Here is a 57,671-nt window from a genome sequence, read left to right on the forward strand (position 1 = left end):
GAAAGACGACGGCACCGAGGCCGCAGGGGACCGCACGGGCGACGTCACCTCCACGAGCATCGCCGGCGTATCCGCCGAGGCCGGTGGTACCGGCGCGACCTGGAGAGTCGGCGAGCTGGCCGACCGGGTCGGTCTGGCCAGCCACGTCCTGCGTCACTGGGAGGACGTCGGCCTGCTCTCACCGCGGCGCGACGCCTCCGGCTACCGGCGCTACACCCGTGATGACCTGGTGCGGGTGCTGACGATCCGCAGCAGCCAGGCCGCCGGGATGAGTCTGGAGCAGGTCCGCACCCTGCTCGACGTCGACTCGGCCGGCCGCCACGAGGTGCTCGAGGCTCATCTCGTCCGGCTCGAGGAGCAGCGGCGGGAGCTGGAGCGCTCCCGGCTGATGACCGAGCATGCCCTGCGCTGCCAGGCCCATGACATCGCGCTGTGCCCTCGCTTCATCTCCTACGTGCAGGACCTGGTCGACGGCGTGGCGCGCGGGACAGGACCGGCATGACCGGCATGACCGGCTACGACGCGTTCGCACGCGCCTCCTCCGAGGCGAACGAGGACCACCTGCTCAAGCCTGAGGTGCCGTACAGCACTCACCCGGCTAGCACTCGGCTTTCGCACGGCTATCCCTCGGCAGGACCCGGGCCTCCACGGCCTACCCGGGCATCACCGTGGCGGCGAGGACGCCACCGAGCTCACGGCAGGCCTCCAGGTCTGCCTTGCCGGCGCCACCCCTCACCTCCAGGACGGGCGCAACCGGCTCCCATCCCAGCGCCGAGGTGATGCTGCGGATCGCTCTCACCGCGCCCTCCAGACCCTCGTTGCCGTGCACGTAGGCGGCAAACGGCCGGCCGCGGGTCGCGTCCAGGCACGGGTAGTAGACCTGATCGAAGAAGTGCTTGAGCGCCCCGGACATGTAGCCGATGTTGGCAGGGGTTCCGAGCAGGTAGGCGTCGGCCTCCAGCACGTCCACGGGACCGGCCAGGAGGGCAGGACGAACGGTGACCTCGACCCCCTCGATCTGCTCGTCCCGTGCGCCTGACAGGGCAGCCTCAAGCATCGCCTGCAGGCCCGGTGACGGGGTGTGGTGCACGACCAGCAGGCGGCGGGGCTCCAGGTCCTGGCTGCTCGACATACCTCCAGGCTAGGCGCGCCCGCGACGTCGGCGCGGTGGCCGCGGCCGCCGCCCGCGTCCGTCAGAAGTGCGGGCCTGAGACGCAGAACTCGTTGCCCTGCGGGTCGGTCAGGGTGACCCACCGGAAGTCCTCGCCCCCGCGTCGGGCCACCACACCGGCTCCGGCGGCGACCAGCCGCTCGACCTCGGCGTCGAGGTCGGGGGCGGTGAGGTCCAGGTGCAGCCGGTTCTTGCCCGGCGAGACCTCGTCCACCTTCTGGAAGGCCAGCCGCACCGGCAGCGTGCCGCCGATGAGCATGACGAACCCCCCGTCGTAGCTGTCGTGCACCTCCGCCCCGGTCTGCTCGGCCCACCAGCTTGCCAGGGCGCGCGCGTCGGTCGTGTCGGTCGTGACCATGCCCAGTGTCAGTGCCATGGAGTCAACCTAGACCTGCTCGCGCCCCGACCGCAGCACTCTTCCGAGGTGGGGCGAGCACCCGGTCACGCGCCGTCGGGAGGCGGAACCGGTCACCGGAACCCTCTCGACGGGTCACCCGTCAGGAGCCGCAGGGAGAAGTCCTCGTAGCCCTCCACGACCACGGTGAGCTCGGGGTCGGTTCGCGGCGGGCTGACCGAGTTGGCCACCGTGACCAGTGAGGTGACCGGCTGGTCCGTCCAGCTGGACCACCAGCCGTCCGTGCCCCACAGGCCGTCAGCGGGGTGGCCGTCGACCTCGAACCGGATCCGCCCTCGACCCGCCGTCGTGATCTGCGCCACCACCTCGCCGTCGGGCGCGAGGTCGACCGTCACCGTCCCCTCCTGGAGGTCTGGGGCTTCGATGGTGCCCACCGTCTCGTAGGTTCCCAGGTCCGCGCCGAGGTGCGTGTCGGGCGGGGGTGAGCCCGCCGGCCAGACGTCGGCCGGGATGGCGGCGGAGGAGAAGTCGAACTCCTCGTACGGGACAGGGGTGTAGCCCACGATCGTGGTGGCGGGGTGGCCCGGTGCTGGCGGGGCGGCGACCGTGACCGGGCCGGGGCCCGTCGGCAGCAGTGCGAAGTGGGGCTGCCGCAGCTCCTGGAGGGCGGTCTCCAGGTCCGTCTGGAGCCAGAGGGGTCCTACCTCAGCCCCCCTGGTGATCTGGCCCTCCCCCCAGAGGGCCCACGTGGCTGGGTCCGCCGCACGGGTAGCCAGGATCACCATCTCCTCAGGCAGCCCAGCCGCGCCATCGAGCACCAGCTCGCGGGCGTGGCCGTCGGCGGGCACCTCCCACTGACCGACCAGACGGTGGCCGGTCGTGAACAACGGCACGTCCGGTGCCGCGAGCGCAGTCACCGGTGCGGTGTCGACCCTGGCAGGCAGAGCGTCGGTGAGGGCAACCTGCAGGTGGTCCTCCACGTTCTCGGTGATCACCTCGACCGTGACCGTCCGGGCGTCGCCCGGCGCGGGGGCGACCTGGCTGGGCACGGTGAACGTCCGCACCGTGTCCGGGGCGGCGACGAGCCACCGCCCGTCGCGGAGGTCGACCTCCTGGGTGGACCAGTCCGCGTACTCCCGAAGGTCGGGCATCGCGATCGGGCCGTCGTCCACAGGCTCGTCCAGGTAGGACGTCAGCAGGGTCATCCACGCCGCGACGTCGCCGTCGTCCGTCGCCGGGACCCCGTCGACGACCACCGAGATGCTGCCGGTCCGTCCCGCCCAGACCCGGATCGTGCTCCCGTGCGTGATGGAGACCGGCTGACTCGCGCGCCAGCCGTAGAAGGTGCCCGTCCCCCCGGCCGAGAGGTCGAGCTCGACCGCGCCGTCCTCGACGGGCGGCCCCTGGGTCAGGGTGCCCCGCGCCGCGGGCACGAGATCGCTGTCCGTCTCCTGGTAGATGCCCAGGGTCGCGACGCCTCCGCCGGGCATGTCGCCGCTGAGCTCCAGCAGCCCCTGCCCGCTCGGTGGGAGCGGCACCACCTGGGTGACGGGCGGGGACCCCGTCCGACCCGCGCACGGCAGCGTGATCTGGACGTCGTCGACCGTCAGCGTCCCGGTCGGGACGACGAGGTGGTCGTCCTCCGCGGGCGGCATCTCGCACCAGAGGACGCCGAAGGCCGCGAAGACGGACTCGGGCGCGGGCGGTAGGTCGACCGAGGCGCTGCGCCGGCCCTTGTCGAGCGTCACGGTCTCCTGCAGGTGCACCCCGTTCACCGACCGCGGAGGGTCGCCATCGTCCCTCAGCACCCAGCCGGCGTCGGTGAGGTCGGTCTCCCCGATCTGCGCGAGCGTCGCGGGGTCGCCCTCCCCGTCCTCCGTTCCCTCGTCTCCCCGGCCCGCGTCCTGCAGGACAGCGACGACCAGTGCAGCCGAGAGCAGGGCCGCGATGAGCGCGCCACGTCCACGCCACCGGGGGCGTAACGGGCCACCCTCGGGCGTGGCGTCCAGGACGGATCCTTCAAGGTCGGGCCCGGACAGTGCGTGCTGGTCGGCTACGGCGACGAGCGCGACGTCGAGCCCCGGGACGGACGGGACCATCGTGTCGACCTTGCTCCTCGACACCCCCACGGCCTCGGCGGTGCGCTCGGCGTCCCATCCCTCGACCAGGCGCAACGCCGCGGCGGCCCGGGCGCGGGGCCGCAGGCTGCGGAGCGCGTCCCCGGCATCGCCATTGGTGGCGCCAACGGTGGCGCCGACGCCCTCCGGTTGACGAGGAGCTGAGCGGAGGTAGCGCCGGACCAGGTCGGTCCTCAGCCGGTCGGGCGACACCGCTGCTGCCGGGTCGCGGTCCGCGAGCGTGCGCGCGACGAGCACCGTCGCGGAGCCCTCGTCACCGGCGAGCATCGTGGCCAACCGGTGCAGGTCGGCCCCGTGCGCGCGGACGAGCTCGCGCAGCTCGGTGCTCCCCGGTGACGTCGTCGTCATCCGCACATCATGCCTGGTCCGACGGCACCTCGTGCGGCACCGGTGGTGACCCGACGGGGGGGCTACCCCCACCCGGTTCCTCCGGGTGGCCGTCTGTCTGCACAGCCCCCAACAGCGGAATCGTGAGCGCATGGACGCAAACCCCTACATCCACCCCGGGCCCGGAGCAGGGCCGCTGCGTTACCGTGAGCACCACGTCGGCGGGCACCAGCTGCTGGCCTGCGACCCCCCGGGCGGGGCACGCATCGTGGAGGCGCTCGGCGACGTGGTCGCCGCGGACCACATCGCCGTTCTCGTGCCGGGCAACGGCCACCACCAGGGCAACTACTTCACCGAGCGGGGGCCGGTCGCGCCCCGGGCACGCGGTCAGCTCCTGCTGCGGACGATGCAGGACCTCGCACCCGAGACCCGCGCCGCGGTCGTGGTGTGGGTCGGGTACCACGCACCGCCCGGGCTGGCCGCGGCCGCCGACAGCGGTCCCGCCCTCAACGGTGCGCCCGACCTGGCTCGGCTGACCCACTACCTGCCCCGGTCCGCCCACCTGACGCTCGTCGGGCACAGCTACGGCAGCACGGTCAGCGGCCTGGCGCTCGCCCGAGCCCGCGTCGGGGACTGCGTGGCCCTCGGGAGCCCCGGTATGGGCGTGTGGCGCCGCGCGCAGCTCGGCGATGCCCGCCTGTGGGCAGGCCAAGCGCCGACGGACTGGATCCGGCACTTCCCGCGGGTCCGGCTCGGCCGGTTCGGCCTCGGCCGCTCACCGCTACACCCCGAGCTAGGCGCCACCCGCTTCGGCACCGGCGAGGTCACCGGCCACTGCGGCTACTACACCGAGGGGAGCGAGTCGCTGCTGAACGTCGCCCGGATCGCGCTGGGCCGCTATGACGAGGTGACGCTGCCCGAGCACCAACCAGCCACCACGCGGCATACCGCACCGGCACCTGAGCTGGCACGAGCATGAGCGACGAGACCAGGGGCGGCACAGGTCACGCCGGCAGGACTACCTGCGTCGGCAGCACCACCAGCACCGCGCAGAGAACCGTGGCGATCCGTGCCGAGGCACTCCGCAAGCACTATCCCGGCCGGGGTGCCGCGCTGGACGGTTTCGACCTCACGGTCGGGTCCGGCACGGTGCACGGCCTGCTGGGCCCGAACGGGGCGGGCAAGACCACCGCCGTGCGGATCCTGACCACGCTGACCAGCCTAGGCTCCGGCCGGGCCCAGGTCGCCGGGCGCGACGTGGCCACGGACCCCTCGGGCGTGCGCGCCCGCATCGGCCTGGCTGGGCAGCACACGGCGGTGGACGAGCTCCTGAGCGGACGGCAGAACCTGGAGATGTTCGCGCGCCTGCACCGGATGCGGGCGCGTGCGGCACGGGTCCGAGCCGCTGCCCTCCTGGAACGTTTCGACCTCGAGGCCGCCGCGGACCGACCGGCGGGCCACTACTCCGGCGGCATGCGTCGGCGGCTCGACCTGGCCGTGAGCCTCATCCGCAGCCCCGAGGTGCTCTTCCTCGACGAGCCGACCACCGGCCTGGACCCCCGCAGCCGCAGCGAGGTATGGAGTGCGGTCCGCGAGCTCGCGGCGACGGGCACCACCGTGCTGCTCACCACGCAGTACCTCGAGGAGGCCGACCGGCTGTGCTCACGGATCTCGGTGATGGAGCAGGGCCGTGTGGTGGCGGAAGGCTCACCCGCCGAGCTCAAGTCCCTGGTCGGTGGCAGCCGGGTCGAGGTCCTGGTGCCCGAGGGCCGGGACCTGCTCGGTGTGGCAGGGGCGCTCTCGGCCGTCCTGGGCGAGGCCCCGGAGGTCGACGCGGTGGGACGCCGCGTCTCGCTTCCCGTGCACGGTGGCGGTGAGGCGCTCATCCGCCTGGGGCACGCGGTGGACGAGATCGGGCTCGACCCGGCCACTGTGTCGCTCCGCCGTCCGGACCTCGACGAGGTCTTCCTCCACCTGACCGCCATACCGGTCTCCCGGCTGAGACCTCGGCCCGGTCCCGGCTCAAGCCCCCAGTCAGACCGGCCGTCGGACCCTCGGTCGGACCCCCGACCGAAGCTGCAAGGAGCCAGACGATGAGCACCTCGACGCTCGAGCGCCTCCCCCGGAGCCGCGTCTCCGAGCTGGGCTGGGCAGCCAGCGACACCTGGGTCGTGGCCAGGCGGCACCTGCTGCGCCTGGTGCGTCGACCGGACGAGCTGCTGGGCACGCTGCTCATCCCGGTCATGGCCGTGGTGATGTTCGGGTTCGTCTTCGGCGACGCGTTCGGCGCCGCCATGGCGGTGCCGGGTGGTGAGTACCGCGACTTCCTCCTCCCGGGGCTCTTCGCTCTCACGATGGCCTTCGGCATCGGCAACACCACCATCGCGGTCGCGGCCGACGTCCGCGGCGGCGTGCTGGACCGGATGCGCTCGCTGCCGATGTCCAACGTGGCGCTGCTGACCGGACGGGTGCTGGCGGACCTCGTGACGGCCGTGGTCGAGCTGGTGATCCTGATGACGCTCGGGATGGTGCTGGGCTGGCAGTGGCACGGGAGCCTCGCCGCGGTGCTCGCCGCGGTCGGCCTGCTGCTGCTCCTGCGCCTGGCCCTGTCCTGGGTCGGGATCCTGCTGGGCCTGCTCGTCAGCGGGCCGGAGGCGGCGATGAAGTACTTTGCGCTGGTCTTCCCGCTGGCCATGGTCGCGGACACCATCGTGCCCACGTCCCTCATGCCGGGATGGCTTGCCGGGGCGGCCGAGTGGAACCCCCTCTCCGCCACGGTGATCGCGGTCCGGCACCTCTTCGGCGGTCCTGGTGGTGCGGGGACCTCGTGGGTCTCCGAGCACGCAGTGGCGATGGCGGTGGGCTGGCCGCTGGCGATCACCGCGGTCGGGGCCTTCCTGGCTCTGGCCCGCCTGCGCCGCCTGGGCCGGTGAGGTGGGAGCCGTTCGTCCGACACGAACTCGTAGACGCTCCGGGGATCTGCCTGGATGACGCGGCTGATGTGTCGACTCTCTATCTGCGGAAGACTCCCAGGGGGCTCGCCCCCTGCACAAGCCTTGACCTGGCCCGCCCTCCCTGGCTCGGCCCCGGTGCCCGGTGGCGTGCTCGTCGGAGGAACAATGGGATGGGTCGGCATAGAACGGGCGTGCCGACAGGTCAGGAGGGGCATGGACTCCACCCCAGGGGCAGACACTGAGATCCGCGGGACCGACAACGGTCCGGCTGGCCTGGCGCCGTGGGAGAGGCGGGTGTGGGCGACCTGGTTCGACCTGGTCGTGGTGGGTTCGCCCAGCCTGGTGCCGATCCTCTACGCGCTCGCCACGGCGGAGCAGACCGGCGTCAGCGCCACGGGCTCGGCTGAGCTCACGCCGGTGGGTCTGGGTCTGGTCGCCGTGTGGGTCGGGGTTCTGCTCTACCTGGCGCTGTGGGGCTGGAACCGGTATGCGGTGCAGGCGCGCGCCGGTGCGAGCCTGGGCAAGAGGCGGCAGCAGATCCAGGTGGTGCTCGCCGCCGACGGCAGCGCCCCGTCGGGAGCACGGCTGCTGGCCAGGGACGTCGCGCACGTCCTGGACGTCCTGCCCGCGTGCCTGGGGCTGCTGTGGCCGATCTGGGACAGGCGGCGGCAGACGTTCGCCGACAAGATCGTCGGCAGCGTCGTCGTCACCGTCGTCGCGGACCGGCGGGACGAGGTCGTCGTCCGGTAGGTCCATCGGTTGTCGATCGGTTCTCGATCGCTTGTCGGTCGGTTGCCGGTCGTCTTCAATCGGCTGTCGATGGGTCAGGTGGAGTCACGGGGGTCCGTCAGCACCACGTCCCTGGGTCGCTGGATGACGTGCGTCAGCGACTCGACGGACACCCATCCCTCCCACGTCCCGTGCTGCTGGTAGGCCAGCTCCGGCCGGCCGTCGATGTCGTGGCCGACGTACTCGATGTGCGCCAGGGCGTCGCGGACGGCGAGGACGCGGACCGGGTTGCCCTTCCACCGGGCCGTCGTCCGTACGGTGAAGGCTGCGACGACGTCGTCGAGAGGCACCGAGCGTCGCCAGCCGCCATGCCGGTCCTGCTCGAAACCCTCCGGCTGGGGGGTGCTCGTGGGCGCCCACAGCCAGACGATCGGTCTCTTGTGCCGGTCACCGTAGCTGTGCGTCGGTCCGGAGGCGGCATACGCAACTCCCCGGTAGACGGCGTAGAGCCCGGCACGCACGGGGCCATCTGCCCACGCCGAGCCGGCCGGCGGCAGCGGGAGCTGCACGGTCTGCTCGATGACCTCGGTCAGCTCGCTCGAGGGCACGTAGTGGCGGTTACTGCGCTCGGGCGGGTCCGCGACCCTGAGGCGTCCGTCGAGATCCCGCCGAACGTCCTCGAGGAAGGCACTGTCGCCGCTCACACCTGTCACGATCACCGGCCGGCCACGCCAACGGGCCGTGGTCGTGACTTCGATCAGCTCGGAGATCTCCTCGGGCAGGATCCGTCGGCGCCAGCCGCCCGCGGGGTCGGCGGTGAAGCCCGGGGGCCGGGGCTGGTCGTGCGAAGCCCTGAGCCAGATCGGGGAGCCCGCGACGTACTGGTCGCACCTGTAGGCAACGCCGTCGACGACGGCATACCGCCCGGCCCGGACCCCCGGCGCGTCCGTCACGACGCCGTCAGCCGTCAGGCGCGGACCTGGGTGAAGTCGGCCGTCGCCGGGTCGGCACCGATGCGCTCGTCGCTGTCCAGCGCGCTGATGGCCGCCATGTCCTGCTCGGTCAGCTCGAAGGAGAACAGGTCGATGTTGCTGGCGATCCGTTCCGGCGTCACAGACTTGGGGATGATGATCGTGCCCTGCTGCAGGTGCCACCGCAGGACGACCTGGCCCGGGGTGACGCCGAGCCGCTCGGCGACCTCGGTCACCGCCGGGGCGTGCAGGTCCTTGCCCTGCCCCAGCGGCGAGTAGGCCTGCACCGCGACCCCCGCGGCGCGGCTCGCGGTCTGGGTGTCCACCTGCTGGAAGCTGGGGTGGATCTCGATCTGGTTGACCGCCGGGACGACGTCGGTCTCGGCGAGCAGCCGCTCCAGGAACGGGGGGAGGAAGTTGGAGACGCCGATGGCCCGGACCGCACCCTCGGCATACAGCTTCTCGAAGGACCGCCAGGTCTCGATGTAGCGGTCCGCGCTGGGGTAGGGCCAGTGCACCAGGTAGAGGTCGACGACGTCCAGGCCGAGCGCCGTGCGGCTGGCCTCGAACGCGCGCAGCGTCGAGTCGGCGCCCTGGTCGCCGTTGCGTAGCTTGGTGGTGACGAAGACATCCTCCCGGGGCAGTCCGCTGGCCCGCAGCGCGGCACCGACGCCCGCCTCGTTGTAGTAGGCCGCGGCGGTGTCGATGTGCCGGTAACCGGCCTCCAACGCCTGCTCGACGGCGCGCTGGGTGCCGTCTTCGGGCACCTGGAAGACCCCGTAGCCGACCTGGGGGATCAGCACGCCGTTGTTGAGCTCGATGGAGGGCACAGGTGTCGTCGTCACACCGGTGCTTACACCGAGGCGGGTCCGGCTATTCCGGGGTCTGTGTCGTGCCCAGGACTGCTGTGGTCGTGCCCGACGCATCTCGCAGCAGTGCGCTGACTCCTGACTAGAAGTTGCTCGCCATGTTGGTGAACTTGCTGTAGTGCCCCTGGAAGGCGACCACCACGGTGTCCGTCGGGCCGTTACGGTGCTTGGCCACGATGACGTCGGCCTCGCCCTCTCGCGGGGACTCCCGCTCGTAGAGCGACTCGCGGTGCAGGAGGATGACGACGTCAGCGTCCTGCTCGATCGAGTTGTGCACCGCGATGCCGTCCGCGATGAAGTTGTGGCCGCCCATAACCGTGGCGTCGAACACTTCCTCGACGCCGACGAGCTCGATCGTGGCGATCTCGTCCCACAGCACGTCGTTGACGGCGAGGAGCTCGAGCTCCGCACTGTCGAGGACCTGCGCCACTCGCGCCAGCCTTTCGCGGGAGGGCGCACTCTTGTAGAGGGTGGACCCACAGTAAGAGTTTCCGAGGGCCTTCTGGAACTGACGAGTGGTCATGCCCTGCTCCGCCATGACACGTCGCACGTCACCCCACACCTGTTGCGGCACGGTGTCCACGTTGGTGTTGGCCTGACGGTCGCGGATGATGTGGAGCAACCGAGCGGCCGACGCCGAACGGGCACCGAAGACCCCGATCTCCTGCAGGAAGCGCCGCTGGCTGTCACTACCCGATATGTCCAGGGTGAACAGGTCGCGATAGCCGCTCTTGGTGACCGTCCTCAGCCGGGTGCTGATCCCGAACCGCAGCAGGAGACGTGAGACGTCGTCGATCAGGCGACGGCTGGTGGAGGCGTAGTAGATGCGTCCCCCGGACTGGGCCTTGTTCACCGTCACGGAACCATCCGTGGCCCAGAGGTGCTGGAGGAAGAGGGCAATCTGCCGTTTGGACGCGGTGAACACCGACTCCGGGACGAACTTCTCGTGGCTGCGGGCCCCGAAGACGCCGAGCTCGTCGAGCCACTGGGCTATCGGGTTCCGCCGGCCGCGCCCCAGCCGGTACGGAGCGCGTAGGCGAAGCGTGGTGCATCGAGCTGCGGGGTACTCGTCCCGGACCGCCAGCACGCCGAACGACAGCGCTGCAGCTGTCACGGCCCTCAGGTTCTCCTCATCCACTGAGGCGTACCGAAGGGGCTGCCGCGGCAGCATGGATCCGTCTCCGAGCATGTGGGCTAGAAGGACGAGGCGGTTGTCGTCCGCCCACGGCTCGTGCTGCTCCGGCGCCGGCACGTGCCGCGGGACGGCGATGCGGTCTCCCTGTCGCAGGTCGCCAAGCTGCCTCCACCCGTCATAGGTCAGGAACGGGTGGTTCTCGGTGGCCCGGACCGTCTTTCCAGAGGTCAGCGTGAGCCGGAACACCGGGCGCGTTCCGGTGGGAAAGACGTGGGTGAGGTGGCGGCGGACATAACGCAGCGACTCGTCCAGCGACCACACCGGGATGTCCTGGGCACCGGTCTCGAAGAGCTCGCCCATGGTGACCTCGGCACCGGTGTCGGCGCGCAGAATGCGGGTGTCCGCGGTGAGGCATCCCGACTCACGAAGGTCGCTCATCTGCGGTTTCTTGTCGGTCCGCTGCTCCGGTCCACGGTTGAGCTGCGAGAGCGCGATGAGCGGCACCTCCAGCTCCTTGGCCAGCAGCTTGAGCGCACGAGAGAACTCGGCGACCTCCTGCTGGCGGGACTCGACCCGCTTGCCGGAGCTCATCAGCTGCAGGTAGTCGACGATGACCAGCTTGAGACCGTGCTGCTGCTTGAGCCGACGGCACTTCGCACGGATCTCCATCAGCGACATGTTCGGCGAGTCGTCGATGAAGAGCGGCGCATCGGTGATCCGCCCCTGGGTCTCTGCCAGCCGGGTCCAGTCCCGGTCCCGCATGGTGCCCTTGCGCATGTTCTGCAACGGGATCTCCGACTCCGCCGACAGCAGGCGCATGGTGATCTCGGTCCGGCTCATCTCCAGGCTGAAAACGACCGTCGGCATGCCCGCCTTGATCGCTGCCGAGCGGGCGATGTCCAGAGCGAAGGTGGAGTTGTGCGTCGGGATCATCGACCGGCCGGCCAGGTACAGGTGGTCTTCGTTGGACACCTGGATGCAGCGCACCGGCACCGAAGGCACCGGCCGCACCTCCATGATGCTCCACGTCTGCGCCTCCAGACCGCCGGGGCTCCCCGTGCGCGAGACGGTCACCGTTGCGTCGCCGTTCCGCTGCTTCCGGATGACACGGGTGGTCACGACCTGCCGCTCGCCGTCGATCGCCACCGACCACAGGTGCTCCTCATCCGCCACGATGACCGAGCCGTCGGAGAACTCCACTTCGTAGCAGCGTCGGTCCATCATGACCTCGGTCGCCGCGACCACTGTGGTCGGCCGGCCGTCGGCACCGAGCACCTCATCACCCACCGCGACCTCACCCATCGTGGTCCAGCCCTGCGGCGTGGGGAGCGGGGTGTCCAGAGCCAGGGCCTTCCCGACGGCCGGCCTGGCCGCCACGATGACCATCTGGCCTGGGTGCAGCCCGTTGGTCAGCTCGTCCAGGTCGGTGAACCCGGTCGGGACCCCCGTCATCTCCCCCGTCGCACCGGCCGCGTGCTCGATCTCGTCCATCGTGGGCTCGATGAGCTCACCCAGCGGCCGGTAGTCGTTGCCGCCCCGGGTCTCGGCCACGCCATACACCTCGGCCTGGGCGGCGTTGACGATCTCCTCGACGTCGCCGCCGGCGTAGCCGCTCTGCACGATGCGGGTGCCGGCCTCGACCAGCCGCCGCAGCACCGCTCGCTCGGCGACGATCTCGGCGTAGAAGGAGGCGTTGGCCGCGGTCGGCACCGAGGCGATGAGCTGGTGCAGGTATGCCGTGCCGCCCACCCGCTGCAGGTCGCCGCGCTTGGTCAGCTCGTCACCGACCGTGATGGCGTCGACCGGCTCCCCCCGGGCGTAGAGGTCGACGCAGGCCTCGAAGATCGTCTCGTGGGCGGGCCGGTAGAAGTCCTGGGCGCGGACGATCTCGGAGCACTCGGCGATGGCGTCCTTGGACAGCATCATCGAGCCGAGCGCGCTCTGCTCGGCGGCGACGTCCTGCGGCGGCAGCCGGTCTTCGGGTCCCCCACCGGTGTCCGGAGGTCCGTAGACCTCCATCTCGCTCAGCGCCATGCGCCTCCCTTTCCCTCCGATGACAGCCCGATGACACCAGCGGCCACCGACATACCCGCCGGTGCGGGTCACGGGACGACCCCCGCACGCGAGCGGTCGCCCCACCGTAAGCCGTCCCGCACCAGGACGCACTATCCCCCTGTGGACAGGGTGGGGACGAGGTGTGGACACCACGTGGACGACGCGCACAGCCGCCTGGGGATGGTTGTGGACATCCCTGTGGACAACATGGGAATTCTCCTCGCGTCACTGCCGTGACCTGCGCATTCGTGCTCCACACCCTGTGGACGAAAACTCGCCCGGGCGTGTCGTGACGACGGCCCTCCGGAATACTTGCACGGTCGCCGAGCGTTTGGCACTCTAGAGGTAGGAGTGCTAATCGAGCACCCCGCCACCGTTGGTTCACGTGAACGCTCGAGTGAACAAGGAGGACCAGATGATGAGCCGTTTCGATCCCTTCCGTGACATGGAGCGCCTGATGTCTGAGACGCTCCGCACCCCCGCCAGTTCGGCCATGCCGATGGATCTCTACCGCGGGGACGACTCCTTCGTCGCCAAGATCGACCTGCCCGGGGTGGACCCCAGCTCGATCGACGTGGACGTCGAGGAGCGGACCCTGACGATCCGGGCCGAGCGCCGCGAGCAGGAGGGCGTGGAGCAGTGGCTCTCGCACGAGCGCCCGTCCGGCACCTTTGCCCGCCAGCTCACCCTCGGGTACGGCGTGGCCCTGGACCGCATCGAGGCCGGCTACGAGGACGGCGTGCTGACGCTGACCATCCCCGTCGCCGAAGAGGCCAAGCCCCGCAAGATCCAGGTCGCGCACGGCGGCGGCAACCGCCTGGCCGCCGCCGAGGACGTCGGGGACATCCAGGGCGAGGTCACCTCGCGCAGCGACCACGCCGAGACCGCGCAGGCCAGCTGAGACCAGCTGAGACCAGCTGGAAGACCGAGGAGGCCGCCTGAGACCGCCACCGGACCCGCACGGGCCCGGTGACAGAATCAGCCGGTGACCACCGACGAGCAGGGATCTCCCGCGCCGACCCCGGCGCGGGAGATCCTGCGTCTGGCGGTGCCGGCGTTCCTGGCGCTGGTCGCCGAACCCCTCTTCCTGCTCGCCGACTCCGCGATCATCGGCCACCTGGGCACCGCTGCCCTGGCCGGCCTCGGGGTCGCCAGCGCAGTGCTGCTGACCGCGGTCAACCTCTTCATCTTCCTGGCCTACGGCACCACCGCGGTGGTCTCCCGCAGGCTCGGGGCCGGGGACCAGCGCGGCGCCATCAGCGCCGGGATCGACGGGCTGTGGCTCGCGCTGCTGCTCGGGGCCCTGGCCGGGTTGGCCACCGCGGTCTGGGCCGAGCCCCTCCTCGGACTCTTCGGCGCCAGCCCCGGGGTGACCGGCGAGGGCGTGACCTACCTGCGGTGGTCGGCGCTCGGCATACCGAGCATGCTGATCGTGCTGGCCGCGACCGGGGTGCTGCGCGGGCTGCAGGACACCCGGACGCCGCTCATCGCCGCCGTGACCGGCTTCAGCGCCAACGCGGTGCTGTCCCTGGTTCTGGTGCACGTCGTCGGCTGGGGGATCGCCGGGGCGGCGATCGGCTCGGTGATCGCCCAGACCGGTATGGCGGTCTACCTGCTGCTCGTGGTCGTCCGGGGTGCCCGTCGGCTGGGCTCGGAGCTGGCGCCCAGCGGCTCGGGGGTGCTCAAGGCCGCGCTGGGCGGCATACCGCTGCTGGTGCGCACGATCGCGCTGCGTGCCGCCCTGCTGCTCACCACCTGGCTCGCGGCCGGCCTGGGCGACGGCCCGCTCGCGGCCCACCAGGTGGCGATGACCGTCTGGGCGACCCTCGCCTTCGCGCTCGACGCGCTGGCGATCGCGGCCCAGGCGCTCACCGGCAAGACGCTCGGCGCCGGGGACGTGCGCGGCACCCGGGAGACCACCCAGCTGATGGTGCGGTGGTCGATCTGGTTCGGCCTGATCCTGACTGCGGTCATCCTGATCCTGCACCGCGTCATCCCCCTCGGCTTCAGCCAGGACCCCGACGTGCGGGCCGCCCTGGCGGCCGCGCTCATCGTGGTGGCCGTCGGGCAGCCCATCGCCGGGGTGGCGTTCATCCTGGACGGCGTGCTCATCGGCGCGGGCGACACCCGCTGGCTGGCCGGGGCACAGACGCTGGCCACCCTCGCCTACGTCCCCATGGTGCTCGCGGTCTGGTCGTCCGGTGTCACCGGCATCACCGGCCTGGTGTGGCTCTGGGTCGCCTTCAACGGGTTCATGCTCGTCCGCGCCCTGCTGCTGTGGGGCCGCGGCCAGGGTGACCGCTGGATGGTCGTCGGCGCCGAGCGCTGACCCGTGTCGAACGGCTGGTCTGCGGCGCGGGATGATGCAGCGCCGCCGCCGCCTGGCCGGTGCGCCGGCTCGGTATGCCGGACTCCGCCCCGCCGTACACCTGGCCTAGGGCTGGTCCGGGCTGGGGTCGTGCTCGCGCCGGCCCAGGTGGATGTCCGTGGGGGCGATCTGACCGGTGCGGAAGCCCGCGCGGCCGACCATGTGCGCACCGGCGGGGATGGTGAGCATCTGGAACACCGTGATCAGCACCAGCATCCCGACGTCCAGGCCCGCGCGGGTGCGCAGGCCGACGCCGATCATGACCAGGATGACCCCGAGGATCTGCGGCTTGGTGCCGGCGTGCATGCGGGTCAGCAGGTCCGGGAAGCGCAGCAGGCCGACTGCGGCCGCGAGGCAGAGCAGCGCCCCCAGGAGCAGACAGATGAGGCCCAGGACGTCCAGCACGTCGTACACGTTCATGACCGACCTCCTCCGTGTCCCGGTCCGCGTTCCGGGGTGGCTCGATCGGCCCGGTGCCCGTGGGACCTGCGCGGGGCGCGACGGGCGAAGCTGTGCCGGGGCGGGGCGGAGCCGCCGTCCTGGAGCCGGTCAGGTGCGGGCGCGACGAAGGGGGTGTCGCGGTCCCGGGCCACGAAACGCGCCACGGCGACCGAGCCCATGAAGCCGACCAGCGACAGGGAGATCAGCAGCGGCAGGGTGGTCCAGGCGTCGGTGAGGGCCGCGTAGGCGCCGAGGGCGCAGACCACGATGGAGACCAGCACGTCGGAGGCCACCACCCGGTCCAGCACGCTGGGGCCCAGGGTGATCCGGATCAGGCTGAGCAGGGCCGACAGGAAGAGCAGCCCGCCGATCGCCCAGGTGAGCCAGGTCTCGATGGTGTCGATGGTCATCGCGGCGTCTCCTCCTCCGATGGCTGCGTCCCCTCGTCGGCCCGGACCTCGTCGACCCGCTGACCGGTCCGCTCCCTGACCTGGGCGGCCGTCTCGGCGACCGGCCCCTCCCGGGCCGCCGTGCGCTGCGCCTGCCTGCGTCGGCGCGGGTCCAGCAGGGTCTCCGGGTCCGGGTGCAGAGCACGCAGCACCCGCGCCTCCTGGCCGCGGACCCGCCGCCGCATCGCTTCAGCTTCCTGGCGGGTACGCACGTCCAGGGCGTGGAGGGTGATGACCCGGGTCCCCGGGTCCAGCTCGATGACGACCGAGCCCGGGACGAGGGTGACCATCTCGGCGGTCAGCACCTGCAGGAGCTCGTCGTCGCCGACGAGCTCCATGTCCATGACCACCCCGCCGACGCGCCGGCCGGGACGCAGCGCCAGCCAGGCGACCTGGACGGAGGCGGTCACCAGGTCGTAGCTGAACCGGCCGACCAGGACGAGCAGGCCCCAGACGCGGGGGCGCAGCCGCATCCGCACGTGCGGCAGCGGGAAGAGGGCGAGCACCAGCACCGCGACGATGGCGCCACCGACGACCGTCACGGGGGTGACCTCGCCCCAGAGCATGACCCAGACCACGGTCAGCCACAGGACCGACCACGGGGACATCCGCCAGCTGGGGGGGTTGAAGAGTCGTCTCATCGTTAGAGTGACACCCCCGAACCGAGCACGGCCTCCAGGTATGGAGTGCGCTGCACGAGGTCGACGGCCGCGCGGCTGGCCACCCCGAAGAGGGGGCCCGCCACCACGGTCAGCGCGACGCCCACCACGACCAGCCCGGTCGTCGGCGCCAGCACCCCGAGGCCGAGCGCCGAGTGATGGCCGCCGCGCATCGGGCCCGCGCCGGTCAGCCCGGTCGCGTTCTCGGACCAGAAGGAGCGGCCCCAGACCTTGGCCACGGCATACAGGGTGAGCAGTGAGGTGACCACCGAGCCGACGACGACGGTGTAGGCCAGCCACGACCCGTCGCTGACGCCCGCCTGGATCAGCCCGACCTTGCCGAGGAAGCCGGTGAAGGGCGGGATGCCGGCCAGGTTCATCGCCGGGATGAAGAAGAGGATCCCGACGACGGGCGAGATGCGGGCCAGGTCGCCGAGGCGGGTGCTGTCGGAGGAGCCGCCGACCCGTTCCACCAGCCCGACCACGAGGAAGAGCGTGGTCTGGATGAGGATGTGGTGGACGACGTAGAAGATCGCCGAACCCAGGCCGTGGGTGGAGCCCAGCGCGATGCCGAAGAGCATGTAGCCGATGTGGCTGACGAGGGTGAAGGACAGCATCCGCTTGATGTCGTCCTGCGCGATCGCGCCCAGGATGCCCACCACCATGGTGAACAGCGCGGCCCACAGCAGCAGGTCCTCGAACCTGGACTGCGGGAAGAGCAGCGTCTGGGTCCGGATGATCGCGTAGATGCCGACCTTGGTCAGCAGCCCGGCGAAGACGGCCGTGACCGGGGCTGGGGCGGTCGGGTAGGAGTCGGGCAGCCACCCGGACATCGGGAACACCGCGGCCTTGACCGCGAAGCCGACCAGCAGCATCACGTGCAGCAGCGCCGCGGTCCCCGGGGAGATCTCCCCGACCCGCTGGGAGAGCAGGGCCAGGTTGATCGTGCCGGTGGCGCCGTACACCAGCCCCAGGGCCATCAGGAAGATCATCGAGGACAGCAGGGAGACCTGGACGTAGGTGATCCCCGACCGCACCCGCTCCACGGTCCCGCCGAGGGTGAGCAGCACGAAGCTCGCGGCGAGGAGCATCTCGAAGCCGACGTAGATGTGGAACAGGTCCCCGGAGACGAAGGTGGTGGTGACGCCGGCGGAGAGCACCAGCAGCGAGGGGTGGAAGACCGGCAGCGGGGAGTGCCCGTCGCTCTCGTCGTCGAAGCTGCTCGCGCCCTGCCCGATCGAGTAGGCGAGCACCGCCATGGTCACCGTCGTCGAGACGATGACCATGAGGGCCGAGAGCCGGTCGACGACCAGGGTGATGCCCTCGAACGGCGTCCACCCGCCGACGTACATCACCTGGGGGCCCAGGGTGTCCGCGGCCCACAGCAGCACGCTGGCGCAGGCCAGCATGCCGATGAGCACGGACATGCTCACGACCCGCTGGACCCAGGTCTTGCGTGCCGCCGCCAGGGTCAGGCCGGCGCCGACCAGGGGCAGCAGCACCACCATCGGGACCAGCCAGGCGTACTCGGTGATCATCGGGTGCCCCCCTCAGGGTCGGTGCCCTGCGCGTCCGGTGACTCGTCGACCGAGGGCCCGCCGTCGGCGACCCGCTCCTTGGCCACGTCCTCCGGGTCGACCGTGCCCTCACCCGGGCCGGCGATCGCGTGGTCGTAGCGCTCGGTCGTGGGGGTGGCCGGGTCGCCCGGGATGCCCTGCCGTCCGGGGTCGTGCATCTCGCGCTCGGTGCGCTGGGTCTCCGCGGCGATCGCATCGGCCTGCTCGCGCGCACTGGGTCCGTCGATCTCGTCGGACTCCGCCATCGCGTGGATGCGTGCGGACTCGAGGTCGTCGGCGACCAGGTCCTCCCGGCCCAGCTGCCAGCTGCGGTGCGCGAGCGCGAGCACGAAGGCGGTCATCCCCAGGGTGATGACGATCGCGGTGAGCACCAGCGCCTGAGGGACCGGGTCAGACATGTCCATGTCCTCGGAGACCCCGACGATCGGGGGCGCACCGGCCGGTCCGGAGCCGATGATGAAGAGCAGGTTGATGCCGTTGCCCATGAGCAGGAAGCCCATGAGCGCCCGCACCAGGGAGCGGGCCAGGAACAGGTAGACCCCGGTGCCGATGAGCACGCTGGCCACGACGATGAGCGAGAGGTTGGGGGTCATCGCGACGGCACCTCCTCACCCTGCGTCTGCTCGCTCGCGTCCTGGCCGCTCGGGTCCTGCTCGTTCTCCTGCTCGTTCTCCTGCTCGTTCTCCAGGCGGATCTGACCGTCGATCCCCGACCCCAGGCTGCGCAGGATGTCGAGCATCAGGCCCAGGACCACCAGGTAGACGCCGATGTCGAAGAACAGCGAGGTGACCAGGTGCACCTCGCCCAGGAGCGGGATCTGCAGGTAGGTGTCCCAGGTGCGCAGGGCCGGGCTGCCGAAGAGCATCGGGGCCAGGGCAGACCCGGCCGCGATGAACAGGCCGGAGCCGAGCAGGGCCGCCGGCATGACCGGCAGCGCCGCACGCAGCTCGTAGCCGCGACCGGCCAGGTAGCGCAGGCACAGCGCCAACCCGCCCACGAGGCCCGCCGCGAAGCCGCCGCCGGGCTGGTTGTGGCCCGAGAGCAGCAGGTAGACCGACCACAGCACCACCGTGTGGAAGACGAGGCGGGTGACGACCTCGAACATGGTGGAGCGGCGTTGCGGGTCGAGCTGTTCGCCGGCGGTCAGCCACCGGCTGGGGCCACTGGCCCGGGAGGTGTCGCCACGCGGGGTGCGGAGCCGGGCGCGGGTGCCGCGCGCGGTGCGCAGACCGGCCCGCACCCGGTCCATGATGTCGTCGCGCAGGAAGACCAGGCTGGCGACACCGGTGGCACAGGCCAGCACGACCGACAGCTCGCCCATGGTGTCCCAGGCACGCACGTCGACCAGGATCACGTTGACGATGTTGGAGCCGGCGCCGTAGTCGACGGCCCGCTCCGGCAGGCCCAGCCCGGCGGGTTCGTGGATCCGCGAGGAGGTGGCGATCAGCGCACTGAGGCCGACAACCACACCCACGGCGGTGCCGAGCAGGGCGCGCACCCGCCGGGTCATCCGGCTCGGGTCGTCGGGGAAGCGCCCGGAGAGACGGCGCAGCACCAGCACCAGCACCACCAGCGAGACCGTCTCCACCAGGATCTGGGTCAGCGCGATGTCGGGGGCCCCGTGCAGCAGGTAGAGCAGGGCGGTGCCGTAGCCGGTGACCCCGACCAGGAAGACCGCCCGCAGCCGCCGTCGGGCGCGGGTGGCCAGCACCGCGGCCAGGATGACCAGCACGATCACGACGACCTGCGCCGCGCTGTCCGAGATCCGGACCCGCTCGGGCCAGACGATGTCCCCGGTCACCATCTGGTAGGCCGGCAGCGCGATCAGGACGCTGACGATGATGCCGAGCAGCACCGGAAGGGAGCCCCGCTGGAAGAAGCCGGTGACCTCCAGGGCGACCCGGTCCAGGCCGCGGACCAGGTGGTGGTAGGTCCGCCCGGCGTCGAAGGGCCACAGCGGCACCGGCACCTCGACGGGCCGGCGGGCCTGTGCCCACCACCACAAGGTGCCCAGGGTCCACACCAGGATCGAGGCGTACAGCGGAAGGCCCCACCCGTGCCACAGGCCGAGGTGCACCTCGTAGCCGTCCGGGACGGCGGTGACCAGCGAGGCGTGCGGCTCCAGCACCCCCTCCAGCGTGGTCGAGGTGACGCCCATCACGACACTGGCCAGGGCCAGCAGGAGCGGGACCCCGGTGAGGATGACCGTGGGCGTGTGCCAGGTCGTCTCCTCCTCGGCGGCGGTCGGGCCGGCCGGTGCGGCGAGCGTGGCGCCCGCCTCAGGACGCTGCCGGTCTCGCACGGCGGACGGCAGCTGGCCGTGCGGCAGCTCCGGAGGTCGGGAGGCGTCGGTGAAGGCGCCCCAGACGAAACGCACGGAGTAGGCCATGGTCAGCACGGACCCGAGCACGACCGAGAAGGCGGCAAAGCCCTGCAGCGACCACCAGCCGTCCACCGGGTAGAGCACGGCCGCGAGCGCGGCCTCCTTGCCGACGAAGCCGAGCAGCACCGGGATGCCCGCCATCGACATGGCGCTGAGGGTGCCGGCGACCGCCAGCAGGGGGGCCCGGCGGCGCACCCCGGTGAGGCGGCGGATGTCGCGGGTCCCGGCGGCGTGGTCGATGGCACCGGTGGTGAGGAAGAGCGAGGCCTTGAAGAGCGCGTGCGCGACCAGCATGGTCAGTCCGGCCAGCATGGCCCCCTCGCTGCCGTAGCCGACGAGCAGGAGCATGAAGCCCAGCTGGCTGACGGTGCCGTAGGCCAGGAGCAGCTTCAGGTCGGTCTGCCGGGTGGCGCGGAAGCCCCCCAGGAGCATGGTGAACCCGCCCAGGGCCAGCACCACGACCTGCCAGGTGAGCAGGTCGGCATACCCGGGTGCGAACCGGGCGACCAGGTAGACGCCGGCCTTGACCATCGCGGCGGCGTGCAGGTAGGCGCTGACCGGGGTCGGCGCGGCCATCGCGCCGGGCAGCCAGAAGTGGAAGGGGAAGAGCGCGGACTTGGTGATCGCGCCGACCAGCAGCAGGGCGATCCCCCAGGCCACGAGCGTCCCCGTCCGGGGCTCGGCGATGAGCTCGCTGATCTGGTAGGTGCCCGCCCCCTCCCCGAGGATGACGATCCCGACCAGCATCGCCAGCCCGCCGAAGGTGGTGACGATGAGCGCCTGCTTGGCGGCCCGGGTGCTGGCCGCACTCGTGGTCAGGTAGCCGACCAGCAGGTAGGACAGGACGGTGGTGATCTCCCAGAAGACGTAGAGCACCAGCAGGTCGTCGGTGGTGACCAGGCCGAGCATCGCCCCCGCGAACCCGACCAGGGCCCCCGCCAGCAGACCCAGGTTGCCGTCGTCGTCCTCGAAGTAGTGGGCGCAGTAGACGAGGATGAGAGCGCCGATCGCGGAGACGATCAGGGTCATCACCCAGGCCAGGGTGTCCATCCGGAAGGACAGGTCCATCCCGAGGGCGGCGACCCAGTCCAGGTGCTCGGTATGGGCGTCGTCCGCACCTGCGGGCATCTGGGTCGCGGCCCAGACCGCGGTGGCGGCGGGCGCCAGGGCCAGCAGGTGGAACGCCTTGGCCCCGAGGCGGCGGACCAGCGAGGGGGCCAGCGCCGCGGCCAGAAGGTGGACGAGGAGGAAGGCGACGAGCACGGGTCCTCCTCAGTAGTTGACGCGTCCCGCACAGGATAACGCGAAGGTTGTCGGAGACCGAAAACCGATCGGTCAGGCAGCCCAGCACGTGACGCCGAGACGCCGACAACGCCGGAAGGCCGAACGCCGAGACCGCGGGACACGACCGGCACGCCCGCGCCCATGATGCCAAAAGCCCCGGTCCCGAGCGAAACGGAACCGGGGCCCTAGCGGTCGGACCGTGGTCAGCCGGGTCAGACTCGGTCAGCCGGGTCAGACTCGGTCAGACGTCTGAGACGTCGTCAGGACGCGACGACGTTGATGGTCACGTCGGCCGCGACCTCGTCGTGCAGACGCACGTGCACCGGGTGCTCACCGACGGTGCGGATGGGGCTGCGGACCTCGATACGGCGCTTGTCCACCTGCGGACCCCCGGCGGCCGCGATGGCCTCGGCGATCTCGGTGGGCGTGACGGCACCGAACAGGCGCCCGCCCTGGCCGGCACGCGCGGTCACGGTGACCGTCGTGCTCTCCAGGGTCGCCTTGGCGGTCGAGGCCTCCTCGGCGGTGCGCAGCGCGCGCTTCTGGCGGCCGGCCTTGATCGAGTCGACCTGCTTCTGGCCGCCCTTCGTCCACGGCGTGGCGACGCGGCGGGGCAGCAGGAAGTTGCGGGCGTAGCCGTCCTTGACGTCGACGACGTCACCGGCCTCCCCGAGGCCGGTCACCGGCTGGGTCAGGATGATCTTCATTCTGCTTCTCCGATCGTTTCTGCGGCTCAGCGGGCGGAGCTGCTGTAGGGCAGCAGCGCCATCTCGCGGGCGTTCTTCACCGCATTGGCGATGCGGCGCTGCTCCTGGACGGAGACGCCGGTGACGCGGCGCGCACGGATCTTGCCGCGGTCGGAGATGAACTTGCGCAGCAGCGCGGTGTCCTTGTAGTCGATCGCCTCGATCTTGGCGGTCTTGAGCGGGTTCGCCTTCTTCTTCGGCTTACGCATGACGGGCTTGGCCATCGTGGTGCTCTCCCTTTCTACGAAGAGCCCGAGCTGTGCTCGGGATGGGTGTTCTCTGATGTGTATGAGGTGTGTGCGCGTGCCCGGCTGTGGGCCGGGCACCGCGGTCGTGCCGCAGTGGCTCTAGAAGGGCGGCTCGTCGTAGGACGGCGCGCCGCCCCAGCCACCGGACTGGCCACCGCTGCCGGTGTTGCTGGCCCCACCGGTGGCCCAGGGGTCGCTGTCCGGGGCGGAGGTGCCGGCGGCCTGCTGGCCGCCGCTCTGCCCGGGCTGACCACCCTGGCCCTGGTTCCAGCCGCCACCCTGGCCCGACTGAGCTGCCTGGCCGGACTGACCCTGGCCCCAGCCGCCACCCTGACCCGTCTGGCCGGACTGACCGCCCTGCCAACCGCCACCGCCGCCACCCTGGCCGCGCTGGGCCTTGGTGACCTGGGCGGTGGCATACCGCAGGGACGGGCCGACCTCGTCGACCTGCATCTCCATGACCGTCCGGTTCTCACCCTCAGCTGTCTGCCAGGAGCGCGAGACCAGCCGGCCGGTGGCGATCACCCGGTCACCGCGGTGCAGCGACTCGGCGGCGTGCTCGGCCGCCTCGCGCCAGACCGAGCAGCGCATGAACAGCGTCTCGCCGTCCTTCCACTCGTTCGCCTGCCGGTCGAACGTCCGCGGGGTCGAGGCCACGGTGAAGTTGGCCACGGCCGCGCCGCTCGGGGTGAAGCGCAGCTCAGGGTCGGCGGTCAGGTTGCCGATGACGGTGATGGGGGTCTCTCCGGCCATGTCAGGTCATCCTTGATCGTCGTCGTGGGCGAGGTGGTGCTGGGTGGTACCAGTGACGCTGGGTGGTGCTGGGTGATGCTGGTGGAGCGGTGGGACGCGAGCAGGTCAGGCGTCGCGGCGCAGCAGCTTGGTCCGCATGACGGACTCGTTGAGCCCCAGCCGGCGGTCCAGCTCCTGGGCGGTCGCGGGGTCGGCGGTCATCTGGATGACGGCGTAGATCCCCTCGGCCTGCTTCCTGATCTCGTAGGCCAGGCGACGGCGGCCCAGGATGTCGATCTCGTCGACGGAGCCACCTTCCTTGCCGACCACCTCGAGCATCTTCTCCAGCGTGGGCTGAAGGTTACGCTCATCGGTCTCGGGGTCGAGGATGATCATCAGTTCGTACTGACGCATGGGTGAACCCACCTCCTTCGGTCTGTAGCGGTCACGGTCTCTCCGTGACAGGAGGGCTTCATACGTCTCACCGCGGCAGGACCAGCCTCCACCCGGAAGGGGCGAGGGCGCAGGAGTTTTCCACAGCCGTGCCAGCGGTGAACTTGACAAGGGTACCGGGACCCGGACGCCGCGGCCTAATCCTCCCGGTCCTCCTCCGGGCCGTCGTCGAGGTCGGGGCCGTGCACCCGTTCGTGCGGCTCCACCGCCTGCTTGGCGATGAGGTCCGGCACGCTGAGCAGGCCGATGGCGTAGCGCCCGGCGAACGGGTCCCACACCCGGTACTCCGCCAGGGCGGCCCGTTTCGCGTCGCAGGCGGCCGTGGACAGCTGGACGGGGCTCCCCACCGACTCCTCCAGCACGTCGACGGGCACGTGGAAGAGGCTGTCCTCGATCACGCCTGCCCGGTGCGCCCGGCGGACGGCCTCGCCGGCTGCGGCATGGTCGGGGTGCGGGTCCAGCCAGGTCATCGTCCGGTGGCTGGCCCTCGGGTAGCGCCGACTCATCTCCTCCACCACCTCGCCCACCAGCTCAGGGCTCAGGCCGCCGTCGGGAAGGTCCATGACGTGCACGTCGAGCGGGCGCACCCCCAGGTGCTGCACGGCCCGGCGCAGGTCGCCGATCCGGCTGCGTTCCAGGTCCTCCTTGCTGACCTGCTGGCCGAGGCGCTCGTTGACCCACGGCAGCACCGCGGAGGAGCCGCCGCTGGTGAGCGAGACGACGATGGTGCGTCGGTTGCGCTCGGACCACATGCTCCCGGCCATGTAGATCGCCTCGTCGTCCGGGTGGGGGACGTAGTAGACGACCGGCGGGCGGGCCCGGTGCAGGACGGAACGCACGCCCCGCACCGCCGCGTCGCGGCCGGCCGGGAGGGGGGAACGCAGCCGGTCGGCGCGCTGCAGGGCACGCTGCTGGCGTGCCGCCTCCACCTCCGCGGTCCGCGCCTGGTTCTCCCGGATCCTCTCCGCCCGCCGCTGGGCCGCGGGGGGCCGGTGACCAGGCGCGGGGGCGGGGCGGCGGCCGTCAGCGCCGGCCGGTCGTACCGGAACCGGTAGGAGAGGGTCGAGCGGTCGGTCCACTCGAACTTCCAGGGGTAACGCCCGGCACCGAAGTCGAAGACGTCGACGTCGCCCGCGGCGTAGCAGTGCTCCAGGATGTCGAACTGGATGACCTTGCCGAGCCGGTACAGCTCGACCTCGGGGTGGTAGGCGCTGTTCCAGGAGAGCAGCGACCGGCGGTGCACGAAAGTGCTGCGATAACCCAGCAGGTTGCCCTCGAGATCCTCGTAGACAAAGGTCCGCGCCGCGCCGGGACGCGCGTAGACCTCCCGGTACAGGGCGAACCGGCGGGCATCGTCGAAGAGCGAGTGCCGCTCGCGCCGCCCACGGGCCCGCAGGAAGTCGCGCTCCTCCCGGTGCAGGCCCGCCATGCGCTCCAGGATGTTCTCCTCGTCCCCGGCGACGACCCGGAACCGGGCGCCCGTCTCGCGCAGGAACTTGTTGCGGTACTTACGGGTGTGCGAGGGCAGCCGGTCCGCCGTGAAGGCGGCGAAGTCGGCATGGGGGCGCAGGTCGATGTACGGGTTCTCCGACAGCGCGGTGAGCAGCGTGTGGTGCTCCGAGCGGAGCAGGGCCGCGGCGAAGGTGGTGGAGGCCGGGATGTTGGTCAGGTTGAGGATGTCCCAGTCGCTCTGCGCGAAGACGGCGTCCAGCAGGGCGTTGGTCACCGTGTCCGGGCGGATGCCGGGATGCAGCAGGAAGGACAGGTAGTCGCCGTGGCTGGCGAAGCGCACCTCCTTGATCGGCACCCCGAACCGGGTCTGGGGGCGGTAGGACAAGGGCGCGACCCCGACCAGCTGGCCGTTGTTGCGCGCGGTCACGACGAGGAGCTCGTGCCCGTCGTCCCGCCCGTATGCGGCCCACCAACCCCGCACGAAGGCGAAGGTGGAGTAGAACGGGACCTCGGGGTCCGCCTGCTCCAGATCCTCCCAGTCCGCCCTCAGGTCATCCAGACCCTCGGCATCGCGGACGATCTCGATGTCCATCCGCTACGCCCTCCGCCAGGGCAGCTGGATCATCACCCGGAACGGCCGTACGAAGTACAGCCGGCGCACCGGCCGGATCCCGACATGGCGGTAGGAGGCGATGGAGGCGGTGTTCTTGTCGTTGATGACGACCAGGCCGGTCCGCATCCCCCGCTCCCGCGCCAGCTCCCGGCGGCGCTGCACGCTGAAGGTGTGCAGCCCCCGTCGGCGGTGGGTGCGGAACACCGCGTCGTCGACGAAGAGGGCCTGGCGGCGCCGCAGCCGCACCACGTGGTTGAGGTAGCGATCGTCGAACCGGCGGTAGGCCAGGTGGCAGTATCCCGCCCAGGTCCCGTCGGCGTCACGGATGAGGTATGCCGTGATGTCCGGCGCCCCGATCCGCTCCCGCAGCTGCTCGTACTTGCGGTCCGTCAGCTCGGGGCAGGACGCCCGCATCTCGTCCAGGTCGGCCTGGTTGACCTCGACCAGGTCCGCTCCGGGCGCGGCCATCCCGGCCCCCGAGGGGCTCCGCTCCCGCAGGTCGAAGGCGTAGCGACGCAGCCGCCAGACGCTGCCCGGGTTGCGGAGCCGACGCACCCGCTGGACCGCTTCCCGCATCATGCACCGGCCCCGCAGGCTCGCCCCGCCCGATCACCAGCGCAGCGGTTCACAAACGGCCTTTCGGAGTCGACGACGCACGTGCGAGGAGGTTAGCACCGAGCCCGGACGCGGCCTGTCCGCCAGAGGTACCGCCGGGCCGCCTCATCCTCCTCTCACCCACGCCACGCCATACTTGACCGGTTCGTCCACACTCGAGGAGCTGTTTTGATGAAGATCGCGATCGCCGGCACCGGTTACGTGGGGCTGTCCAACGCCGTGGTGCTGGCCCAGCACCACGAGGTCGTGGCCCTGGACATCAACCCGGCCAAGGTGGAGCTGATCAACCAGCGCCGCTCGCCCATCGTGGACCCCGAGCTCTCGCACTACCTGGCGACCAACAACCTGGACCTGCGGGCCACCACCGACCCTGCCGAGGCCTACACCGACGCGCAGTGGATCGTCATCGCCACCCCCACCGACTACGACACCGAGAACAACTTCTTCGACACCTCCAGCGTGGAGGCGGTCCTGGCCGACGTCGCCGCGATCAACCCCGCCGCCACGGTCGTGATCAAGTCGACCGTGCCCGTGGGCTACACCGCCCGTCTGCGCGAGCAGCACCCGGACCTGAGCATCCTGTTCTCCCCGGAGTTCCTGCGCGAGGGCCGCGCCCTGCACGACAACCTGCACCCCTCCCGCATCATCGTCGGCGACACCGGCCCGGCCGGCCGACAGTTCGCCGACCTGCTCCTGGAAGGCGCCATCGACAAGGACGCCCCCGTCCTGCTCACCGACGCCACCGAGGCCGAGGCGATCAAGCTGTTCGCCAACACCTACCTGGCCATGCGCGTGGCCTACTTCAACGAGCTGGACACCTACGCCGCCACCCGCGGTCTGGACACCCGCCAGATCATCGAGGGCGTCGGCCTGGACCCCCGCATCGGCTCCCACTACAACAACCCCTCCTTCGGCTACGGCGGCTACTGCCTGCCCAAGGACACCCGCCAGCTGCTGGCCAACTACGGCGACGTCCCCCAGACCCTCATCACCGCGATCGTGGACGCCAACACCACCCGCATGGACTTCATCGCCGCCGACATCGCCTCCGACCACCCCCGTCGGGTCGGGATCTACCGCCTCATCATGAAGGCCGGCTCGGACAACTTCCGCGCCTCCTCCATCCAGGGCGTCATGTCCCGCCTGCAGGCCCGCGGCATCGAGATCATCATCTACGAACCCGCCCTGGAGGAAGACTCCTTCCAGGGCTGCCACGTCTACTCCGACCTGGACCAGTTCGTCACCGCCAGCGACCTCATCATCGCCAACCGGCGCGACGACCACCTCCAGGACCTGGCCGGGGACAAGGTCTACAGTCGAGACATCTACCAGCGCGACTGACCCGCACACCGGCGACGAGCTCGACGTCGCACCCAGACGTCGCACCCAGACGACGAACCCGACGACGAAGGACAGCGTGAAGATCACCCGCCGTCGCACCACGAAGAAGTCTCCTCGCCGCATCCGCACCGATGCCCCGCGCACCTGGCTGCTGCTGGCCTCGAGCACGCGGTCGGTGACTGCGCTGGCGGAGGAGATCCGGGGTCTGGCCTCGGCGGGGCACGTGGTGCGCCTCGGCTACCGGGGGCGCCGTCTGCCTCCTGGCCTGCCCAGCGGCCGGCACCGCCTCGGCACCTTGCGGTTCGGCCCGCTGCGGCCCGTCACGGCCGCTGTCACGGCCCCCCTGACGCTGGCCCAGAAGCTGGACCTGGCGGCCCGGCACGACCGGTGGCTGAACGAGGTCGCGCCGGTCGCGGACGAGGTGGTCTTCCTGGACCAGCCGGCGGCCGATCACCTCGGCGAGCGGGTGCGGGCCCTGGCTCCCCACGCGCAGACCTGGGGACCAGAGCTGGCGCCGCGACTGCTGGCGGAGGAGGCGGCCTGGCGCAGCCTGTCCGTCGGTGCCCGTGAGCTGGACGCCCGCCTCCCGGGCCACCGCATCACCCTCAGCCGGGTGCTGGCGCCGGCGGAGCAGCTGTACGAGCTCGCCGAGTCCGGGCCGTTGCGGCAGGACCTGGCCCGGGACGTGCGCCCCGAGCTGCGTCGGCTGGCCCGCTGGGCCCTGCGCCGGGGCGGCTTCGACAAGGTGGACTCGCTCCTGGCCATCGCCGACCTGCTGCGGGACCGGTTCGGGCCCGACCCGCGCGAGGACTCCGCCGTGGCGGCCCTGCGCGCCCACGTCGCCCTGGTCCGCGACGAGGAGCTGCCGGCACCGGTCGTGGACCTCGTCCGTGCGGTGCTGGCGCACGCTGACGCGGCCCTGGACGCGGACGACCTGAAGGAGGCCTCGGAGCTGGGCGCGATCGCCCTGGGCCTGCAGTTCCACCAGCAGCTGCACACCTCGACCGAGCACACTCCCCTCGTCGAGCAGCCCGACATCTTCCTGGCCCCGCTGCGGGAGAGCCGGGTCGGGCAGCTGCTCGCCTCCGCCGGCGCGCGGCCCCTGGGCCCGGAGTCGCTGGTCGACGAGGAGGGTGAGGACACCGCCGGGCTGGAGGCCGAGCTGCCGCCGCCCGGCGCACCCGTCGTGGCCTCCCAGGAGATCGCCTCACAGGAAGTCTCCTCGGAGAAGGGAGTCGGCGGTCCGGACGAGGGGTCTGCGCGTCGGCTCCGGGTCAGCATGCTGCCGGGCGTCTATGCCCACCACGCCGTGCCGCTGCTCGAGGCCCTGGCCGCGCACGAGGAGACCGAACTGACCACCGTCCGGCTCTCCGGTGCGCCCTTCCGCGGCATGATGATCGACGCCCCGCTGCTGCAGTACCGGCTTGAGCACGCCCTGGGCCGGGTCCCCACGGTGGGGCTGCAGGTGGCGCGCGAGGAGCTCGAGGCGGTCCGGGGTGCCGACGTCGTCGTCGCCGACTGGGCCGACAAGGGCGCGGCCTGGGCGTCCACCGTGGTGCCCGAAGGGGTCCGCATGGTCGTCCGGGTGCACAGCGTCGATGCGCTGTCGGCCCCGGCCCAGCTGGTGGACTGGTCGAGGGTGGACGACGTCGTCTTCGTCGCCGACCACATCCGCGACCTCTTCCTCGGGATCCTGGGTGAGCGCGTGCAGCACGTGCGCACCCATGTGGTGACCAACATCGTGCCCCCGGAGAACTTCCCGGACCCGCTCCTGCCCGAGGCCGTCCGCACCCTGGGCGTGGTGGGCTTCGGCCAGGTGGTCAAGGACCCGATCTTCGCCCTGGAGGTGCTGGAGATCCTGCTGCAGGACGACCCGTCGTGGCGCCTGCGGCTGATCGGCGCCGACTTCGGTGAGCACCACGCGACCGGCGCCCAGCACTATGCGCGTGCCTTCCGCACCCGTGCCCTGGAAGCGCACCTGGTGGACCAGGTCGACTACACCGGGTTCACCCGCCGGCTGGCCCACCAGCTGCGCCACGTCGGCTTCATCCTCAACACCAGCCGGCGCGAGGGGTGCCCCATCGGCACGCTCGAGGGCACCGCGGCCGGGGCGTTCCCGGTCGTGCGCGACTGGCCCGCCTTCGCGACGCTGGACGGTGCCGGACGGCTCTTCCCCCGCCACTGCGTCGTGACCACGCCGCACGAAGCCGCGGACCTCATCCGGTCGCTCGCCGACGACGAGGACCGGCGCCGGGCCGTGGCCCAGGTGCGCGAGGAGATGAGCGAGCAGTTCTCCGACGCCGGCACCCGGGACCGGCTGCTGGAGATCATCCTCGAGCCGCACGGGTCGACGACCAGCTAACGCGAGCCGGCGCCCAAGGAGCACCAGCCGCAAGGCTGACCCGTCAGGCGATGCGGGCGGCCTGGGGCCGGGCGGCGTCCCGGTCCGGCGCCACCACCCCCCGAGCCAGCCGGGAGAGCAGCTGGGCGGCCGCGGTGGCGTGGCCCACGGGGGTGCGGAACTGCAGCGCCGGGTCGTCGGTGGCGGAGAGCACGCTGCTCTCCTCCAGGATCCCCCAGACGGGGGTGCCGCTGCCGCGGTAGTCACCCCACTTGGACAGCAGGAACGGGTTGCGCTCGGCGCCCTGCGGCAGCGGGTAGTCGACCACGAGCAGGATGTCCATCCGTCGGGCGATCTCCAGGAACTGCAGGAACGGCAGGAACTCCTCCACCTTGACGGTGTCCGACAGCCCCATCCGGGTCACGATGTCCCGCAGGGTGTCGGTCGGCTGGGTGAAGATGTGCAGGCGCAGCCGCTCGCGCTGCTCCTCCGGCAGCAGGCCCATGGCCTCGACGGCCGCGATCGGGCTCTGCTTGCCGTAGAAGTTGCCGAAGTAGGCGATGTTCAGCACGCCCTGCTCCAGCTCGACGGGCGCGCGGTCCATCGCGTAGAACTTCTCCGGCAGCATCGGGTGGTGCGTGGCCACGGTGCGCGCGCGCAACCGGTCGGCGAGGCGGGGGTCGTGGCACCGGCCGGCCATGTACTCGGCCTGCTGGGCGTTGGTGAACATGATCCGGTCCGCGAAGGCGTAGACCAGCACCTCGGCCCACTCGAAGACGTTGTCGCTGGCCGGTGGCTCCCAGCCGGCGTCCTCGAGCAGGGACCGCAGCTGGTCCCACAGCTCCGAGTCCCGCATCGGCGCGTGCCGTTCGGCGCCGGTCGCGTCGGCCGAGCAGGGGTCGGAGAACTCCGCCTCCCAGACGATCTCGGGGTGGCGGGCCTTGACCAGCGCCGCCAGGAAGTGGGAGGCCACGAAGTGGGAGCGGGAGAACATCGAGGACCAGGGGATCCCCGTGTCGAGCAGCTGGCCGGACTCGGCGGACTCGGCGCTCCACCGGTCGACCTGCTGCATACCCTCCTCGCACCAGGCGACGATCGAGCGCCAGGCGGCGAAGTAGGTGGGGGTGTCCAGCACGGCCCGCCGCCGGATCTGGCCGTCGGCGACGAGGTCCAGGCCGGGGTCGACGGCCCGAAGGCCGCCCATCTCGTTCTGGATGACGTCGACCGGCTCCCCCTGCAGGCAGACGCGCTTGGCCGCGACCGTACCGGAGGTGTCGACGTAGGGGACGAAGCAGTAGGCGATGACCAGACGGCGGGCCGGGGTTGAGCTCACCCCGTCAAGACTAGTGAGTCCGGGTCGGCCTCGCGGCGGCCCGGTCCGGCGTCAGCACCCCGCGGGCCAGCCGGGAGAGCAGCTGGGCGGCGGCCGTGGCGTGACCCACGGGCGTACGGAACTGCAGGGCCGGGTCGTCCAGGCGGCCCAGCACACTGCCCTCCTCGACCAGCCCCCACACCGGGGTGCCGCTGCCGCGGTAGTCGCTCCACTTGGACGGCAGGAAGGGGTTGGCCGGCAGGGTGGAGCTGGTCAGCGCGTCGTTGACCACGAGGACGTCCATGCGGCCGCACAGCGCCAGGAAGTCCAGGAAGTCCACGAACGGGCCGACCCGGACGACGTCCGCCAGCCCGCGCTCAGCGACCTGGGTCAGCAGCCCGTCGGGCTGCCCGGCGAAGACGTGCAGGCGAAGACGCCCACGTTGCCCCTCCGGCAGCACCTCCAGCGCGTCGAGGACCGCCGACATCCCGCGCGTGGCGTAGAGGTTGCCGAAGTAGGCGAGGTGGACCGGGCCCGGCTCGAGCGGGTACGCCGGGTCACGCAGCCGGTAGAACGACGGTTCCAGGGTCGGGTGGGGGTTGACCGTCGCCACCTGCAGGACACGCTCGCGCAGACCCGGGTCGGTGACGGCCGAGGCCATCAGGTCGCGCTGGTGCTCGTTGGTGAAGAAGATCTCGTCGGCCAGGGCGTAGACGACGACCTCGGCCCACTCGTAGACGTTGCGGCCGCGGGGCGGCGGGAAGCCGGCGTCGCGGACACCGGCGTCCAGGGCGCGCAGCAGATCGTCGTCCTCGGCAGGGGCATGGCGGACCTTCCCCTGCACGTCGTGCGAGAGCGGATCGGAGAACTCTGCCGTCCACCGCACGCCGGGCCGTCGCAGCTTGTACAGCGCGGCCAGCAGGTGGCTGGCCAGGAACTGGGCCCGTGAGTAGACCCGTTCGTAGCCCGGACCCTCCCGGTCCCACCGCAGCGCCTGCTGCAGGCCCGGCTCGCACCACTGGACGACGGAACGCCAGGAGGAGAAGTAGGTGGGCGAGTCGATGACCGCCCGGCGCACCACCAGGTGGTCGGCAATGCTCGCCAGCCCGGCGTCGACGGCCCGCAGGGGCGACATCTGGTTCTGGACCACGTCCACCGGCCGGCCCAGGGCGCGCACCCGCTTGGCGGCCACGATCCCCGAGGCGTCGGCATACGGAGGGAAGCAGTAGGACAGCACGAGGTCCCTCGCGGCGGCACGGTCCTGGTCACGCATCGCGCCTACTGTAGCTGCGCCTGGACGGGGCGGGCCGGGGACGCCGGCGGGATCACCGGCCTGTTCCGGCGATCGTGTCGAGAGCGGTGACGAAGTCGGTCTTGAGGCGCTCCCAGTCGTGGTGCTCCGCGACGTAGCGGTGCCCCCGCAGGCCCAGCTCGCGGGCCTGGTCGGGGTCAGCGGCCCAGCCCGCCAGCACGTCCACCACCTCGGTCGTGGCCTCGAAGGGGACCACCGCGCCCGCCCCGCTGCGCCGCACCAGGTCCTGCTGCACGGGCAGGGGCGTCACGACGGCGGGCACGCCTCGACCGAGGTACTCCACCACCTTGGTCGCCATGCTGGGGCGGAAGTTGGCCTGGTCGTGCAGCAGGCACAGCCCGGCCAGCGCCCCGTCGAGCCGCCGCACGGCCTCGTCGGCGGGCAGGAACCCGAGCCAGTCCAGCACCCCGTGGTCGGCGGCCTCGCGCAGGAGCCCGTCCGCCGACCCGTGCGCGGGCCCGATGACCTCCAGACGCACCCCGTCGGGCAGGGCGCGCGCCACCTGGACCATCTCGGCCGCTCCCCGCTCCAGGGTGTTGCTGCCGAGGTAGACGACCCGCAGCACGCCGTCCTGCACCTGGGCCGCCGGCTGTGGCCGGTCGGGCACGGAGACCACGTTGGGCACGACCGGGTGGGGTCTGCGGAACCGCTGCGTGTAGTGGTGGTCGGCGAGGAGCAGGTGCACGCGGCGCTCGGCGAGCCGCTCGACGCTGCGCACGGCCGCGGCGGCCGGCCGGCGCAGAGGGCCGGGGATCCACGGGCGCACCTCGACCGCCGCCGCGGTGTCCTCGTGCACGTCCCACACCACCGGCGGCAGGTCGAGCCCGGGGGTGGCCAGCAGCAGCTCGGGGTCGTGCAGCAGCACCAGGTCGTGGCCCCCGGCGCGGGAGCGCAACAGCTCACGGGCGCCGCGCAGGGCCGCGGTCCGGTGCCGCCCCCGGGCCCGAGGGACGTCCACCGGGTCCAGCCCCGGCACGTCCGTCGGCGGCTCCAGGCCGTACCCGGACCAGGGAGCGGCATAGGTGACCCGCCACCCGGCGTCGAGCAGGGCGGCGATCTGGCGGTGCCGGACCCGGCTGTCGTCGGGGTGGTGGACGACGGTGAGCACGAGGACGGACCTGACCCGCACCCCGCTCACGTCTTCCGAAACTTGGCGTTGGCGCGCTGCTCCCAGCGCGCCAGGTACTCGTCGGCGGCCTCCCGACCCTCGGTCTCCTCGATCAGCTTGGCCTGGTCGAACCGCTCCCGCCAGGTATGCCGGTGCTTGCCGTACTTGCGGCCGTAGAGCCCGAAGACGTGCGCCGGCGTGCCGTCGGCGAGCAGCCGGCCCTCGTCGATCCAGAGCACGCGGTCGCACATCTTCTCGATCGAGGAGCGGCTGTGGCTGACCATGAAGACGGTGCCGGCCTGTTCCCGGAGCTCGGTGATGCGCTCCTCGGCCTTGTCCTTGAACGAGGAGTCGCCGGTGGCCAGCGCCTCGTCGACGACAAGGATCTCCGGCACCGCAGCCGTGGAGATCGCGAACCGGAGCCGGGCGGACATCCCGGTGGAGTAGGTGTTCATCGGCAGGTCGATGAACCGGCCGAGGTCGGCGAACTCGACGATCTCCTCGGCCACCTCCTCGACCTGCGCCGGCGTCATCCCCTGCGCGAGGCAGCCGATCTGGATGTTCTGCCGCCCGGTCATCTTGGGCAGCAGGACGGCGCCGACGCCGAGCAGCGCGGCCCGGCCGTCGATCCAGATCTGGCCGCCGGTCGGGGGCACGAGCCCGGCGATGGAGCGCAGCAGGGTCGACTTGCCGGACCCGTTGCGGCCGATGAGACCGACGGACTCTCCCCGGTAGGCGACGAAGGAGACTCCGCGCACGGCGTGGATCTCGCGCACCCCCACCCCTGACCTGCTGCGGGAGACGAACCGTTTGACGGCACCCACCTCGTCCTGCGGGTCGGGCTCCTCGCCGGAACCGGTGCCGAAGACGCGGTAGCTGATGTCGACCTGCGAGGCGATGACGGAGGGTCGTCGGGTCTGGTCGACGACCTGCTCGACCGGCAGCACGGGCGGGCCGACCCGGTCCTGTTCAGGCGCGGCCATAGGTGCCCTCCCCCCGCCAGAAGAAGACGAAGCCGACGACGAAGAAGAGCAGTGCCCAGCCGCCGCCGACGGCCCAGGTGACCGGGTCGGGGCTGGCCGGGTTCCAGATGGTCTCCCGCACGAGGGTGAGGCTGACCGCTGCGGGCTGGTACTGCAGGAGGATCCCCACGAGCTCCGGCGCGTCCAACCGATCGATCTGCAGCTCGATGGAGAAGAACACGCCCGAGACGTAGCGCAGCAGCCGGACGATGAGCGGCATGAGGTTGGCCAGGTCCCGGGCGGCATGGACCAGGCGGGCGGTGAGCATGGCGATGCCGAGGCTCATGACCAGCACGATGAGCAGCGCTGCGGGGTAGAGCAGCCAGGTCCAGCTGACCTGACCCTTCTGGTCCCACAGGGCGATGATGAGCAGCACCCCGAAGGCCGGCAGCTGGCTGACGAAGGCGGACAGCACGGCGACCAGGGGCGGCAGCACCCGGGGGAACTGCATGGCTCGGATGAGGCTCAGCTTGCTCAGCAGCGACTTGGACCCCGAGGTCAGCGCCAGCGAGAACAGCGCGTACGTGAACAGCCCGGCGGTGAGGAAGGTGATGAAGTTGTCGATGCCCTGGGCGGTGCCCAGCAGCAGGCCGAAGATGAGGAAGTAGGCCAGGCCGAGCAGGAGCGGGTTGATGACCGCCCAGACGAAGCCCAGGTAGTTGTCCCGGTGCTCGCTGGCGAACTCGCCCTTGGCCATCGCCCACATCAGGTGGCGGTGCCGCCACACGTCGGCGACGTAGCGGCCGAACCGGGGGCGCTGCCCCACGGGCTCCAGCCCGTGGCGGGCCGCGAGCGCCTCTGCGTCCTCCCGGCTCAGCACGGGTGGGACGTCACGGGGGTCGGGCCCCACGACGGTCACAGCCGGCTGACCTTCTCCGCCTCGGTGGCCTGGCCGCGGGTGTCGAAGAACACCTGCGCGGCGCCGGCGAGGGCGTCCACGTCGTACTCCCGGTGGTTCTGCACCAGCACCGTGATGTCCGCCGCCCCAGCACCCGCAGCAGCCTCCTGCACCCGCACCGCCTCCGGCACCGCGGACCAGTCCGTCACGTGCGGGTCGTGGTACTGCACGACCGCGCCCTTGGCCATCAGCGCCCGGGCCAGCGGCACCGCCGGCGACTCGCGCTGGTCGGCGATGTTCGGCTTGTAGGTCACCCCCAGCAGCAGCACCGTCGACCCCTTCAACGGCTTGCCCTCGGTGTTGAGCAGGTCCTGCACCCGGGTCACGACATACCCCGGCATCGAGGAGTTGATCTCCTGCGCCAGCTCCACGAACCGGAACGGGTACCCCAGCCGGGCCCGCACGTTGTGCGACAGGTAGTTCGGGTCGATCGGGATGCAGTGCCCACCCACCCCCGGACCCGGGTAGAACGCCTGGAACCCGAACGGCTTGGACTTCGCCGCCTCGATCACGTCCCACAGGTCGATCCCCAGCTCGTGGCAGAACCGCGCCATCTCGTTCACCAACGCGATGTTGATGTGCCGGTAGGTGTTCTCCAGCAGCTTGGCCGTCTCCGCCTCCCGCGTCCCCTTCGCCCGCACCACCGTGTCCACGAACCGACCGTAGAACTCGGCTGCGGCATCGGTGCACGCACCCGTGTGCCCACCGACCACCTTCGGCGTGTTCTTCGCCCCGAACCGCTCGTTCCCCGGGTCGATCCGCTCCGGGGAGAACGCCAGGAAGAAGTCGCTGCCCGCCACCAGGCCACCGGCCTCCAACGCCGGACGCACCACCTCATCCGTCGTGCCCGGGTACGTCGTGGACTCCAGTACCACCAGCATCCCCGGCTCCAGGTGCCGCGCCACCGCCGCCACCGCCGCGTTGATCGCCCTCAGGTCCGGCCCGCCCTCGTCCGACAGCGGCGTCGGCACACAGATCACCACCGCCCTGGCCTCACCGATCCGCGCCTCGTCGGTGGTGGCCTCGAAACCCCCCGCCACCATCTCCGCGATGTCGGCATCGGTGAGGTCGTCCACGTGCGAACGCCCCGCGTTCAACCCCTCCACCACACCGGCGTTGATGTCGAACCCGACCACCGTCAGCCCCGACCGGATCGCCTCCTGCGCCAACGGCAGCCCCACATACCCCAACCCGATGATGACAGCGTCGACAGACACGGTGGAAGGCTCCTCGAGATCGGGTGTGGGTCGGCGCGCGATGCGCGCCCGACATGATATCGCGCTGTGACATGATCGCCGGTATGCCGTCCGTCCTGCTGCTCTCCAGCAACGGCGCGGGGATGGGGCACCTGACCAGGCTGTTGGCCTACGCCCGGCGGCTGCCCGAGGGTATCCGAGCGCATGTGCTCTCCCTGTCCCAGGCCGTGCCGGTGGTGGGCCAGGAGGGGATCCCGTGGGAGTACCTGCCCAGCCAGGGGGCGACCGGGCTGCGGCCGGCGTCGTGGCGGCGGCTGTTCGCGGAACGGGTGACCGAGATCCTGCACCGGCTGGACCCCGACGTCCTCGTCTTCGACGGCACCCACCCCTACTCGGGCCTCGACCGGGCGCTGGCGGCGCACCCCCGGACCCGTGCCGTGTGGAGCCGCCGCGGGATGTGGAGACCGGGGCGCAACCTGGACCAGCTGGACAAGACCGTGTGGTTCGACGCCGTCGTCGAGCCCGGCGACCTGGCCGCGGCGGCGGACCGGGGGGCCACGGCGAGCGCCGACGGGGCCGTGCGGGTGGCGCCGGTGACCCTGGTGGACCGCGAGGGCCGCAGCAGCCGGACCGCGGCGCGGACGGCGCTGGGGCTGCCCGCCGACGGGCCGCTGGCGCTGGTGGCCCTGGGGGCCGGCAACATCAACGACACCGACGACGAGGTCGGGGCGGCGGCGAGCGCGCTCCAGGCCAGGGGCGTGGGGGTCTGCGTCACGGCGCCCTCGATCGCCGAGCGGGCCTACGCGGGCGCCGACGTGCACCTGGTCCGGCACTTCCCGCTCTCCGAGCACTTCGCCGCCTTCGACTACGTCATCGCCGCGGCCGGCTACAACTCCTTCCACGAGGCGCTCCGCCTGGGCGTGCCGGCGCTGTTCGTGCCCAACCGGCAGACCAGCCTGGACGACCAGGCCGGGCGCTCCGGGCACGCCGCTGCCCGGGGCTGGGCGCTGAGCGCGGACACCCTCACCGGTGGCCGCGCGCACGCGCTGGTCGAGCGCCTCCTGGACCATGGGCCGGAGATGGCGGCCCGGGCGTTGGCGGAGGACCCGGGCAACGGCGCGGGCGCCGCGGCCGCGGAGATCGTCCGGGTGGCGGGGTTGGCCGGGGCAGGGGGCAACGCGGCGAGCCGGCTGGCGGTGGCGCGCCGATGAGCCTCTCGCCCGGCGTCCGCCGCCGCCAGCAGCAGCTGGCCCGCTGGGCCAAGCGCACCCCCGGCTACCGCCTGGCGCTGGAGGAGGTGCTGCCCCGAGTGCGCCGCAACGCGGTGCTCACCGACCTGGCGTGGCGCGTTTTCGCCCCCCGGCACGGGGCCGGCAACGTCGACGTCGCGCTGCTGCCGGACCGGCAGGTGTCCGGCCCGGACGTCGGCCGCCTCCCGGTCGTCGGGGTCCTGGCCACCGGCCTGGACGACGCCCGGGCCGAGCAGCTTCTCGCGGACCTGGCCGACCTGCAACGGTCCACCGGTTCCTTCCGGGCCGTGCTCGTCCTGGACCGACCGGTCTTCGCCGCCGCCCGCCGGCACGGGTATGTGGTGGAGCACGTGGTCCCGGAGCAGGAGTGGGCCTCCGGCGCCTTCGGCGAGGTGCCGTGGGCGGACTACCTCGCCCGCCGGCTCGGGTCGGTGATCGACCACTACCAGCTGTGGCACCTGGTCCGCGCCGAGGTGCCGGCCGACGGGGGTCCGGTGCGCCTGGACCGGGTCGACGAGGCCCTGCTGCGAGTCCTGGGCGAGCGGCTGACCGAGCTGGAGCACGTCCGGACCGAGCCGCCTGCCGCGTCATGACCAGCCAGGCGCCCAGGAGGCTCGTCGACGAGGCCGCCGTGCTGGACGGCGCCCACCCGCACGGCTACCTGCTCGTGAACGCAGGCACCGCGCCCGCGCAGGACACGCGGGGCTGGCGGACCGAGCCTGACCTGCTCCCCGGCACCGTCCTGCACCTGCATCCCCGGACGGTGCTGTCCCGCGGCCGCGGTGGGCGTGGGACGGTCGTGCTGCTGGGCCACCCCGTCGACGTGGCCGCCGGGATCATCGAGGGGGACCGGATCGCCGGCCGGCTGGCCGGCACCTGGGACCTCGGCGGCCAGGACGCACTGGTCCGGGAGGCGGCCAGCCTCGGCGGTCGGTGGACGCTGCTGGCGGCGCCCCGTGCGGATGCCGCTCCGGTGGCCGAGCTGCTCGTCGTCCCGGACACCCACGCCACCCAGCCGGTCTTCTCCGCGGTCGCCGGGGGGCGGTTCGCGCTGGCCAGCACCCCGGCGCTGGTCGCGCGCACCCTCGAGCTGGCCGTGGACGAGCCGGCGCTGACCCTCCTGGAGGAGCTGCGCCGCCGTCGGGGCGGGGCGGTGACCTACCTGCCCGGCCGGCGCACGGCCTACCTCGGGCTGGAGCCGCTGGCGCCCAACTGCCTGCTGCGGGTGCGGCTGCGCCCGGAGGACCCGCCCACCGTGCGGCAGGAGCGGTTCTGGCCGTGGCGCCAGCGGGAGGAGACCACGGACGTCAGGGCGGTCTACCGGGCCTTCCGGGAGCGGCTCGCCGCCCACGCGCAGCTGCTCGCCGGGCTGGGCCGGCCCGCCCTCAGCCTGACCGCCGGCTGGGACAGCCGGGTCACCGCCGCGGTGGCGCAGGATGCGCTCCGGGCCGGGGACGGGTTCGCCTTCACCTACGTCAACCCCCGGGACGCCCGTGGTGGCCGGGCGGCGATGGCCGATGTCACCGGCGCGAGCGCGGTCTCGGCCCAGCTGGGGATCCCGCACCGCGTGCTCCGCTGGCGACAGCCTCCACCTGGCGGCACCTTCGACGTCCTGCACCGCCGCACCTACGCCCCCCTGCTACCCAGCCGGGGCGCCGCCCACGCGATGTGGGCCGACCTGCCCCGCGACGGCAGCCTCGTCCAGCTGCAGTCCAACGGTGGGGAGACCGGGACCACCTTCATCCGGGCCAGGACCGCGGAGCCGCTCTCCCCCCTGCGGCTGGCGCGGATGATGATGGGCGCGAGCGAGGGCCTGGAGGACCTGGCCGGGCAGATGTACGACGGCTACCAGGAGTACGCCGCGATGACCGCCGAGCGGCTGCTCGGCTACGACCACCACGACGTCTTCTACTGGGAGCAGCGGATGGGGCGGTGGGGCTGGCAGAAGTTCACCGACGGTGACTTCGGCCACCGGATCCTGCTGCCCTTCAACGACCGGGTCCTGCTGGAGACCATGCTCTCCCTGCCGTACCCGCAGCGGGAGGCCAAGGTGCTCTTCCAGCGGATGCTCGCGGAGGAGCCGGCCGCCCGGCTGCCGGCACGCCGGACGACGGGGCGGGCGGCGCCGGAGACCACGGCCGCCACGCGCCTGGGTGCCCTGACGCGCCGGGTCGGCACCCTGCTGCCGGGGGCCGCAGGCCGCCTGGGCCACCGGGCCGGTGGGCGGCTGGAGCGCCTCGACCGGGAGCGGGTCCGGCTCACCGGCCTGGACCGGCTCACCTTCCCCCGCGGGTATGCCGTGCTGCCCGCCTCGGCCACCGGCTCCGTACCCACCTCCGTCCCCACCTCCCGGGAGGCCGCCCGGTCGGCCTCCCGGCCCGGCTGGGTCCGGACCGAGCTGCCCGGGGGGACGATGACCCTGGAGGCCCACCCGGCCCTGCCGCACGCGCAGGTGCCGCTCGAGGACGGGGGGGTGCTCGTGCTCGGCGAGCCCGTCGACGTGGAGACCGGGCTGGTCGGGGCCGCCGAGGTGGCACGGGCGCTGGCGGAGCAGCTGCGCACCCACCCGGGCACGCCGGCGGCGGCGCTGGCCGCGGTGGAGCAGCGCGCGGCGACGCTCGCAGGCGGCTGGCTGGTGCTGCTGTCCACGCCCGCGCGCACGGTGGTGCTCCCCGACCCGTTGGCCAGCCTGGGCCTGCACCTCCTCCAGGACGGGTCCGGCGTCGTCTCCCACGCCGGCCTGGTGCCGGCGCCGACCACCTGTCTGGGGGCGGACCACCTGCTCGCCGCGGCCGGTCCGCTCGGTCTCGTCCCGCTCCACCCCGTCCCGCTGCCGGTGCTCGTCGACCTCCCCGGTGCGGCACGGCATGCGGCCGACCAGGGCTGGACCCGCAGGTCACGACTGGCCCGGCACACCGAGCTGCTGGGCAGCCGCGGGCCGGTGTGGCTCGGGCTGACCGGGAAGGAGGCCAGCCGGGAGCTGCTGGCGCTGCTGGCCGAGGCGCAGGTCGATGTGCACACCGTCTCCTGGTGGGACCGGCTGGCCCCGGACGAGGGCGCAGACCCCGTCTTCGCCGCCTCGGCGCTGGCCGCCGACGCGGGCGTGCCGCACCGGGTCGTGGGGCTGCGCGAGGACGTCGACGGCTCGCACGGTGACCCTGGTCGTGCTGCCCGCGAGGTCGCCGACGCCGCGCTGGCGCAGACCTGGCCCGCCCAGGACGGGCGGGACCGGCTGCCGGTCAGCGACGCCCTGGACCAGGCGCTGCCCGAGGACGCCGTGCTCTGGTTGGGCAGCCAGCCCTCGCCGCCTCGCGCGCTCGGTGCCCCGGCCGGCCCGGCGGCCGTGTGCTGCAGCCCTCGCCTGGTCGACCTGGTGCAGGGCGTCCGCCCCGTGGCCCTGCCGTTCAGCGACCGGCTGCTGACCCTGCCGCCCCGGTGAGGGACGCCGTGCTGAGGGAAGACGCGGTGGAACGGAAGACGTAGGCGTCCCCCTCGTCCCTGCCGAGGTCCGCGACGAGGTCGTAGTGCTCCTGCAGGAAGGTCAGCACCGGGTCGGTCGCGACCAGGGCGTCCCAGCTGCCCGCCGTCCGTGCCGACGTCTTGGCCACGACCGCGACGTCGGGGTAGCGGCCGGTCTCCTGCCACCAACGCACCGTCTGCGCGTTGGCCTGCCCGAAGGCGCTGACCCAGATCAGGTTCGTCTGCATCGGGGCCTGGCTGTAGACGTAGCCGCCCGGGATACCGTAGAAGAACACCCCGTCACCGGGCTCGACCCAGGTGTCGACCAGGGCGCGCAGGGCGCCGTCGCGTTGCACGTGAAACGGGGCCGCGTGCAGGCCGGCCATGGGGCCTGCAGCAATCGGCCCCTCCAGGGTGTCCGGCGCCCCGTCGCGGAAGCTGCGCGCCGGGTGCACCACCAGCAGCGACCCGACGAGGGACAGCGCCGCCGCCAGCGCCAGCGTGCGGGTGCCGTGCCGTCCGGCCCAGAGCACCAGACCGGCACCGACGGCACCGACGAGCGGCAGCGCCGGCGGCAACGGTGCCCCCCAGCGGATCGAGGCCGACGTGGTCATCGCGAAGAAGACCACGCCCAGCAGCGCGGTCGGCCCGGTGAGCGCCAGCAGCAGCCGCAGGGCACGGTCGCCCACGTGGTGCGCCCAGGCCAGCACCGGGAAGGCCAGGAAGGTGAGCAGCAGCAGGGCGAAGGAGGCGCTGTAGAGCCCGAACGGCTCGCCGCCGTCCGGCTCTCCGGGCGCCACCACCCAGGCCGTCACCGCCAGCACCACCGGGATCCCCGTCGCCGCGGCCGCTCGCCACCGCCACCGCAGACGGGGCAGCAGCGCCACCACCGTGAGGGCCAGGACGGGCAGGTGGCGCCAGTGGAGCAGGCCGGTGAGGTAGCGCTGCGCCGAGCGCGACAGGCGGGAGAGCGGGTCCGGGCGGGAGGCCTGGTAGTCGGTCGTGTAGCGCACGGTCTCCAGCAGCGCCCCCGGGCCCGGTCCGAGCGCGAGCGCCAGGACCACCAGGGCGGAGGCGACGCCCCCGCCGACCAGCAGCCCGGTCACCACCGGTCCCCGCCGGGCCAGGAGCAGCACGGTCAGCCCCAGCACGGCGGCGGCCGGCAGGCTGGCGGGGTGGCTGAGCACGGTCACCGCCAGCGCGACCCCCGCCCCCGCGCCCCACCGGGCGGACCGGGTGCTGAGCGCCGCGAAACCAGCGCTGGCCGCCAGGCCGAGCATGAGCACCGGCACGGTGTTGTAGCTGGTCACCAGCAGGTTGTACGGCGTCGGCAGCAGCATCAGGACCACCGCCGTGAACGCCGCGGCCCGCGGCAGCTGCGTCCGCAGCGCCCGGTAGGCCACCACCCCGACCGCCAGGGCGAGGCCCACGTAAAACACCCGGGAGGCCAGCACCACCCCCTCGATCCCGGCCAGCTGCAGCCAGACCCAGGTGAACGGCACCGCCAGGACCGAGCCGAGGGCCTGCAGGTTCATCTCGTCGGTCAGCGGCTCGTCGCCCTGCGCCATCCGCAGCGCCAGCGCGACCACGTGGGTGCCGTCGCCGAGATCGACGCCCAGCCGGACCCGCCACAGCCCGAACACCACCAGCCCCAGGGTCGCCACGAGCACGGCGATGCCTCCGCGCGGAACCGGTCCCCTGCCGTCCTGCGAGACGCCGGGGGGCAGGGTGCTCACCGACGCACCCGCAGCTCCCGGGCACCCTGCGCCAGCGTCCACCCGAGCACGGCCGAGCCGGGGCTCCCGGTCACCTCCCCCAGCACGTGCACCCGGCCGTCCCGCACGAGCAGGGCCAGCGGTATGTCGTCGCTGCCCGCCACCGCCGACGCCACCTCCTCGTCCAGGGACGCCTCGTCCGGCACGGCCAGCGCGGCCCGCAGCCGCTCGCGCGTCGCTGGCGACAGGTCCTGCGCCTCCACCAGCACCAGCTGGTCGGCGCGCCCCGCGTCGGCGGCGGAGCGCAGCCGCACCGTGCGCACCCGCAGCCCCGTCCCCTGCTGCACCACGACCTCGACGGGTCCGCCCCGGTCCCCCGTCGGCCGCACGTCCACCACGACCTCGCCGCTCCACGGGCGGCCGCGGTCGGCGCGGGTCTCGCGGGCGGTCGACCAGGCTTCTCGCATGCCCGGCAGGGTCGCCAGGCGCTCGACGAAGGAGGCGTGCGAGTACCGCTGCCGGACCATCCCGAGGACCTGCTCGACCCGCGCCGCATACCTCGCGGGGTCCGCCACGTAGGACTCGATGACGGCCCGGGCCTCGCGCGGCTCGGCGTAGTCGAGCAGGTCGCCGAAGACCACCTGGTGCTTGGGGTGGGCGACCACGACCAGGCCGGCGGCGGCCGCCTCGAGCAGCACCCGCCCGAACGCCTCGTGCCGCTCGGGGTGGTCCTGGTAGAGGAAGAAGTCCAGCCCCGCGAGGAACTCCCGAGGCTCCACCGACCCCACCCTCAGCAGCTCCCAGTTCTCCGGCACCGGGGTGTCCTCGGGGAGCCCCGCCTCCACCGCGAGCCGCTTCCAGGTGGCGCGGGAGCCCATGAGCCGCACGGCATACCCGTCGCCCAGGTCGTAGGCGGCCAGCAGGTCCGCCTGCGTCGCCGGGTGCTTCAGCGGATGGTCCCGGGACAGCCGACCGACGACCACAGGGGCGCCCCCGGCCCCCGGTGTCCGCCCGCGGTCCACCCGCCACTGCGCCACGTCGATCAGCCCCGGGTTGTCCCACGGCGTGAGCCGCGGCCCGGGGTCAGGCCCGCCGGCCAGCAGCAGCTCACGGATGACCGGGCCCTGCGGCACCCACACCGGGTCGGTGCCGAAGAGCTCGCGAGCCCGCTGCGTGACGTCCTCGACGACGTAGCGCTGGTCGCTGCCGTCGGGCTCCACCGGCGCCTGGTTGGCCACGACGAGCAGGTGCCGGGGACGCAGCGGCCGGGGCCGCGGCACGGTCGGGGGGTGCTGCAGGACCAGGGGGTAGCGCACCATGAGGACGTCGACGTCCACGTCGTCGTCGACCTGGACCCACTCCACCTCCCGGCCCCGGAGCAGCTCGGTGACCGGGGCGCACAGCGGCAGGTCGCGGGTGGTGGCGAAGCGCAGGGCCTCCAGGTGCAGGATGCCGACCCGCAGCCCGGCCGCCCTGGCGGCGCGGATCTCCTCCAGCATCGAGCGCTGCGGTCCGCCGTAGCGACGCCAGTCGCCGCCGAGCACCAGGTCAAGGTGTCGCGGCGGAGGCAGGTCGGGATCGCGCGGGGAGCCGCTCACCCAGCGCCGCGGCTCGGGGACCGGCCGGTCGGCGTCCGGGTCGAGGTAGGCCGCCGCGCCCGCGCGGATCTCCTCGTGCCACGGCGCGTAGAGGCACTTGTAGGCGTGCCGGGCACCGTGGCGCCACATCCGGCTGAACTCCCCGGCCGACAGGCTGTCCTCGTCGGACCGGAGCAGCAGCAGGCACTCGTCGACGGTCCGCACGCTGTGCTCGCCGAAGGCCGCCTGCAGCCGGCGGGCGTACTCGGTGTCGGCCGACTTGCGGGCCGGGTCGAAGAAGCCGACCCGGGACAGGGCCGGGTCGAGCCGGACCAGCAGGGTCGGGGCGGCGACGGCCCGGTGCCGGTAGCCCAGCCGCACCAACGCCAGGTCCTCGCTGACGCGGGCACCCAGGCCGCGGGCGGCGACGAGCGAGGGCGTCGCCTCCAGCGTCCGCACCAGCGTCGCCACCGCCTGCGGGTGCAGCCAGTCGTCGGAGTCGAGGGTGGTCAGGTAGCTGCCGCGGGCCTGCCGCAGGGCGGTGTTCCGGGCCCGGTAGGTGCCGCCGTTGACCGCCTTGGCGATGACCCGCACCCGGGGGTCGAGCCCGGCGACGGCGCGCAGCCACGGCTCGGCGTCGGGCCCGGAGGCGTCGTCGACGACGAGGATCTCCAGGGAGTGCCAGGTCTGTGCGAGCAGGGAGCGCACGGCGGTCAGCAGCGGTGGGCCCGGTCGGTACGCGCTGACCACCACCGTCACCAACGGGTCCCCGTCGACGTCCGCCCGCGGCAGCGGGTCGGTGCCGAGCCGGTCGAACGGAGTGACGCCTCGGGCCGCCGCGGTCCCCGGCGGTGGCGGCACCCCGGGGGCGACCAGGCGCAGGGGCGCCAGCTGGTCCGAGTGCAGCGCGGCGCCGAGGAGGCCGAGCCAGCCGGTCAGGGCCTCGGGATCCGCACCGTCGCGGCCATCGGGGGAGAGGAAGGGGTTGGCCAGGTCGGCACTGACCGCGTCCGCCACGTCGGCCGGGACGTGCCGATGGTGCAGGAGCGCGGCGCAGCCGGCCGCGTCGCGGTCGAGGCAGCGCAGGTGCAGCAGGACCTGCACCGCCTGCGGAGAGAGGTGGTCCATCTCCCCGCAGGCCGCGAGCGCCTCCAGGAGCGCCCGGGCCCGGCCGTGGTCCACCGGGTCCGGGGTCTGCAGGGCGAGCACCCGCGCGTACTGGCCCAGGTGGTAGGCGTGGGCGCCGTCGGGGATCGCCGGTGTGCCGGCCGCGGCAGTGGTTCCCGATATGGCGCTCGCTGCCCAGTCGTCGACGTCCTGGGCGGTCCGGCCGGGCCAGGCGGCCTCGACCAGCACCTCCCGGGCGTGCAGCGAACGGGTGCGCAGCGCGGTGGCGGCGAGGGCGTCGGGGTGGTCCAGCAGGATCTGGTTGCGTGCGGTGTCGCGGGTGACCCCGGCCCGGGTCGCGACCGGGTGGACCGTCGGGGCAGGGGTGGGCTCGGCGGGGTCAGCCGCGCTCATCACGCTGGCGGATCGTGGCCTCGAGGGTGTCCTGGAGCCGGTCCAGCCGGCCGGTGTACTGCGCCTGCAGCGCCCGGACCGTGCCGACCACGTCCTCCTGCGCCGGGGCGGCCCGGCCCCCGGTCGTGTCGATCCCGGCCACCTGCGCCTTGACGAAGGAGCGCAGCTCACGGACCCGGCGGTCGGTGTCCAGGGCGGCGAGCAGGACGGCGGTGGCCAGCAGCATCGCGGCCAGCACGACGAGCCACCACCACCCCAGTGCCGCCCCCAGCACCGCGAGCAGGCTCAGCCCGCCACCGGCGGCGGCGCCGAGGACGAGGAGCTTGTGGCGACGCATGGGCTGCACGCTACCCGGTGGGGCCGGACCGGCCCTGCAGGACCGAGCCGTAGAGCGCCGCATACCGCTGCGCGTTGCCGGCCCAGGTGCGTTCCTGCACCACCCAGTCCCGGGCGCGCGCGGCGACCGCTGCGCGGCGGGCGGGGTCGGCGGCCAGCCGGCGCAGGAGCCGGGCCAGGGCGGGCGCGTCCCCGGAGGGGTAGGACCAGCCACGCTCGCCATCCCCGATCACCTCCAGCAGCGCCGGCTGGGCGGACACCACGACGGGGACCCCCATCGCCATCGCCTCGTAGGGCTTGAGCGGCGTGACCAGCCGGGCCGCGCGCTCGTCGCTGCGGGGGACGACCAGGACGTCGAGGAGGGCGTACGCCTGCGCGACGTGTGCGTGCGGGACCCGCCCGGTGAAGGTCACCACGTCGCTGGCCCCCCACTCCCGGGTCTTCTCCATCAGGGGCGCACGCCGTGGCCCGTCCCCCACGACCAGGACGCGGACGGTGAGCCCGGTGTCACGCAGGATGACCGCCGCCCGGATGAGGTCCTCGACCTGCTCCCGCTGGTGGTCGAGGTTGGTGACGTAGCCGAAGGTGAAGGCTCCCCGGGTGCCCCACTGGTCCGAGAGCACGTCGTCGCGGCCGGCCGGCACCATCTGCCCGGGGTCGACCGCGTTGGGGACGACCGTGACCCGGTCAGGGTCCACCCCGCGCTCGAGCAGGTCGTCGCGCATCGTCCCGGCGAGGGTGACCGCGGCATCCGCGGCGCCCACCAGCTCGGCCTCCTTGGCCATCCGCCGGGCGAAGGTCTCGCCCCGTTCGGCCCGTGCTGCCTGGCCGGTCCACAGGGACTCGAACAGCCCCCGCACCTCGTACACCCACGGCAGGCCGGTCGCCCGCGCCACCGCCGCCCCGACGACGCCCAGGTCGTAGCCGCGCCCTCCCGAGTGCACGTGCAGCAGCGCGGGGCGCTCCTGCCGCACGACGTCCAGGACGGCACGCGCCTGCTGCTCAAGGTAGGCCGTGGGCCGACCACCGGGGACCGGTGCCGGGAGGAGGTAGCGGACGCCGTCGAGGACGGTCTCCTCCACCACGGGCGCGGGGTCGCCGGCACCGGCCTGACCGGTCGCGTCGGGGTCAGCCCCGGGTGCGGCCACCGCGACGACGTCCAGCCCCGCCTCGGCCAGGGCCTTGAGGGTCTGGTGGGCGCGGACGCTGTAGCCGGCCTGGCGCTGCGGCAACGTCACCTTCAGCACGTGCAGGACCCTGCCCGGCACGTCGGCCGCGCCCGGCTCGACCGGCGAGGACGGCAGCGCGGGCAGCCACCCCGGCTCGGTCTCGCGCAGCCGCTCGGTGACCCGCTCCAGCGCCTCGCGCAGGGCCGGCACCGGCTGACCGGGCAGCGCCAGCTGCCGCTCCAGCAGCGTCCGCTCCAGGCTCATCGAGCCGGTGGCGCGGGCCAGGAAGTGCAGCTCGCGCAGCACGGCGGGGGACGTGTCCGGTCCGAGGTCCTCCGCCAGCTCGGCCGCCAGGGCCAGGGCCGCGTCATCCCCCGCGTCCGCCGTCGCCCGCAGGAGGCGTGCCACGTCCTCGCCGAGGGCCGCAGCCAGGACCTGACCGGCTGCGTCCGCATCGCCACGGGCAAGGGCCTCACCGACCAACAGGGCGAGGACGCGGTCGACGCGACCCTCGGGCACCAGGTGACGCCAGGGACTACGACGGTCGGTGGCCCGCTGCAGGTGGACGACGCGCACGTCCGGCCAGTGCTCCCCGACCTGCCCCAGCAGCAGCACCGCTGGTCCCAGACCGTCGAGGACCACCGCGTCGGCGCCGCCGAGGTCGGGCTGCGGCATCTCGTCGAGGTCGACCAGCGTGACGCCGACGCGGCTGCGCGTCAGTGCCTTCACGACCTCGGGCCGCGGCACCCCGTCGCCCCCGGCGAGCACGGTGAGGCGGTGCTTGGCGCCCAGAGGGCGGGACGGATCGGCGGTCCGACCACCTCGGCGCTCGGGCGTCCGGTCGACGGTCTGGCGGTCCGGGCTCCCGGCCCCGGTGGCGGCTGCGACCTCCTCGGCGAGGGCCTCCGCCCCCTGGTCCCAGGTCAGCACCGGCACCGGCCGGCCGTCACCGTCGGTCGCCCCCGTCTCCGACCGCCAGCGGGCCAGGGCCTGGGCGGCCGGGTCGTCGAGCGCGACGAGGAGGACCTCGCGGTCGACGTCGGTGACCTGGGCCGCCAGCCACGGGTCCGCCACCAGCTGCTCCGCGAAGGGGGCTGCGGGGCCCCGGACCGTCCTGGTCACCCAGGACGCCACGGCACCTCCCCACCCGGGCTGCGTCGCCGGGGGCGGCACCCGGTGCCAGCGCACCTGCGGGGTGCGATCCTCCGGCGGCCGCTGGGCGGCGGCCCGCACGTCGAGCCCGGCCACCGCCGCGGCCTGCGCGAGGGCCGTGACCTCCGTGCGCTCCACCCGGGTGCCCACCAGCACGAACCTGCGCGACTGCATACCCCGATCCTTGCAGACCCCCCGCGCGTAGAGTGTCGCCGATGCCTGCCCAGCCCCACCCCACCGTGCCTGCCACCGACCTGGTGCTGTCCTACTGCTTCCCGCCGTATGTCGACACCGCCGCGATCGTGGCGGCCAAGCGGGTGCGGGCCATGGGGCGGCCGGTCGACGTGATCCAGAACCAGATGGCGCCGCAGCGGGCCGTCGACGAGGGCCTGGCGACCATCGCCGACCACCTGGTGGTGCGCCGCAACGCCGTCGACTCGGCCACCTACTTCTCCTCGTGGAAGTCGATCGTGCGCTGGTGCGAGCTGGGCCTGCAGCAGGCGTTGGAATGGGACCGGGAGGGGCCCGGCTACGAACGGGTCTACTCGCGCGCGCACTTCTCGGCCAGCCACGTCCTGGCTGCCCGGTTCAAGCTGCTGCGTCCGGGGGTCCGGTGGACGGCGGAGTTCTCCGACCCGCTCTCGCACGACGTCAAGGGCGAGGTCCGGCACGCACCCGCCGACGACGACGCGCTGCTGCAGGTGCTCGAGGCGGGGGTGCGCCGGGCCGGGTTCGCCCCCCCGGCGAGCAGGAACGTCTACGAGTGGGCCGAGGTGGTGGCGTTCGCGCTGGCCGACCAGATCCTCTTCACCAACGCCCACCAGCGCGACCTCATGGTGCAGGCCGTGCCGGACGCCGCGCTGCGCGAGCGGATCCTGCGGATCGCGACCGTCAGCCCGCACCCCACCCTGGAGCCGTCGTTCTACCGGATGGGCAGCCCCACCTACGCGCTGGAGCCCGGTCGGCGGCACATCGCCTACTTCGGCAACTTCTACGCCACCCGGGGCATGGGCACCGTGCTGGACGCGCTGGAGGTGCTGCCGCGGGAGCAGCGCGACCGGCTGTGCCTGCACGTCTTCGCCGGCAAGGCCGACGACCTGCTGTCCCAGGTGCACCAGCGGGGCCTGGGGGACGTGGTGCGCGCCGGGCCGTTCGTCTCCTTCCTGGACTTCCTGGCGCTCTGCCGCCGGATGGACGTGCTGCTCGTCAACGACGCCATGACCAGCGGGGTGCTGCCGGCGAACCCGTTCCTGCCGTCCAAGTGGAGCGACTACAAGGGCTCGGGCACCCCCGTCTGGGGGATCGTGGAGAGGGGCTCGATCCTGGACGGTCAGGACCTGGCCTACCGCTCGCTCGTCGGTTACCCCTCCGCCGCGGTGCAGGTGCTGGCGCAGATCGCGAGCAGCTGACCGCTGGGGGTGGTGGGCGCCTGGTCGGTGCCGCCAGCCGGTGGGCGCCGTCAGCGCGGACCGAGGACGAGCTCCTGGAAGGTGGCCCGGGCGTCGCCGCTGCTGAACCGCTCCTCCACGACCTGGCGGGCCTCCGCCGAGGCCTGCGACCACTCCGGCTCCTGACCGAGGGCGCGGATCCGATCGGCCGCCTCCTGCACGGTGCCCACCACCCAGTGGTGCGGGAACAGGCTGCGGGCCGCGTCGAGCGAGGCGAAGATCGGCCAGTCCCGCACCACCGGCACCGCGCCGGAGGCCGCCGCCTCGACCATCCCCAGACCGAAGCTCTCGCGGCGACTGGTGCTCAGCACGAAGCCGGAGGCGGCCAGGTATGGGGCCACGTCGCGGGTGTACCCCTCGATGTCGACGGCGCCCCGCACGTCGTCCTGGGTCAGCCGGGCCCGGAAGCGCCTGGCGTACTGCTGCTGGGAACGCACCGCGTCGGTCGGGAAGTCGGTCCCGAGCAGGGACAGCCGCCAGGTGGGGTCCTGCTCCCGCAGCGCACCCAGCACGTCCAGGGCCCACAACGGGTCCTTGACCTGCTGGCCCCAGCCGACCAGGAGCAGGCGGCGCAGGTGGCCGTCGGTCTTCCCGGTCGGCAGCCGGGAGGGGTCCAGGACGTTGGGCACGACGTGCACGCGGGTGCTCGCCAGCCGGTCCCCGAGGAGCCGCAGCACCAGCTGTCGGATCGGCTCGCTGACCAGGACCAGGTGGTCGACCCTGCTCCAGTCGATGAGGTGGATCCACGGCGACAGCGCGTCCATGCTGTGCACCCGCAGGGTCAGCGGCACGCCCTCCGGCACCGCCATCACCGTCGCGAGCGCCCCCCGGTCGGCCCAGTCGACGAAGACGGCGGAGGCGGCCTCCATCTCCTCCAGCACCTCGTAGTCGGGCACCGAGCGCACCCCCAGGGCCTGGCGCAGGCGGGCGTCGACGGGGCCACGCCAGGGGCCCAGGCCGCGCAGGTCCGAGCGGGCGGCCAGCTCCACACGGCGCACCTCGGCCCGTTCGCCCAGCGCCGCGATGACGGGGACGGAGAACTGGGGGTAGGTGCCGGGGACCACCACCACCCGCGGCCGTCTCCCTGTGTCAGCACCTTCGCCAGCACCTTCGTCAGCACCTTCGTCAGGACCTTCGTCAGGACCTGTGTCAGGAGGTGCGTCAGGAGGTGTGTCAGGGCCGGCCGGCGACGACCGGGCCGGCCGCGGTGCGCGTCGGGGCGAGGACGAGGCCAGGAGCGTCCCGACCCGCGAACCGCGCCAGTCCGCCAGGAACCCGTCCGGGTCGTCGACCAGGGGCGAGGACAGGCCGTCGGCGTGCAGCTCACGGTGGAACAGCAGGGAGAGCGCCAGGGTGGCCAGGTCCACGGTGCGCCCGACCTCGTCCCGGTCCAGGGTCAGGTCGGCCGCGCGGACCACCTCGGCCACGACCTCGCCCATGGAGTAGGGCGGTGTGGCCGTCGCCGAGAGCTCGGTGAGCGCACGCCACCCACGCCGCTCCGCGCGGCCCACGGGGTCCAGCCCTGCCTCGTCCGGGTCGAGCAGCTCGGCGACACCCCGGGCGAGGTCGTACGCCCCCGCACGGTGCATCGCCGCGACGACCGGCACCAGCAGAGGCTGGCTGGTCGGGGGGACCCGACGGCCGAGCAGCTCGGCGTGGCGCAGCAAGCTCCGGACGTAACGCGCGGTGATCTCGCCCGCCCCGGCGGTCACCTCGCTCTCCAGCCGGCGCCAGACGCCGGACACCGCCTCCCACCCGGCCAGCTCCTCGGCCGTGACCACCGGGAGGGTGGCCGGGACCAGGTCACCGGCCGCCGCCTGCGCGGCGGGACCGGCGAGGATCAGCGCGTCCGCACCCTCCAGCGTCCGCAGGGCGCGTCGGTCCTGCTGCACCGCCGTGGCCAGCGGTGGCCGACCCGGCCGTTGCCGCTGCCGGGCGGTGGTCACCACCCGGCGCAGCCGGTCCCGCGCGCCGGAGACGGATGGATCGACCTGGACCCGGGCCTTGAACCGGTCCAGCCGCGGGCCGGGCTCCCCGTGCCACCACAGCAGCACGATCTGGTGCCCGGCCAGGGCTAGGCCCCGCAGGTGCTTGACGACCGGCTCGAGGTCCTCCGCCGCACCGGCCACGACCACGATCCGCTGCTGCCGCTCCCCGGAGAGGACCGGACCGTCCGCGCCGCCAGGGCTCGTGTTGGAACTGCTGCTGGAGCTGCTGCTGGAACTCCGGACGGGGCCGGCGGGTGCGGGGTCGGCGACGGTCACGGTAGGGACGATACGCGGGCCAGGAGGAGGCCTCCCGCCGCGGCTCGGACCACCAGGGGATTGACCCGCGGTCGAGCGGGGTCACACCGGGGTCACAGGGTCAGCCGGCGATGAACTCCTCGACCGCGGCACGCCCCTGGTCGTCGGGCATCTGCACCGGCGGGCTCTTCATCAGGTAGGCCGAGGCGCTCTCGACCGGGCCACCTTCGCCGCGGTCCAGGGCGATCTTGGCCGCCCGGACGGCGTCGATGATGATGCCGGCGGAGTTCGGGGAGTCCCAGACCTCGAGCTTGTACTCCAGGTTCAGCGGCACGTCGCCGAAGCTGCGTCCCTCGAGGCGGACGTAGGCCCACTTGCGGTCGTCCAGCCACTGGACGTAGTCCGAGGGTCCGATGTGCACGTCCCGGTCCTCGAACCGCTTGTTCACGTTGGAGGTGACCGCTTGGGTCTTGGAGAGCTTCTTGGACTCCAGCCGCTCGCGCTCGAGCATGTTCTTGAAGTCCATGTTGCCGCCGACGTTGAGCTGGAAGGTGCGGTCCAGCACCACCCCGCGCTCCTCGAACAGGCGGGCCAGCACCCGGTGGGTGATGGTGGCCCCCACCTGGCTCTTGATGTCGTCACCGACGATCGGCACGCCGGCGGCCTCGAACTTCGCCGCCCACTCGGGGTCGGAGGCGATGAAGACCGGCAGCGCGTTGACGAAGGCGACACCGGCGTCGATCGCGCACTGGGCGTAGAACTTGTCCGCCTCCTCGCTGCCGACCGGCAGGTAGGAGACGAGCACGTCCACCTCGGCGTCCTTGAGGGTCTGGACGACGTCCACCGGCTCCGCGTCGGACTCCTCGATGCTCAGCGAGTAGTACTTGCCCAGCCCGTCCAGGGTGGGGCCACGCTGCACGCTGATCCCGGTCGGCGGCACGTCCGCGATGCGGATGGTGTTGTTCTCGCTGGCGTTGATCGCCTCCGCCAGGTCCATGCCGACCTTCTTGGCGTCCACGTCGAAGGCGGCGACGAACTGCAGGTCGCGCACGTGGTACGGGCCGAACTGGACGTGCATGAGCCCAGGGACGGTGGCTGTGGGGTCGGCGTCCTTGTAGTACTCGACACCCTGCACCAGGGAGCTGGCACAGTTGCCCACTCCGACGATCGCGACCCGGACCGAACCCATCGTGTTGTTCTCCTCGTAGACGTGCGTGAGGCGGCCGGTATCAGGCCGCCCTCCGCCCAAGTCAAACACCCCGCAGCCCCGACTGATTCCACGGGGACGTCCAGGCGGCCAGGCACAATAGGGCGATGAGCGCTACGCACACCGCTTCCCCGGCCCGACGTCCGGGGCGGCCTGCCCCCCGTCGGCGGCGAGGCTGGGTGCGCCGGACCCTGCTGTGGCTGGGTGGCCTGGCGCTGCTGGGGCTGCTGCTGGTCGTCGGGCTCTTCGCCTGGGCGTACAGCCGCACCGACATCCCGGAGCCCAACGACTTCGCCGAGGCGCAGAGCTCGATCCTCTACTACGCCGACGGTGAGACCGAGCTGGCCCGGTTCACCGGCGGGTTCGACCGCGAGTCGGTGCCGCTGTCCGAGGTGCCCGAGCACGTCCGGTATGCCGTGCTGGCGGCGGAGGACCGCACCTTCTACGAGAACGAGGGCGTCTCGATCACCGGCACCGCCCGGGGGGCATGGCGCACCTTGACCGGCGACGGCCTGCAGGGCGGCTCGACGATCACCCAGCAGTACGTCAAGAACTACTACCTCTCCCCCGACCAGACCCTCTCCCGCAAGGTCGAGGAGCTGTTCATCGCGCTGAAGATCGACAACGAGCTCTCCAAGGACCAGATCCTGGAGAACTACCTCAACACCATCTACTTCGGCCGCGGTGCCTACGGCATCCAGACCGCCAGCCAGGCCTACTTCCGCAAGGACGTCTCCGAGCTGACCGTGGAGGAGGGCGCCTTCCTCGCGGCGGTGGCCAACGCGCCGTCCCTGTACGACCCGGACTTCGCCGACGGCAACCAGGAGCGGGCGGAGTCCCGGGTGGCCTACGTGCTCGACGGGATGGTCGAGGAGGGCTGGCTGGACTCCTCGGAGCGCTCCGGCATGTCCTTCCCCGACATCGAGGACACCCCGCCCTCGACGGCCGTCCAGGGCGTGGACGGCTACATCGCCCAGGCCGCCCGCGAGGAGCTGCGCAACCGCGTCGGCCTGGCGGACGACCTCGTGGACGGGGGTGGGTTGCGGATCACCACCACCATCGTCCAGCAGCACCAGGAGGCCGCGGAGGACGCCGTGGAGGCGTTCCGGCCGACGGGGTCGGGCGCCGACGACATCACCACGGCGCTGACCTCGGTCCGGCCGGGGGACGGCGCCATCACCGCCATGTACGGCGGGGAGGACTACCAGCAGACGCAGCTCAACGCGGTGACCGACGCCCGGGTGCAGGCTGGGTCACTGTTCAAGCCGATCACGCTGGCCGCCGCGGTCGCGGAGGGCGTGGACACGCTGCAGCCCTACCCGGGCCCCAGCCCGATGACCTTCGCCTGGCAGGGCGACGAGGTCGAGGTCGCGAACTTCCAGAGCATCTCCTACGGCCTGCTCGACCTACGAGCGGCCCTCGCGGAGTCGGTCAACACCATCTACGTCCAGCTCAACGAGGAGATCGGGCCCGCGCTCACCGCGGAGGCCGCGGTCGACCTCGGGCTGCCCGAGGACACGCCGGGCCTGTCCGCCGACCTGACCAATGTGCTCGGGACGTCCTCGCCCACCCTGCTGGAGATGACGAACGCCTACGCGACGCTCGCCGCGGAGGGCGAGCGGGCCATGCCATACCTCATCGCGGCGGTCGCGACGGTGGACGGCGAGCAGACCTACGAGGCCGAGCCCGAGATCGAGCCGGGCGTCGAGCGGGACGTGGCGGTCGACGTGACCGACGCGATGACGGCGGTCATGACCCAGGGATCGGGTCTCGCGGCCGGTGACCTGGGCCGGCCCAGCGCCGGGAAGTCGGGCACGAGCGAGCGCAACGTCTCCGCCTGGTTCGACGGCTTCGTGCCGCAGCTGGCGGCGGGCGTGGTGATGTACAAGGGCGACGGCACCGTGCCCATGCAGGACGTCGCCGGCCTGGACCAGATCACCGGCGGCACCTTCCCTGCGCAGGTCTGGGGTGAGTTCATGCGCCTGGCCATGGAGGGCGAGGAGATCCTGGAGTTCTCCCCGCGGGTGGGCACCGGCGGGCCCACGGAGGACGCGGTGGTCACCACCGAGCCCGCGGTCGAGGTGGAGCCGACCACCGAGGCGCCGACCCCCACGGAGACCGAGGAGCCGACCGAGGAGCCGACCGAGACGGAGACCCCGACCGGGGAGCCCACGGAGACCGAGGAGCCGACCAGCCCCGAGCCCACGTCCCCGGCGCCGACGCCACCGCCCACGGGGCCGGCCCCGACGGTGCCGGAGCCGACGCAGCCTGGGCAGCCCGGGCCGACCAACCCCGCGCCCACGACGCCAGCGCCCATCGAGCCGCCCGGCGACGATGACGACGGTGGCGCTGGCGGTGGCGGTGGTGGCGGCGGTGGTGACGGGGCCGTCCCGGTGCCCTCGCCGACCGGCTAGCAGCCCGCCGTAGCCTGGTCCACCATGCCGCTCTCGGGTGACCGCACGCGCCGTGACGTGCCCTGGCTCGTGCCCTCCTGGTCCGACCCGGTCGTGCGCCGGGCGACCGGCGTGCTCGGCGGGCCGGCGGGGCGGTATGCCGTGGTGGGCGCCCGCGGGCTGGCGGGGGTCGCTGCCGCGGTCGTCCTGCTCGGGACGCTGAACCTGGCGCTCGCGGTGTGGACCAAGGGGCACTGCCTGCTCAAGGGCTGGAGCACCCCCGACCACTTCTGGCGGGCCTGCTACTCCGACCTGCCGGTCGTGCACGTCAGCTCTCCCCTCGCCGACGGTCTGCTGCCGTGGGCGGGGGAGACGCCCTCCAACCAGCCACCCTTGTCCGGGCTGGTGATGTGGCTGATCTCCCTGGTCTCCCCCGTCACCGGCACCGGGGTGCCTGCGCAGCAGTGGACGCTGGTGCTGTGGGCGGTGCTGTGCGTGCCGCTCCTGGCCGCGGGAGTGCTGGCCGTGGTCGCCCTCCAGCCTCCCCGGCCCTGGCAGTCGGCCCAGCTGGCGCTCAGCCCGGTGCTGACGCTCCTGGTGCTCGTCTCCACGGACCTGCTCGGCATCACGCTCACCCTGCTGGCGCTCTGGGCCTGGCGCCGGGAGCGCAGCTGGGTGGCCGGGGTGCTGCTCGGGCTGGCGCTCCTCGTGCGCCCGTTCCCGCTGCTGGTGCTCGCCGCGATGGTGCTCGTGGCCTGGCGGCAGCAACGACGCCTGCCGGCCCTGCAGGCCGTGGTCGGTGCGGCGCTCGGGGCGCTGCTCGTCCTGGTCCCGCTGCTGACCGTCGAGCCACGGGCGCTGGCCGGCCTGCAGCAGTGGTGGGGCCAGGGCGCCGGCTACGGCGCGCCGGCGATGGTGCCCCAGCTCCTGGGTGCGCCCCTCGTCGC

The 57,671-nt window shown here is 72.7% G+C and carries 45 protein-coding genes and 1 pseudogene (2 of these 46 running past the window's edge); 15 read left to right on the plus strand and 31 right to left on the minus strand.

Annotated elements, in window-relative coordinates; translation table 11 throughout:
• A protein-coding gene (locus ESZ52_RS18710; protein ID WP_131106268.1) for a MerR family transcriptional regulator crosses the window boundary here: on the plus strand, window positions 1–502 show its 3' portion. The gene continues 17 nt to the left of window position 1, outside the view; the window shows 502 of its 519 coding nt (coding positions 18–519); its start codon lies off the left edge, out of view; its stop codon occupies window positions 500–502.
• Window positions 503–652: 150 nt separating this feature from the next.
• On the opposite strand, the gene ESZ52_RS18715 is transcribed toward ESZ52_RS18710, so the two are convergent.
• The 3 genes from ESZ52_RS18715 to ESZ52_RS18725 form a co-directional block, all read right to left on the minus strand.
• Window positions 653–1,132, minus strand: a complete 480-nt coding sequence (locus tag ESZ52_RS18715; protein WP_131106269.1) for a flavodoxin family protein — start codon at window positions 1,130–1,132, stop codon at window positions 653–655.
• Window positions 1,133–1,193: 61 nt separating this feature from the next.
• Window positions 1,194–1,547 (minus strand): VOC family protein, encoded by a 354-nt coding sequence (locus ESZ52_RS18720; RefSeq protein WP_131106270.1) that lies wholly within the window; start codon window positions 1,545–1,547, stop codon window positions 1,194–1,196.
• 92 nt (window positions 1,548–1,639) lie between these two features.
• Window positions 1,640–4,012 carry a hypothetical protein gene (locus tag ESZ52_RS18725; protein ID WP_131106271.1) on the minus strand — a complete coding sequence of 791 codons (2,373 nt, stop codon included), beginning with the start codon at window positions 4,010–4,012 and terminating at the stop codon, window positions 1,640–1,642.
• A gap of 130 nt (window positions 4,013–4,142) precedes the next feature.
• On the opposite strand from ESZ52_RS18725, the gene ESZ52_RS18730 reads away from it, so the two are divergent.
• The 4 genes from ESZ52_RS18730 to ESZ52_RS18745 all read left to right on the plus strand — a co-directional run bounded on the left by ESZ52_RS18730 (window position 4,143) and on the right by ESZ52_RS18745 (window position 7,695).
• Window positions 4,143–4,970, plus strand: a complete 828-nt coding sequence (locus tag ESZ52_RS18730; RefSeq protein WP_131106272.1) for an alpha/beta hydrolase — start codon at window positions 4,143–4,145, stop codon at window positions 4,968–4,970.
• Window positions 4,967–6,088 (plus strand): ATP-binding cassette domain-containing protein, encoded by a 1,122-nt coding sequence (locus tag ESZ52_RS18735; RefSeq protein ID WP_131106273.1) that lies wholly within the window; start codon window positions 4,967–4,969, stop codon window positions 6,086–6,088. Before ESZ52_RS18730 ends, ESZ52_RS18735 begins: the two co-directional genes overlap by 4 nt.
• On the plus strand, window positions 6,085–6,924 hold the full coding sequence (locus ESZ52_RS18740; RefSeq protein ID WP_131106274.1) for an ABC transporter permease: 840 nt from the start codon (window positions 6,085–6,087) through the stop codon (window positions 6,922–6,924). The genes ESZ52_RS18735 and ESZ52_RS18740 overlap by 4 nt, the downstream gene beginning before the upstream one ends.
• A gap of 234 nt (window positions 6,925–7,158) precedes the next feature.
• Entirely contained in the window at window positions 7,159–7,695 is a 537-nt protein-coding gene (locus tag ESZ52_RS18745; protein WP_181009857.1) for an RDD family protein, read from the plus strand.
• Window positions 7,696–7,769: 74 nt separating this feature from the next.
• Here the strand turns inward: ESZ52_RS18745 and ESZ52_RS18750 are convergent, their stop codons facing one another.
• The 3 genes from ESZ52_RS18750 to ESZ52_RS18760 form a co-directional block, all read right to left on the minus strand.
• A complete protein-coding gene (locus tag ESZ52_RS18750) occupies window positions 7,770–8,627 on the minus strand; it encodes a hypothetical protein (RefSeq protein WP_131106276.1) in 858 nt (285 codons plus the stop codon).
• 14 nt (window positions 8,628–8,641) lie between these two features.
• Complete coding sequence (locus tag ESZ52_RS18755) at window positions 8,642–9,490, minus strand: aldo/keto reductase (protein WP_238154382.1); 849 nt, start codon at window positions 9,488–9,490, stop codon at window positions 8,642–8,644.
• A 106-nt stretch (window positions 9,491–9,596) separates the two neighbouring features.
• Window positions 9,597–12,683: a replicative DNA helicase gene (locus ESZ52_RS18760; RefSeq protein WP_131106278.1), complete on the minus strand. Its 3,087-nt coding sequence runs from the start codon at window positions 12,681–12,683 to the stop codon at window positions 9,597–9,599.
• 436 nt (window positions 12,684–13,119) lie between these two features.
• On the opposite strand from ESZ52_RS18760, the gene ESZ52_RS18765 reads away from it, so the two are divergent.
• The gene (locus tag ESZ52_RS18765) at window positions 13,120–13,605 is read left to right on the plus strand and encodes an Hsp20/alpha crystallin family protein (RefSeq protein ID WP_131106751.1); all 486 of its coding nucleotides are present in this window, start codon (window positions 13,120–13,122) and stop codon (window positions 13,603–13,605) included.
• A gap of 84 nt (window positions 13,606–13,689) precedes the next feature.
• Window positions 13,690–15,033, plus strand: a complete 1,344-nt coding sequence (locus ESZ52_RS18770) for an MATE family efflux transporter (RefSeq protein ID WP_131106279.1) — start codon at window positions 13,690–13,692, stop codon at window positions 15,031–15,033.
• Window positions 15,034–15,138: 105 nt separating this feature from the next.
• Here the strand turns inward: ESZ52_RS18770 and mnhG are convergent, their stop codons facing one another.
• The 13 genes and pseudogenes from mnhG to ESZ52_RS18835 all read right to left on the minus strand — a co-directional run bounded on the left by mnhG (window position 15,139) and on the right by ESZ52_RS18835 (window position 26,688).
• A complete protein-coding gene (mnhG, locus tag ESZ52_RS18775; RefSeq protein ID WP_131106280.1) occupies window positions 15,139–15,492 on the minus strand; it encodes a monovalent cation/H(+) antiporter subunit G in 354 nt (117 codons plus the stop codon).
• Complete coding sequence (locus ESZ52_RS18780; protein ID WP_131106281.1) at window positions 15,489–15,923, minus strand: MrpF/PhaF family protein; 435 nt, start codon at window positions 15,921–15,923, stop codon at window positions 15,489–15,491. The genes mnhG and ESZ52_RS18780 overlap by 4 nt, the downstream gene beginning before the upstream one ends.
• Window positions 15,920–16,603, minus strand: coding sequence for a Na+/H+ antiporter subunit E (locus tag ESZ52_RS18785; protein WP_131106282.1), 684 nt, complete (start codon window positions 16,601–16,603; stop codon window positions 15,920–15,922). The genes ESZ52_RS18780 and ESZ52_RS18785 overlap by 4 nt, the downstream gene beginning before the upstream one ends.
• A 2-nt stretch (window positions 16,604–16,605) precedes the next feature.
• On the minus strand, window positions 16,606–18,159 hold the full coding sequence (locus tag ESZ52_RS18790) for a Na+/H+ antiporter subunit D (RefSeq protein WP_131106283.1): 1,554 nt from the start codon (window positions 18,157–18,159) through the stop codon (window positions 16,606–16,608).
• Window positions 18,156–18,791, minus strand: coding sequence for a Na(+)/H(+) antiporter subunit C (locus ESZ52_RS18795; protein ID WP_131106284.1), 636 nt, complete (start codon window positions 18,789–18,791; stop codon window positions 18,156–18,158). The genes ESZ52_RS18790 and ESZ52_RS18795 overlap by 4 nt, the downstream gene beginning before the upstream one ends.
• Window positions 18,788–21,844, minus strand: a complete 3,057-nt coding sequence (locus ESZ52_RS18800; RefSeq protein WP_131106285.1) for a Na+/H+ antiporter subunit A — start codon at window positions 21,842–21,844, stop codon at window positions 18,788–18,790. Before ESZ52_RS18800 ends, ESZ52_RS18795 begins: the two co-directional genes overlap by 4 nt.
• Window positions 21,845–22,125: 281 nt before the next feature.
• On the minus strand, window positions 22,126–22,572 hold the full coding sequence (gene rplI / locus ESZ52_RS18805; protein WP_131106286.1) for a 50S ribosomal protein L9: 447 nt from the start codon (window positions 22,570–22,572) through the stop codon (window positions 22,126–22,128).
• 26 nt (window positions 22,573–22,598) lie between these two features.
• A complete protein-coding gene (gene rpsR, locus ESZ52_RS18810; RefSeq protein ID WP_131106287.1) occupies window positions 22,599–22,835 on the minus strand; it encodes a 30S ribosomal protein S18 in 237 nt (78 codons plus the stop codon).
• 123 nt (window positions 22,836–22,958) lie between these two features.
• Window positions 22,959–23,612, minus strand: a complete 654-nt coding sequence (locus ESZ52_RS18815) for a single-stranded DNA-binding protein (RefSeq protein WP_131106288.1) — start codon at window positions 23,610–23,612, stop codon at window positions 22,959–22,961.
• 105 nt (window positions 23,613–23,717) lie between these two features.
• Complete coding sequence (rpsF, locus tag ESZ52_RS18820; protein WP_131106289.1) at window positions 23,718–24,005, minus strand: 30S ribosomal protein S6; 288 nt, start codon at window positions 24,003–24,005, stop codon at window positions 23,718–23,720.
• Between the two features lie 176 nt (window positions 24,006–24,181).
• Window positions 24,182–24,808, minus strand: coding sequence for a PIG-L family deacetylase (locus ESZ52_RS18825; protein ID WP_131106290.1), 627 nt, complete (start codon window positions 24,806–24,808; stop codon window positions 24,182–24,184).
• Between the two features lie 332 nt (window positions 24,809–25,140).
• Window positions 25,141–26,088, minus strand: a pseudogene (locus ESZ52_RS19830) (GNAT family N-acetyltransferase); the annotation flags it as partial.
• Window positions 26,089–26,091: 3 nt separating this feature from the next.
• Entirely contained in the window at window positions 26,092–26,688 is a 597-nt protein-coding gene (locus ESZ52_RS18835; RefSeq protein ID WP_131106292.1) for a GNAT family N-acetyltransferase, read from the minus strand.
• 207 nt (window positions 26,689–26,895) lie between these two features.
• Here ESZ52_RS18835 and ESZ52_RS18840 point away from each other — a divergent pair, with 207 nt between their 5' ends.
• Together ESZ52_RS18840 and ESZ52_RS18845 are read left to right on the plus strand one after the other, a co-directional pair.
• The gene (locus tag ESZ52_RS18840) at window positions 26,896–28,065 is read left to right on the plus strand and encodes a nucleotide sugar dehydrogenase (protein WP_131106293.1); all 1,170 of its coding nucleotides are present in this window, start codon (window positions 26,896–26,898) and stop codon (window positions 28,063–28,065) included.
• A gap of 76 nt (window positions 28,066–28,141) precedes the next feature.
• Window positions 28,142–30,427, plus strand: a complete 2,286-nt coding sequence (locus tag ESZ52_RS18845; RefSeq protein WP_131106294.1) for a glycosyltransferase — start codon at window positions 28,142–28,144, stop codon at window positions 30,425–30,427.
• A gap of 43 nt (window positions 30,428–30,470) precedes the next feature.
• Here ESZ52_RS18845 and ESZ52_RS18850 read toward each other — a convergent pair whose 3' ends face one another.
• From ESZ52_RS18850 to ESZ52_RS18875, 6 genes are read right to left on the minus strand one after another with little or no spacing between them, the layout of a single operon-like run.
• Complete coding sequence (locus ESZ52_RS18850; RefSeq protein WP_131106295.1) at window positions 30,471–31,739, minus strand: glycosyltransferase family protein; 1,269 nt, start codon at window positions 31,737–31,739, stop codon at window positions 30,471–30,473.
• 10 nt (window positions 31,740–31,749) lie between these two features.
• A complete protein-coding gene (locus ESZ52_RS18855; RefSeq protein WP_131106296.1) occupies window positions 31,750–32,991 on the minus strand; it encodes a glycosyltransferase family protein in 1,242 nt (413 codons plus the stop codon).
• Between the two features lie 52 nt (window positions 32,992–33,043).
• A complete protein-coding gene (locus ESZ52_RS18860; protein ID WP_131106297.1) occupies window positions 33,044–34,159 on the minus strand; it encodes a glycosyltransferase family protein in 1,116 nt (371 codons plus the stop codon).
• A gap of 5 nt (window positions 34,160–34,164) precedes the next feature.
• Window positions 34,165–35,121, minus strand: a complete 957-nt coding sequence (locus tag ESZ52_RS18865) for an ABC transporter ATP-binding protein (protein ID WP_131106298.1) — start codon at window positions 35,119–35,121, stop codon at window positions 34,165–34,167.
• A complete protein-coding gene (locus ESZ52_RS18870; protein WP_131106299.1) occupies window positions 35,108–36,019 on the minus strand; it encodes an ABC transporter permease in 912 nt (303 codons plus the stop codon). The genes ESZ52_RS18865 and ESZ52_RS18870 overlap by 14 nt, the downstream gene beginning before the upstream one ends.
• Window positions 36,016–37,275 carry a nucleotide sugar dehydrogenase gene (locus ESZ52_RS18875; protein ID WP_131106300.1) on the minus strand — a complete coding sequence of 420 codons (1,260 nt, stop codon included), beginning with the start codon at window positions 37,273–37,275 and terminating at the stop codon, window positions 36,016–36,018. Before ESZ52_RS18875 ends, ESZ52_RS18870 begins: the two co-directional genes overlap by 4 nt.
• 83 nt (window positions 37,276–37,358) lie before the next feature.
• Here ESZ52_RS18875 and ESZ52_RS18880 point away from each other — a divergent pair, with 83 nt between their 5' ends.
• Genes ESZ52_RS18880 through ESZ52_RS18890 form a run of 3 tightly spaced genes read left to right on the plus strand, consistent with a single transcriptional unit; the run spans window position 37,359 to window position 41,943 of the window.
• A complete protein-coding gene (locus tag ESZ52_RS18880; protein ID WP_131106301.1) occupies window positions 37,359–38,465 on the plus strand; it encodes a glycosyltransferase family 28 protein in 1,107 nt (368 codons plus the stop codon).
• A complete protein-coding gene (locus ESZ52_RS18885) occupies window positions 38,462–39,097 on the plus strand; it encodes a hypothetical protein (protein ID WP_131106302.1) in 636 nt (211 codons plus the stop codon). The genes ESZ52_RS18880 and ESZ52_RS18885 overlap by 4 nt, the downstream gene beginning before the upstream one ends.
• Window positions 39,094–41,943 carry an asparagine synthetase B family protein gene (locus ESZ52_RS18890; RefSeq protein ID WP_131106303.1) on the plus strand — a complete coding sequence of 950 codons (2,850 nt, stop codon included), beginning with the start codon at window positions 39,094–39,096 and terminating at the stop codon, window positions 41,941–41,943. The genes ESZ52_RS18885 and ESZ52_RS18890 overlap by 4 nt, the downstream gene beginning before the upstream one ends.
• On the opposite strand, the gene ESZ52_RS18895 is transcribed toward ESZ52_RS18890, so the two are convergent.
• From ESZ52_RS18895 to ESZ52_RS18910, 4 genes are read right to left on the minus strand one after another with little or no spacing between them, the layout of a single operon-like run.
• Entirely contained in the window at window positions 41,909–43,699 is a 1,791-nt protein-coding gene (locus ESZ52_RS18895; RefSeq protein WP_131106304.1) for a DUF2029 domain-containing protein, read from the minus strand. The genes ESZ52_RS18890 and ESZ52_RS18895 overlap by 35 nt on opposite strands.
• The gene (locus ESZ52_RS18900) at window positions 43,696–46,776 is read right to left on the minus strand and encodes a glycosyltransferase family 2 protein (protein WP_131106305.1); all 3,081 of its coding nucleotides are present in this window, start codon (window positions 46,774–46,776) and stop codon (window positions 43,696–43,698) included. The genes ESZ52_RS18895 and ESZ52_RS18900 overlap by 4 nt, the downstream gene beginning before the upstream one ends.
• Complete coding sequence (locus tag ESZ52_RS18905) at window positions 46,763–47,113, minus strand: hypothetical protein (RefSeq protein WP_131106306.1); 351 nt, start codon at window positions 47,111–47,113, stop codon at window positions 46,763–46,765. The genes ESZ52_RS18900 and ESZ52_RS18905 overlap by 14 nt, the downstream gene beginning before the upstream one ends.
• 10 nt (window positions 47,114–47,123) lie before the next feature.
• The gene (locus tag ESZ52_RS18910; protein ID WP_131106307.1) at window positions 47,124–49,607 is read right to left on the minus strand and encodes a glycosyltransferase family 4 protein; all 2,484 of its coding nucleotides are present in this window, start codon (window positions 49,605–49,607) and stop codon (window positions 47,124–47,126) included.
• A gap of 41 nt (window positions 49,608–49,648) precedes the next feature.
• On the opposite strand from ESZ52_RS18910, the gene ESZ52_RS18915 reads away from it, so the two are divergent.
• A complete protein-coding gene (locus ESZ52_RS18915; RefSeq protein ID WP_131106308.1) occupies window positions 49,649–50,842 on the plus strand; it encodes a glycosyltransferase family protein in 1,194 nt (397 codons plus the stop codon).
• A 50-nt stretch (window positions 50,843–50,892) separates the two neighbouring features.
• On the opposite strand, the gene ESZ52_RS18920 is transcribed toward ESZ52_RS18915, so the two are convergent.
• Both ESZ52_RS18920 and ESZ52_RS18925 read right to left on the minus strand, forming a co-directional pair.
• Window positions 50,893–53,145, minus strand: coding sequence for a glycosyltransferase family 4 protein (locus ESZ52_RS18920; protein WP_131106309.1), 2,253 nt, complete (start codon window positions 53,143–53,145; stop codon window positions 50,893–50,895).
• Between the two features lie 100 nt (window positions 53,146–53,245).
• Window positions 53,246–54,313 carry an inositol-3-phosphate synthase gene (locus ESZ52_RS18925; protein WP_131106310.1) on the minus strand — a complete coding sequence of 356 codons (1,068 nt, stop codon included), beginning with the start codon at window positions 54,311–54,313 and terminating at the stop codon, window positions 53,246–53,248.
• A 197-nt stretch (window positions 54,314–54,510) separates the two neighbouring features.
• Between ESZ52_RS18925 and ESZ52_RS18930 the strand changes: the two genes are divergently transcribed.
• Window positions 54,511–56,745, plus strand: coding sequence for a transglycosylase domain-containing protein (locus ESZ52_RS18930; RefSeq protein ID WP_145968832.1), 2,235 nt, complete (start codon window positions 54,511–54,513; stop codon window positions 56,743–56,745).
• A 24-nt stretch (window positions 56,746–56,769) separates the two neighbouring features.
• A protein-coding gene (locus ESZ52_RS19835; protein ID WP_131106312.1) for a glycosyltransferase 87 family protein crosses the window boundary here: on the plus strand, window positions 56,770–57,671 show its 5' portion. It continues 538 nt past the right edge of the window; 902 of the gene's 1,440 nt are visible here — the first part of the coding sequence; its start codon is at window positions 56,770–56,772; its stop codon lies off the right edge, out of view.

Source organism: Ornithinimicrobium sufpigmenti, from assembly GCF_004322775.1.
Classification (GTDB): Bacteria; Actinomycetota; Actinomycetes; order Actinomycetales; family Dermatophilaceae; genus Ornithinicoccus; species Ornithinicoccus sufpigmenti.

Bases quoted from the DNA above. Each gene is read 5' to 3' on its own strand.
- ESZ52_RS18715 (WP_131106269.1), bottom strand. From the start codon at position 1,132: ATGTCGAGCAGCCAGGACCTGGAGCCCCGCCGCCTGCTGGTCGTGCAC.
- ESZ52_RS18720 (WP_131106270.1), bottom strand. From the start codon at position 1,547: ATGGCACTGACACTGGGCATGGTCACGACCGACACGACCGACGCGCGC.
- ESZ52_RS18725 (WP_131106271.1), bottom strand. From the start codon at position 4,012: ATGACGACGACGTCACCGGGGAGCACCGAGCTGCGCGAGCTCGTCCGC.
- ESZ52_RS18730 (WP_131106272.1), top strand. From the start codon at position 4,143: ATGGACGCAAACCCCTACATCCACCCCGGGCCCGGAGCAGGGCCGCTG.
- ESZ52_RS18735 (WP_131106273.1), top strand. From the start codon at position 4,967: ATGAGCGACGAGACCAGGGGCGGCACAGGTCACGCCGGCAGGACTACC.
- ESZ52_RS18740 (WP_131106274.1), top strand. From the start codon at position 6,085: ATGAGCACCTCGACGCTCGAGCGCCTCCCCCGGAGCCGCGTCTCCGAG.
- ESZ52_RS18745 (WP_181009857.1), top strand. From the start codon at position 7,159: ATGGACTCCACCCCAGGGGCAGACACTGAGATCCGCGGGACCGACAAC.
- ESZ52_RS18760 (WP_131106278.1), bottom strand. From the start codon at position 12,683: ATGGCGCTGAGCGAGATGGAGGTCTACGGACCTCCGGACACCGGTGGG.
- ESZ52_RS18765 (WP_131106751.1), top strand. From the start codon at position 13,120: ATGATGAGCCGTTTCGATCCCTTCCGTGACATGGAGCGCCTGATGTCT.
- mnhG (WP_131106280.1), bottom strand. From the start codon at position 15,492: ATGAACGTGTACGACGTGCTGGACGTCCTGGGCCTCATCTGTCTGCTC.
- ESZ52_RS18780 (WP_131106281.1), bottom strand. From the start codon at position 15,923: ATGACCATCGACACCATCGAGACCTGGCTCACCTGGGCGATCGGCGGG.
- ESZ52_RS18785 (WP_131106282.1), bottom strand. From the start codon at position 16,603: ATGAGACGACTCTTCAACCCCCCCAGCTGGCGGATGTCCCCGTGGTCG.
- ESZ52_RS18790 (WP_131106283.1), bottom strand. From the start codon at position 18,159: ATGATCACCGAGTACGCCTGGCTGGTCCCGATGGTGGTGCTGCTGCCC.
- ESZ52_RS18795 (WP_131106284.1), bottom strand. From the start codon at position 18,791: ATGACCCCCAACCTCTCGCTCATCGTCGTGGCCAGCGTGCTCATCGGC.
- rplI (WP_131106286.1), bottom strand. From the start codon at position 22,572: ATGAAGATCATCCTGACCCAGCCGGTGACCGGCCTCGGGGAGGCCGGT.
- rpsR (WP_131106287.1), bottom strand. From the start codon at position 22,835: ATGGCCAAGCCCGTCATGCGTAAGCCGAAGAAGAAGGCGAACCCGCTC.
- ESZ52_RS18815 (WP_131106288.1), bottom strand. From the start codon at position 23,612: ATGGCCGGAGAGACCCCCATCACCGTCATCGGCAACCTGACCGCCGAC.
- rpsF (WP_131106289.1), bottom strand. From the start codon at position 24,005: ATGCGTCAGTACGAACTGATGATCATCCTCGACCCCGAGACCGATGAG.
- ESZ52_RS18825 (WP_131106290.1), bottom strand. From the start codon at position 24,808: ATGGCCGGGAGCATGTGGTCCGAGCGCAACCGACGCACCATCGTCGTC.
- ESZ52_RS18835 (WP_131106292.1), bottom strand. From the start codon at position 26,688: ATGATGCGGGAAGCGGTCCAGCGGGTGCGTCGGCTCCGCAACCCGGGC.
- ESZ52_RS18840 (WP_131106293.1), top strand. From the start codon at position 26,896: ATGAAGATCGCGATCGCCGGCACCGGTTACGTGGGGCTGTCCAACGCC.
- ESZ52_RS18855 (WP_131106296.1), bottom strand. From the start codon at position 32,991: ATGCGTGACCAGGACCGTGCCGCCGCGAGGGACCTCGTGCTGTCCTAC.
- ESZ52_RS18865 (WP_131106298.1), bottom strand. From the start codon at position 35,121: ATGGCCGCGCCTGAACAGGACCGGGTCGGCCCGCCCGTGCTGCCGGTC.
- ESZ52_RS18880 (WP_131106301.1), top strand. From the start codon at position 37,359: ATGCCGTCCGTCCTGCTGCTCTCCAGCAACGGCGCGGGGATGGGGCAC.
- ESZ52_RS18885 (WP_131106302.1), top strand. From the start codon at position 38,462: ATGAGCCTCTCGCCCGGCGTCCGCCGCCGCCAGCAGCAGCTGGCCCGC.
- ESZ52_RS18890 (WP_131106303.1), top strand. From the start codon at position 39,094: ATGACCAGCCAGGCGCCCAGGAGGCTCGTCGACGAGGCCGCCGTGCTG.
- ESZ52_RS18900 (WP_131106305.1), bottom strand. From the start codon at position 46,776: ATGAGCGCGGCTGACCCCGCCGAGCCCACCCCTGCCCCGACGGTCCAC.
- ESZ52_RS18905 (WP_131106306.1), bottom strand. From the start codon at position 47,113: ATGCGTCGCCACAAGCTCCTCGTCCTCGGCGCCGCCGCCGGTGGCGGG.
- ESZ52_RS18910 (WP_131106307.1), bottom strand. From the start codon at position 49,607: ATGCAGTCGCGCAGGTTCGTGCTGGTGGGCACCCGGGTGGAGCGCACG.
- ESZ52_RS18915 (WP_131106308.1), top strand. From the start codon at position 49,649: ATGCCTGCCCAGCCCCACCCCACCGTGCCTGCCACCGACCTGGTGCTG.
- ESZ52_RS18925 (WP_131106310.1), bottom strand. From the start codon at position 54,313: ATGGGTTCGGTCCGGGTCGCGATCGTCGGAGTGGGCAACTGTGCCAGC.